This window comes from Novosphingobium sediminis, assembly GCF_007991615.1.
GTDB classification, from domain to species: Bacteria; Pseudomonadota; Alphaproteobacteria; order Sphingomonadales; family Sphingomonadaceae; genus Novosphingobium; species Novosphingobium sediminis.
Genome location: NZ_BJYR01000026.1, coordinates 1 through 55934 on the forward strand (window position 1 = coordinate 1; position 55934 = coordinate 55934).

Annotated in this window: 54 protein-coding genes and 1 tRNA gene (1 of these 55 running past the window's edge); 14 read left to right on the forward strand and 41 right to left on the reverse strand. The window is 65.1% G+C overall.

Annotated features, from left to right (window positions below; genetic code table 11):
- The 5 genes from NSE01_RS17920 to NSE01_RS17940 all read left to right on the forward strand — a co-directional run.
- The coding region (locus tag NSE01_RS17920; protein WP_147161034.1) for a type I restriction-modification system subunit M at positions 1–1599 on the forward strand (1599 nt) is incomplete at its 5' end.
- 10 nt (positions 1600–1609) lie between these two features.
- Positions 1610–2821: a phospholipase D family protein gene (locus tag NSE01_RS17925; protein WP_147161036.1), complete on the forward strand. Its 1212-nt coding sequence runs from the start codon at positions 1610–1612 to the stop codon at positions 2819–2821.
- Positions 2822–2942: 121 nt separating this feature from the next.
- Entirely contained in the window at positions 2943–3731 is a 789-nt protein-coding gene (locus NSE01_RS17930) for a type IV toxin-antitoxin system AbiEi family antitoxin (RefSeq protein ID WP_147161038.1), read from the forward strand.
- 4 nt (positions 3732–3735) lie between these two features.
- On the forward strand, positions 3736–4653 hold the full coding sequence (locus NSE01_RS17935) for a nucleotidyl transferase AbiEii/AbiGii toxin family protein (protein ID WP_147161040.1): 918 nt from the start codon (positions 3736–3738) through the stop codon (positions 4651–4653).
- Positions 4654–4744: 91 nt separating this feature from the next.
- A complete protein-coding gene (locus tag NSE01_RS17940; protein WP_147161042.1) occupies positions 4745–5806 on the forward strand; it encodes a hypothetical protein in 1062 nt (353 codons plus the stop codon).
- Positions 5807–5840: 34 nt separating this feature from the next.
- On the opposite strand, the gene NSE01_RS17945 is transcribed toward NSE01_RS17940, so the two are convergent.
- Positions 5841–6074 (reverse strand): conjugal transfer protein TraD, encoded by a 234-nt coding sequence (locus NSE01_RS17945; RefSeq protein WP_147161043.1) that lies wholly within the window; start codon positions 6072–6074, stop codon positions 5841–5843.
- Between the two features lie 22 nt (positions 6075–6096).
- Complete coding sequence (locus NSE01_RS17950; RefSeq protein WP_147161044.1) at positions 6097–6402, reverse strand: conjugal transfer protein TraD; 306 nt, start codon at positions 6400–6402, stop codon at positions 6097–6099.
- Positions 6403–6574: 172 nt separating this feature from the next.
- Here NSE01_RS17950 and traA point away from each other — a divergent pair, with 172 nt between their 5' ends.
- Both traA and NSE01_RS17960 read left to right on the forward strand, forming a co-directional pair.
- The gene (traA, locus tag NSE01_RS17955) at positions 6575–9460 is read left to right on the forward strand and encodes a Ti-type conjugative transfer relaxase TraA (protein WP_147161045.1); all 2886 of its coding nucleotides are present in this window, start codon (positions 6575–6577) and stop codon (positions 9458–9460) included.
- A 10-nt stretch (positions 9461–9470) separates the two neighbouring features.
- Entirely contained in the window at positions 9471–10250 is a 780-nt protein-coding gene (locus tag NSE01_RS17960; RefSeq protein ID WP_147161046.1) for a DUF6118 family protein, read from the forward strand.
- 143 nt (positions 10251–10393) lie between these two features.
- Here the strand turns inward: NSE01_RS17960 and NSE01_RS17965 are convergent.
- Positions 10394–10480, reverse strand: a tRNA-Leu gene (locus NSE01_RS17965).
- A gap of 172 nt (positions 10481–10652) precedes the next feature.
- Here NSE01_RS17965 and NSE01_RS17970 point away from each other — a divergent pair.
- Both NSE01_RS17970 and NSE01_RS17975 read left to right on the forward strand, forming a co-directional pair.
- Positions 10653–11618: a complex I NDUFA9 subunit family protein gene (locus NSE01_RS17970; protein ID WP_147161047.1), complete on the forward strand. Its 966-nt coding sequence runs from the start codon at positions 10653–10655 to the stop codon at positions 11616–11618.
- Positions 11619–12066: 448 nt separating this feature from the next.
- Positions 12067–15282 (forward strand): M10 family metallopeptidase C-terminal domain-containing protein, encoded by a 3216-nt coding sequence (locus NSE01_RS17975; RefSeq protein WP_147161048.1) that lies wholly within the window; start codon positions 12067–12069, stop codon positions 15280–15282.
- A 4-nt stretch (positions 15283–15286) separates the two neighbouring features.
- Here the strand turns inward: NSE01_RS17975 and NSE01_RS17980 are convergent, their stop codons facing one another.
- The gene (locus NSE01_RS17980) at positions 15287–15958 is read right to left on the reverse strand and encodes a glutathione S-transferase family protein (protein WP_147161049.1); all 672 of its coding nucleotides are present in this window, start codon (positions 15956–15958) and stop codon (positions 15287–15289) included.
- A 122-nt stretch (positions 15959–16080) separates the two neighbouring features.
- Between NSE01_RS17980 and NSE01_RS17985 the strand changes: the two genes are divergently transcribed.
- Positions 16081–17955 (forward strand): ABC-F family ATP-binding cassette domain-containing protein, encoded by a 1875-nt coding sequence (locus tag NSE01_RS17985; RefSeq protein WP_147161050.1) that lies wholly within the window; start codon positions 16081–16083, stop codon positions 17953–17955.
- A 41-nt stretch (positions 17956–17996) separates the two neighbouring features.
- Here NSE01_RS17985 and NSE01_RS17990 read toward each other — a convergent pair whose 3' ends face one another.
- The 9 genes from NSE01_RS17990 to NSE01_RS18030 all read right to left on the reverse strand — a co-directional run bounded on the left by NSE01_RS17990 (position 17997) and on the right by NSE01_RS18030 (position 24843).
- Entirely contained in the window at positions 17997–18698 is a 702-nt protein-coding gene (locus tag NSE01_RS17990; RefSeq protein WP_147161051.1) for a ParA family protein, read from the reverse strand.
- Between the two features lie 98 nt (positions 18699–18796).
- Entirely contained in the window at positions 18797–19075 is a 279-nt protein-coding gene (locus NSE01_RS17995; protein ID WP_246135280.1) for a hypothetical protein, read from the reverse strand.
- A 37-nt stretch (positions 19076–19112) separates the two neighbouring features.
- A complete protein-coding gene (locus NSE01_RS18000; protein ID WP_147161052.1) occupies positions 19113–19556 on the reverse strand; it encodes a chemotaxis protein CheW in 444 nt (147 codons plus the stop codon).
- 27 nt (positions 19557–19583) lie between these two features.
- Positions 19584–19955 carry a response regulator gene (locus NSE01_RS18005; protein WP_147161053.1) on the reverse strand — a complete coding sequence of 124 codons (372 nt, stop codon included), beginning with the start codon at positions 19953–19955 and terminating at the stop codon, positions 19584–19586.
- Between the two features lie 21 nt (positions 19956–19976).
- On the reverse strand, positions 19977–20540 hold the full coding sequence (locus NSE01_RS18010; RefSeq protein WP_147161054.1) for a chemotaxis protein CheD: 564 nt from the start codon (positions 20538–20540) through the stop codon (positions 19977–19979).
- Between the two features lie 4 nt (positions 20541–20544).
- Complete coding sequence (cheB, locus tag NSE01_RS18015; RefSeq protein ID WP_147161055.1) at positions 20545–21606, reverse strand: chemotaxis-specific protein-glutamate methyltransferase CheB; 1062 nt, start codon at positions 21604–21606, stop codon at positions 20545–20547.
- Positions 21603–22472, reverse strand: coding sequence for a CheR family methyltransferase (locus tag NSE01_RS18020; protein ID WP_147161056.1), 870 nt, complete (start codon positions 22470–22472; stop codon positions 21603–21605). Before NSE01_RS18020 ends, cheB begins: the two co-directional genes overlap by 4 nt.
- A complete protein-coding gene (locus tag NSE01_RS18025; protein ID WP_147161057.1) occupies positions 22469–24586 on the reverse strand; it encodes a chemotaxis protein CheA in 2118 nt (705 codons plus the stop codon). Before NSE01_RS18025 ends, NSE01_RS18020 begins: the two co-directional genes overlap by 4 nt.
- Positions 24583–24843: a chemotaxis protein CheX gene (locus tag NSE01_RS18030; protein ID WP_147161058.1), complete on the reverse strand. Its 261-nt coding sequence runs from the start codon at positions 24841–24843 to the stop codon at positions 24583–24585. The genes NSE01_RS18025 and NSE01_RS18030 overlap by 4 nt, the downstream gene beginning before the upstream one ends.
- Before the next feature lie 168 nt (positions 24844–25011).
- On the opposite strand from NSE01_RS18030, the gene NSE01_RS18035 reads away from it, so the two are divergent.
- Positions 25012–26073, forward strand: coding sequence for a chemotaxis protein CheB (locus NSE01_RS18035; protein WP_371863228.1), 1062 nt, complete (start codon positions 25012–25014; stop codon positions 26071–26073).
- A gap of 107 nt (positions 26074–26180) precedes the next feature.
- Here NSE01_RS18035 and NSE01_RS18040 read toward each other — a convergent pair whose 3' ends face one another.
- Positions 26181–26879, reverse strand: coding sequence for a spermidine synthase (locus tag NSE01_RS18040; protein WP_147161104.1), 699 nt, complete (start codon positions 26877–26879; stop codon positions 26181–26183).
- A 30-nt stretch (positions 26880–26909) separates the two neighbouring features.
- Positions 26910–27218: a DUF6481 family protein gene (locus tag NSE01_RS18045; RefSeq protein ID WP_147161059.1), complete on the reverse strand. Its 309-nt coding sequence runs from the start codon at positions 27216–27218 to the stop codon at positions 26910–26912.
- 415 nt (positions 27219–27633) lie between these two features.
- On the opposite strand from NSE01_RS18045, the gene NSE01_RS18050 reads away from it, so the two are divergent.
- Positions 27634–30120 carry a TonB-dependent receptor gene (locus tag NSE01_RS18050; RefSeq protein WP_147161060.1) on the forward strand — a complete coding sequence of 829 codons (2487 nt, stop codon included), beginning with the start codon at positions 27634–27636 and terminating at the stop codon, positions 30118–30120.
- Between the two features lie 90 nt (positions 30121–30210).
- Here the strand turns inward: NSE01_RS18050 and NSE01_RS18055 are convergent, their stop codons facing one another.
- Together NSE01_RS18055 and NSE01_RS18060 are read right to left on the reverse strand one after the other, a co-directional pair.
- On the reverse strand, positions 30211–31779 hold the full coding sequence (locus NSE01_RS18055; RefSeq protein ID WP_246135282.1) for an MFS transporter: 1569 nt from the start codon (positions 31777–31779) through the stop codon (positions 30211–30213).
- A 41-nt stretch (positions 31780–31820) separates the two neighbouring features.
- On the reverse strand, positions 31821–32858 hold the full coding sequence (locus tag NSE01_RS18060; RefSeq protein ID WP_147161062.1) for an MBL fold metallo-hydrolase: 1038 nt from the start codon (positions 32856–32858) through the stop codon (positions 31821–31823).
- A 241-nt stretch (positions 32859–33099) separates the two neighbouring features.
- On the opposite strand from NSE01_RS18060, the gene NSE01_RS18065 reads away from it, so the two are divergent.
- Positions 33100–33993 carry a cobalamin B12-binding domain-containing protein gene (locus NSE01_RS18065; protein ID WP_147161063.1) on the forward strand — a complete coding sequence of 298 codons (894 nt, stop codon included), beginning with the start codon at positions 33100–33102 and terminating at the stop codon, positions 33991–33993.
- Positions 33994–34008: 15 nt separating this feature from the next.
- On the opposite strand, the gene NSE01_RS18070 is transcribed toward NSE01_RS18065, so the two are convergent.
- The 18 genes from NSE01_RS18070 to NSE01_RS18150 are packed head-to-tail and all read right to left on the reverse strand — an operon-like array spanning position 34009 to position 49107.
- The gene (locus NSE01_RS18070; protein WP_147161064.1) at positions 34009–34386 is read right to left on the reverse strand and encodes a flagellar export chaperone FliS; all 378 of its coding nucleotides are present in this window, start codon (positions 34384–34386) and stop codon (positions 34009–34011) included.
- Entirely contained in the window at positions 34386–35834 is a 1449-nt protein-coding gene (fliD, locus tag NSE01_RS18075; protein WP_147161065.1) for a flagellar filament capping protein FliD, read from the reverse strand. The genes NSE01_RS18070 and fliD overlap by 1 nt, the downstream gene beginning before the upstream one ends.
- Positions 35835–35864: 30 nt before the next feature.
- Positions 35865–36998 carry an EscU/YscU/HrcU family type III secretion system export apparatus switch protein gene (locus tag NSE01_RS18080; protein ID WP_147161066.1) on the reverse strand — a complete coding sequence of 378 codons (1134 nt, stop codon included), beginning with the start codon at positions 36996–36998 and terminating at the stop codon, positions 35865–35867.
- Between the two features lie 11 nt (positions 36999–37009).
- Positions 37010–37801, reverse strand: coding sequence for a flagellar biosynthetic protein FliR (gene fliR / locus NSE01_RS18085; RefSeq protein WP_147161067.1), 792 nt, complete (start codon positions 37799–37801; stop codon positions 37010–37012).
- A gap of 10 nt (positions 37802–37811) precedes the next feature.
- On the reverse strand, positions 37812–38084 hold the full coding sequence (locus tag NSE01_RS18090) for a flagellar biosynthetic protein FliQ (protein WP_147161068.1): 273 nt from the start codon (positions 38082–38084) through the stop codon (positions 37812–37814).
- 6 nt (positions 38085–38090) lie between these two features.
- Positions 38091–38882 carry a flagellar type III secretion system pore protein FliP gene (fliP, locus tag NSE01_RS18095; protein ID WP_371863229.1) on the reverse strand — a complete coding sequence of 264 codons (792 nt, stop codon included), beginning with the start codon at positions 38880–38882 and terminating at the stop codon, positions 38091–38093.
- A 4-nt stretch (positions 38883–38886) separates the two neighbouring features.
- Entirely contained in the window at positions 38887–39156 is a 270-nt protein-coding gene (locus NSE01_RS21795) for a flagellar biosynthetic protein FliO (protein ID WP_246135283.1), read from the reverse strand.
- Entirely contained in the window at positions 39156–39428 is a 273-nt protein-coding gene (gene fliN / locus NSE01_RS18100) for a flagellar motor switch protein FliN (RefSeq protein ID WP_147161070.1), read from the reverse strand. Before fliN ends, NSE01_RS21795 begins: the two co-directional genes overlap by 1 nt.
- 27 nt (positions 39429–39455) lie before the next feature.
- Positions 39456–40340: a FliM/FliN family flagellar motor switch protein gene (locus tag NSE01_RS18105; protein WP_147161071.1), complete on the reverse strand. Its 885-nt coding sequence runs from the start codon at positions 40338–40340 to the stop codon at positions 39456–39458.
- Positions 40341–40361: 21 nt separating this feature from the next.
- A complete protein-coding gene (locus NSE01_RS18110) occupies positions 40362–40967 on the reverse strand; it encodes a flagellar basal body-associated FliL family protein (RefSeq protein ID WP_147161072.1) in 606 nt (201 codons plus the stop codon).
- Between the two features lie 31 nt (positions 40968–40998).
- Positions 40999–42312: a hypothetical protein gene (locus NSE01_RS18115; RefSeq protein ID WP_147161073.1), complete on the reverse strand. Its 1314-nt coding sequence runs from the start codon at positions 42310–42312 to the stop codon at positions 40999–41001.
- 43 nt (positions 42313–42355) lie between these two features.
- On the reverse strand, positions 42356–42787 hold the full coding sequence (locus NSE01_RS18120; protein WP_147161074.1) for a hypothetical protein: 432 nt from the start codon (positions 42785–42787) through the stop codon (positions 42356–42358).
- Positions 42784–44106 (reverse strand): FliI/YscN family ATPase, encoded by a 1323-nt coding sequence (locus NSE01_RS18125; protein ID WP_147161075.1) that lies wholly within the window; start codon positions 44104–44106, stop codon positions 42784–42786. Before NSE01_RS18125 ends, NSE01_RS18120 begins: the two co-directional genes overlap by 4 nt.
- A gap of 7 nt (positions 44107–44113) precedes the next feature.
- The gene (locus tag NSE01_RS18130; RefSeq protein ID WP_147161076.1) at positions 44114–44725 is read right to left on the reverse strand and encodes a FliH/SctL family protein; all 612 of its coding nucleotides are present in this window, start codon (positions 44723–44725) and stop codon (positions 44114–44116) included.
- Positions 44718–45731 carry a flagellar motor switch protein FliG gene (gene fliG / locus NSE01_RS18135; RefSeq protein WP_147161077.1) on the reverse strand — a complete coding sequence of 338 codons (1014 nt, stop codon included), beginning with the start codon at positions 45729–45731 and terminating at the stop codon, positions 44718–44720. The genes NSE01_RS18130 and fliG overlap by 8 nt, the downstream gene beginning before the upstream one ends.
- Complete coding sequence (fliF, locus tag NSE01_RS18140) at positions 45728–47440, reverse strand: flagellar basal-body MS-ring/collar protein FliF (RefSeq protein ID WP_147161078.1); 1713 nt, start codon at positions 47438–47440, stop codon at positions 45728–45730. Before fliF ends, fliG begins: the two co-directional genes overlap by 4 nt.
- Before the next feature lie 3 nt (positions 47441–47443).
- Positions 47444–47818, reverse strand: a complete 375-nt coding sequence (fliE, locus tag NSE01_RS18145) for a flagellar hook-basal body complex protein FliE (RefSeq protein ID WP_147161079.1) — start codon at positions 47816–47818, stop codon at positions 47444–47446.
- The gene (locus tag NSE01_RS18150) at positions 47815–49107 is read right to left on the reverse strand and encodes a sigma-54 interaction domain-containing protein (protein WP_246135284.1); all 1293 of its coding nucleotides are present in this window, start codon (positions 49105–49107) and stop codon (positions 47815–47817) included. The genes fliE and NSE01_RS18150 overlap by 4 nt, the downstream gene beginning before the upstream one ends.
- 244 nt (positions 49108–49351) lie before the next feature.
- Between NSE01_RS18150 and NSE01_RS18155 the strand changes: the two genes are divergently transcribed.
- Positions 49352–50233, forward strand: a complete 882-nt coding sequence (locus NSE01_RS18155) for a flagellin N-terminal helical domain-containing protein (RefSeq protein ID WP_147161080.1) — start codon at positions 49352–49354, stop codon at positions 50231–50233.
- Between the two features lie 85 nt (positions 50234–50318).
- On the opposite strand, the gene alr is transcribed toward NSE01_RS18155, so the two are convergent.
- The 6 genes from alr to NSE01_RS18185 all read right to left on the reverse strand — a co-directional run.
- Entirely contained in the window at positions 50319–51593 is a 1275-nt protein-coding gene (gene alr / locus NSE01_RS18160; RefSeq protein ID WP_147161081.1) for an alanine racemase, read from the reverse strand.
- Between the two features lie 65 nt (positions 51594–51658).
- The gene (locus NSE01_RS18165; RefSeq protein WP_147161082.1) at positions 51659–52498 is read right to left on the reverse strand and encodes a flagellar motor protein MotB; all 840 of its coding nucleotides are present in this window, start codon (positions 52496–52498) and stop codon (positions 51659–51661) included.
- A gap of 3 nt (positions 52499–52501) precedes the next feature.
- Positions 52502–53365 carry a flagellar motor stator protein MotA gene (gene motA, locus NSE01_RS18170; protein WP_147161083.1) on the reverse strand — a complete coding sequence of 288 codons (864 nt, stop codon included), beginning with the start codon at positions 53363–53365 and terminating at the stop codon, positions 52502–52504.
- 29 nt (positions 53366–53394) lie between these two features.
- On the reverse strand, positions 53395–54321 hold the full coding sequence (locus NSE01_RS18175; RefSeq protein WP_147161084.1) for a flagellin N-terminal helical domain-containing protein: 927 nt from the start codon (positions 54319–54321) through the stop codon (positions 53395–53397).
- An 18-nt stretch (positions 54322–54339) separates the two neighbouring features.
- Positions 54340–55680: a flagellar hook-associated protein FlgK gene (flgK, locus tag NSE01_RS18180; protein ID WP_147161085.1), complete on the reverse strand. Its 1341-nt coding sequence runs from the start codon at positions 55678–55680 to the stop codon at positions 54340–54342.
- Between the two features lie 6 nt (positions 55681–55686).
- On the reverse strand, positions 55687–55934 hold the 3' portion of the coding sequence (locus NSE01_RS18185) for a rod-binding protein (RefSeq protein ID WP_147161086.1). Its footprint extends 58 nt past the window's final position; 248 of the gene's 306 nt are visible here — the last part of the coding sequence; the start codon falls outside the window, past its right edge; its stop codon occupies positions 55687–55689.

Sequence of the window (55934 nt, forward strand, 5' to 3'; positions counted from 1 at the left end):
GGTAAGACCCTGTGGGCCATCGCCGACACGTTGCGCGGGGCAATGAACGCGGACGATTTCCGCGATTACATGCTGGCATTCCTGTTCCTGCGTTACCTTTCGGACAACTACGAGATCGCCGCCGCCAAGGAACTCGGATCGGACTACCCTAAGCTGAAGCTTGAAGACAAGCGCGCGCCGTTGTCGCTTTGGTACGCAGAAAATCCCGAGGACACCGAGGCCTTTGAAAAGCAGATGCGCCGCAAGGTGCATTACGTCATCCGCCCCGAATATCTGTGGACCAGCATCGCGGAACTTGCGCGCAAGCAGGACGTGGAACTGCTCGACACGCTCCAGAAAGGGCTGGAGTATATCGAGACAGAATCCTTCGCCAGCACGTTCCGGGGCCTGTTCTCGGAGATCAATCTGGCATCGGACAAGCTGGGCAAGGTCTATGCTGAGCGTAATGCTGCCTTGTGCAAGATCATCACCGAGATCGCCAAGGGGCTGAAGGAGTTTTCAACCGACAGCGATACGCTGGGCGATGCTTATGAATATCTGATTGGCCAGTTTGCCGCCGGGTCCGGAAAGAAGGCCGGAGAGTTTTACACCCCGCAGTTCGTGTCAGATATCCTTTCGCAGATCGTGTCACTTGACGGGCAGGAGCCGAAGAGCGGCCAGCGCGCCCACATGGACAGCCTGATGGATTTCGCCTGCGGGTCCGGCTCGCTCTTGCTCAATGTGCGCCACCGCATGGGCGCGCACGGGATCGGCAAGATTTTCGGACAGGAAAAGAACATCACCACCTACAACCTGGCGCGCATGAACATGCTGCTGCACGGGGTAAAGGATACCGAGTTCGAGATTTTCCATGGCGACACGCTGACCAACGACTGGGACATCCTGCGCGAAACGAATCCGGCCAAGATGCCTCGTTTCGATGCCGTGGTTGCCAACCCCCCTTTCAGCTATCGCTGGGACCCCAGTGAAGCGCTGGGCGAGGACGTGCGGTTCAAGAACTACGGTCTTGCGCCAAAGTCCGCCGCCGACTTCGCGTTTCTGCTGCATGGCTTCCATTACCTCAAGGACGATGGGGTGATGGCCATCATCCTTCCGCACGGCGTACTTTTCCGTGGCGGCAAGGAAGCGGAAATCCGCAAGAAGCTGCTCAAGGACGGGCATATCGATACCGTGATCGGTTTGCCCGCGAACCTGTTCTACTCCACCGGCATCCCGGTGTGCATCCTGGTGCTGAAGAAGTGCAAGAAGCCCGATGACGTGCTGTTCATCAATGCGGCGGAGCATTTCGAGAAGGGCAAGCGGCAGAACTACCTTGGCGACGGGAAGGACGGCAAGCCGGACCACATCGGCAAGATTGTCTCGACCTATCAGCACCGGACTGAAGAGCCGCGGTATTCTCGCTGCGTCTCGATGGAAGAGATCGAGAGCAACGACTTCAATCTCAACATCTCCCGCTACATCAGCACGGCGACGGCGGACGAGGAGATCGACTTAGGCGCGGTTCACGAGAAGCTGACGGCGCTTGAGGGCGAAATTGCTGTAGCGAGGGAGCAGCACAACGCCTTCCTGAAGGAATTGGGCCTGCCGCCATTGCCATAAGGAGGGGTTCGTGAAGGTCTCAGTTCTTGACGCGAAGGCGCTCCGGAAGGCGTTGCCGCGGCTCATTGCGAAACACGACCAGATTTACATGGCAGTGGCCTGGGCTCATGCGGGCCCGGTCGCGGACAAATTGATCGAAAACAAGCATAAATTCAGGTCGGTGACGGTCGGCTTGGATTTTTGCGCTACCGATCCAGATTTCGTGGACTCGCTTCGCAAAGTACCGAACGCCTTTGTGTTCAAAAAGAGCGGTGCCTGTTTCCACCCGAAAATCTACCTGTTTGTGTCCGGGCAGAGTGCAGAAGCCATCGTCGGTAGTGCCAATTTCACTTCCGGCGGGCTGGGCAACAACGTCGAGGCATGCTTGCATCTGAGCTGCGACACCAGTGAGCCAGCAGTCGCTGAGTTGCTCGCCACGATGGAATCCTACGCGCCACATCGTCAGCCGGTCACGAAACAACTGGCTGACGCTTACCGGCGGCAGGCCGAGATCGCAGCTAGTCGTCCCCGCGCCCCATCTCCAATCCTGCCGAGCGACAAGGCTGACTTCCAACGGATCGACTCCGACCTTCTGAAAATGGACTGGGCCGCCTTTATCCACGAGGCGCGGAAGGACCCCAACCATCATTTCGAAACACGCATGAGGTTCTTGCGTTATCTGCAAACACTCTTTGCCAGGGCGCAGTCGTTCGACGATCTGACCGTGCCGGAATGGAAGGCGGTCGCAGGTATCGTCCATCCGGATGCCGTCGCGGACTCCGGGCTGGAGAAGTATCAAATCGGCTGGTTTGGCTCGATGCAGGGCTCCGGCTCTTTCACGAAACTCATTGCAAACAAGGATGGTCGGGTTGCCAAGGCAATTGACTGCATCCCGAGCCGAGGCCCTGTCAGAGAGCGCGATTTCAACCGGTTTTGCGCGTTGTTTGAATCTGCCTTCGCAGATTCAGCTAGGACGGGGCGCACGCCGACAGCCACAAGATTGCTCGCAATGAAGCGGCCCGATGTGTTCGTTTGCGTGAACAACGGGAACAGGGCCAGCTTGGCCGAAGCGCTCCATTTTGCTCCGTCAACCTTGAGCCTGGAGAACTACTGGGAGCGGGTGATCGAGCCGATAAAGTTGGCTAAGTGGTATAATGCTCCTCGGCCAGAAGGCCCGGATGCTGAGGCTTGGGACTGCCGGGCAGCGCTTGTCGATGCCATTCACTACGATGCGTCCGATTGACGTTTTCCCTGCGAGAGCGGGTCGCGCGGTTTATCATATCGACATTTCACTAAGTCAGGCTTTGCATAATGCCGATTCTATAAACTCGACATTGGTTTGAAAGTGTGGCAAAACGCTAAGCATGGCTACGCGATCTGACAGTAAATTAAACCGTCTCCAACAGGAACTCCCGGAGGGCCTCTTGGCCGATGCCGGATGGCTAGAGGCTCACGGCTATTCATCGGCACTGCGCAGCCAGTATGTCCGTGCCGGGTGGCTCGATAGCCCGGCGCGGCGCGTCTATCGCCGTTCGCGTACGCCACTGACATGGCAGCAGGTCGTCATATCCCTCCAGGCATTGCTGGATTTACCGTTGGCCGTTGGCGGACGCACGGCGCTTGAGCAACTGGGCTATGCGCACTACCTTTCGGCGAAGGTGCAGGAAATCCACCTCTACGGGCCGAAGCGGACCCCGACATGGATAACTGATCTTCCACTTGACGTGAAATTCCACTGGCACAACAGCCTGCGCCTGTTCCCGGGCGATGCCGACGCACCGCCAGAGCCCAGTCCCGTAATGTTCAGCGCAGCAGGGATGCACTTGCCGATACGATATTCGAGCAAGGAACGCGCGGTGTTGGAATTACTGGATGAACTGCCCGAGCGTGAAAGCTTCCACCAGGTTGATGCCCTGATGGAAGGGTTGAGCGACCTGAGCCCACGCCGCCTGCAAACCTTATTGGAAGCCTGCGCCAGCGTGAAGGTGAAGCGGCTTTTCCTGTTCTTTGCCGATCGGCACCGCCATGCTTGGCGATCCCGGCTCGACGTGTCCCGCGTTGATCTCGGATCGGGCAAGCGCGTCCTCGCCAAAGGCGGCAGGCTCGACCCCACTTACCATATAACCGTGCCGTCCGATCTGGGAGGCCAGTGACGTCATGGCCTTTCTCGACACCTACCGGCAACAGGTCGCACTTCTCATTCGCACCATTCCTTTTGTGGCGAAGGAGGAAGCATTTGCACTCAAGGGCGGCACGGCCATAAACCTGTTTGTGCGCGATATGCCGCGCCTGTCGGTGGACATTGACCTGACCTATCTGCCCGTCGAGGATCGCACCACATCGCTTGCCGCAATCGACGCAGCCATGCTGCGGATCGCGGAGCAGATCGAGTCTGGAATCCCCGGCGCGAAGGTCAATCCTTCCCGTTCGGCGGATGAGAAAATCGTCACGAAGCTGATCGTCCGTGCCGGGGACGTGCAGATCAAGATCGAGATAACGCCAGTGCTGCGCGGCACGGTGTACGATCCCGTGGTGACATCTGTGGTGCCGACCGTAGAGGACGAGTTCGGCTTTGCTGAAATGCAGGTTGTGTCGTTCGCCGACCTGTATGCAGGCAAGATCGTGGCAGCGCTCGACCGCCAGCATCCGCGCGATCTCTTCGATGTACGTGACCTGTTGGCACGCGAAGGCATCAGCGACGAACTGCGGCGCGCATTCCTTGTCTATCTCATCAGCCACAATCGCCCGATGGCCGAAGTCCTGGCACCGACCCGAAAGCCACTGGCAGAGGAATTCGCGCGTGGCTTCGTCGGCATGACGCATGAACCGGTTGCTCTTGCCGATCTCGAAGCCGCGCGTGAGGCAATCATCGCCACGATGGTCACCGAAATGCCCGAAGCGCATCGGCATTTCCTTGTCGGCTTCAAGCGCGGCGAGCCGGACTGGGAACTTCTCGGGATACCGGATGCTCGGCACCTGCCAGCTGTCCTTTGGAAGCAGCGCAATCTGGACAGGCTACCTTCCGGAAAGCGGCGTGAACTGGCCGATGCGCTTGAAAGGGCGCTGCTACCGTGAACAAGAGTCGTGCAGCCAACGTTTTTAGGTTCAATTGTCTGACAAGCATCATCTCGATGCGATTCGTTCCTTGGCGGAGTGATTTATTGTTATGACCAAGGAGCGCATTGCCCTGGCAACGGTCAGCATTGCCGAAAGTGCGATGGACTTCCTGAAGCGCGCGGTTGATGAAATCGAAAAGCACCCGAAATATTCGGTCATCCATTTCGCGACGGCAGTCGAGTTGATCCTGAAAGCACGGCTGATGCATGAGCATTGGGCACTGGTGGTCGAAAAGACATCGGATGCAGATGTGGAACGATTTCTATCGGGCGATTGCAGGACGGTCAGCCCGGCGGAGGCGATCCGCCGTCTGTCGAAAATCGCGGGTCAGTCCATTCCGGCCGATGCGGTTACACAATTCAATCGCCTGGCCACGCATCGCAACCGCATGGTTCATTTCTTTCATGAGGCGGGCGCGAATGAGGCTTCCGCCGAACTCTTGGAAGGAATTGCACGGGAGCAGTGCCTGTGCTGGTTTCATTTGGAACGCCTGCTCAGGCTATGGTCTGACCAGTTTGCCGAAATGGATGATGATATCACCCGCATTGCCTGGGCAATGAAGCGCAACAGGCAGTTTCTAGCGGTGAAATTTGAACAATTGAAGCCGAAGATCGACACTGACGCAGCAAATGGCGTTGCTTTCCACGACTGTGCCGGATGTGGATTTGCGGCTGCGGAGGTGGATGATGTTTCAGACTTGCTGCACAGTCTTTCATGCCGCGTGTGCGGCCTTACGGGCGGCTATCTCCAGATGCCCTGTCCGTCTGGATGCGGCCACGACATTACCATTGATGCTGACCATGGCAGCCACCGACAATGCGAAGACTGCGGCCATGTGGTTTCGCAAGAGGAACTGACGGATGCGCTGAGTACCGAGTACGTCGCCCACGAGGATTTTGTGCAGATGAACTGCGCATTTTGCTGCTCGCTGGGTTCTGTCGTCCAACACGGCGAGAGCTACGTCTGCACAGAGTGCCTTAGCTTCGAGGAAGAAATCGCATTGTGTGGGTGGTGCAACGAAATGCAGATCGGCGGTGGCGATCTTGAATTCAGTTATCACAGTGGATGCGAATTCTGCGACGGGCAGGCGGGATGGCACAGAGACGACTGAAGATAGCCTTCCAGGCGCCATTCCGACCCACGCGCTATAGATTGGGATCGCTTACCATCTCAAACGCCCGCTTGCCTTTGCGCTTCCACAGCACCAGCGCTTGCTCCCGTTCTTCGCCCTTCAACTTGGCCGCGACGGTGAGGAACGCGCCGTAAAGTGTAGCACGGTCATCGTCGGCCAGTTCGACCAGACCGGCCTTCACGACCAGGCCGCCCAGTTCGATCAGTTGCCGCGTGCGATCGCGGCGTTTGACCTGCCATTCGCGCATGTCGGTTCGTGCCTTCGCTGCCTCAAGCCGATGCCGCGCCGCCGTCAAGCGGGAGAGCGCCATCCGGCTGGCCCTCAGTTCCGTCTCCACGCTTGCGCGCCTTGTTCTGAAAGAAGGCAGCGCCGCGCTTGCGCCACGCCTCCTTCCTCTGGGCTTCGCTGGTTTCCGCGATGACGAGCAGCGCACCGGCCAGGGTTTCCGCATCGGTCGTATCTGCCCCGGTGGCGATCACCAGTTCGCCGAGCTGCTGCACGCGGCGTTCCTTCAGTTGCTTCGCCTTGTCGGCAAGCGCCTTGAGTTCCGAATCAAAGTCTCGTGGTTTGCGCATCGAAGTTCTCCATTGAGAGGTGATGCGCTGATGATAATATCGATGCTCTCCCAATGCTGTAGAGTCGTCGAGACGGCCTGATACTGAATAGTCCCGAGCAGGATTTTATCATGGGAGGGCGCGCTTATACGTCGTGCCGACGTCGCTTTATGCGAGTAGATGGATTGCCGTCATGGCGATCTTCCACCTCTCCGTCAAAGTCATCAGCCGGTCGAGCGGGCGCAGCGCCGTGGCGGCAGCGGCCTATCGCGGAGCCGAGCGGCTGCACGACGAACGCCTCGACCGCGACCATGACTTCACCAACAAGGACGGCGTCATCCATTCCGAAGTGCTGCTGCCGGAAGGCGCGCCGGAGGAATTTGCCGACCGCGAAAAGCTCTGGAATGCGGTCGAGGCTGCCGAGAAGCGCAAGGACGCGCAGCTTGCCCGCGAGGTCGAATTCGCCATTCCGCGCGAGCTAACCAAGGAACAGGGCATCGAGCTGGCGCGCGAATTTGCCGAGGCCGAGTTCGTCGATAAGGGCATGATCGCCGACCTCAATGTCCATTGGGATATTGGTGCGGACGGTCAGCCCAAGCCCCACGCCCACGTCATGCTGACCATGCGCGAAGTCGGGGAGGACGGGTTCGGCGCGAAGGTTCGCGAGTGGAACAAGGCCGAACTGGTCGAGCAATGGCGCGAGCGCTGGGCCGATCACGTCAACCAGCGCCTTGCCGAACTCGATATCGATGCGCGGATCGATCACCGCAGCCTGGAGGCGCAGGGCATTGCGCTGGAGCCGCAGGACAAGATCGGCCCCGCCGCATCGCGCATGGGCGTGCGCGGGCTGGAGGCAGAGCGGATCGAGGAACACCGCGCTGTCGCACAGCGCAACGGGATGCGGATCATCGCCAATCCCGCTGTCGCGCTTGATGCGATCACGCACAGCCAGGCCACCTTCACCAACCGCGACCTTGCCATGTTCGTGCACCGGCACAGCGACGGGAAAGAGCAGTTCGATTTGGTGATGAACGCGGTTCGCGGATCGTCCGACCTGATCGCACTGGGCAAGGACGGACACGGCGAAGGTCGGTTCACATCGCGCCAGATGATCGAGACCGAACAGAGGCTTGGCCGCGCATCGGAATTGCTGGCCGAACGCGAGCAGCATCAGGTCGAAGATCGTGGCCGGGAAGGAGCGCTGGCGCGCGCGGCGGAGCGCGGGCTGGTGCTATCCGGCGAGCAGCGCGCGGCGTTCGAGTATGTGACAGATGAGCGCGGCCTCAATGTTGTCGTCGGCTATGCCGGGACCGGCAAGAGCGCGATGCTGGGCGTTGCGCGCGAGGCATGGGAGAGCGCGGGCTACACCGTTCGCGGTGCCGCCCTGTCCGGCATTGCCGCCGAGGGCTTGGAGCACGGTTCGGGCATCGCCTCACGCACCATCGCCAGCCTTGAACATCAGTGGGGCCAGGGCCGCGAAATGCTCACCTCGCGCGATGTTCTGGTCATCGACGAGGCAGGCATGGTCGGTACGCGCCAGATGGAGCGCGTCCTCTCCCATGCCGCCGATGCAGGCGCGAAAGTTGTCCTGGTCGGCGACCCGCAGCAGCTCCAGGCCATCGAAGCCGGAGCCGCCTTCCGCGCGATCCACGAACGCCACGGCGGCGTCGAAATCTGCGAGGTTCGCCGACAGCACGAAGGCTGGCAGCAGGACGCCACCCGGCACCTTGCCACCGGGCGCACTGGCCTTGCCATTCAGGCCTATGGCGAACGGGGCATGGTTCATGCTGCCGACACGCGGGAAGCGGCACGCGGCGAGCTGATCGAGCGCTGGGATCGTGACCGGCAGGCCAGCTCTGGCGATACGCGGATCATCCTCACCCACACCAACGACGAAGTGCGCGAACTCAATGACGCGGCGCGCGGAAAGCTGCGCGCCAGTGGCAATCTGGGCAACGATGTGAGCATCCGCGCCGAACGGGGCGAGCGTCAGTTCGCCAGCGGCGACCGCATCATGTTCCTGCGCAACGAGCGGGGCATGGGCGTCAAAAACGGCACACTCGGTACTGTAGAACAGGTGACGCCGCAGCGCATGGCGGTCCGCACCGACGATGGTCGCAGTGTCGCCTTCGACACCAAGGATTATGCGCACATCGATCACGGCTATGCAGCGACGATCCACAAGGCGCAGGGCATGACCGTGGACCGGGCGCACGTGCTGGCGACGCCGGGCATGGACAGCCACGGTGCATATGTCGCGATGTCTCGCCACCGTGACGGCCTTGCCCTGTACTATGGGCGCGACGACTTCGCCGATCAGTCGAAACTGGTCCGCACCCTCAGCCGCGAGCGCGGCAAGGACATGGCGAGCGATTACAAGCCCGAGCAGCAGTTTGCCGAACGGCGCGGCATCACCTTCCGCGAACGCATTGTCGAGATTGCACGGCAGTTGCCGGAACGAGCGAAGTCGATCTTCGCTGGCTTCCGTCCGCAGGCCCAGAAGCTCGAAGCACTGCCGACCGATCAGGCTGATCTGTCCGATCAGCGCCGGGCGGTCGAACGCTACGCTCGCGCCGCCGCCGACATCGGGCAGATGCGCGAGCAGGGACTGCCCGTCTTGCCACACCAGCGCGACGCACTGGAGAAGGCCGGAAAGGCGCTCGACGCGATCCGGCCCCATAGCACAGCGGATCTAGCCAGCGCCTTGCAGCGCCAGCCCTCGCTGGCCCGTGAGGCCGCCGATGGTCGCAGCCAGGGCGCAATCCGCGCCATGCAGCTCGAGGCTGAAATGCGCGTCGATCCCGCGCAGCGCGCCGACCGCTTTGTCAGCGACTGGCAGCGGCTGGGGCAAGCACGGCAAGCGATGCAGCGCGATGGCGACAGCAAGGGCGCGCAGAGGCTCACGGGCCGCATGACGGAAATGGCGAAAGGGCTGGAGCGCGATGCGCAGGTCGAATCCCTGCTGCGCAGCCGCACCCGCGAGCTGGGCATCAAGACAGAACTCGGTCGCGATCTGGCCCGCGACCTTGCCGCCTCCATCTCGATGGAGCGGAGCCGGTCAATCGGCATGGGCCTGTAGGAGAAGCGCGATGGATACCAATGCTGATGAAGTGGAACTGACCTTAGACCTTGAGCCCGAGCCGGAACCCGATCCCGACGCGCCCGTCCCGGATGCGGCAGGCGATCCCGCCGCCGAGGCGTTTGCCCGCCTTGAAGGTGAGCTGGCCTTGATGCGCCGAGCGGTTCAGCACCTTGCCGCCGAGCGCGCTGACATTGTCATTCCCGACTACGGCGGGACCCTGACCGACATGGCCAAGCGGATGGGGGCGATGGGCGAGAGCCTGAAGGGCATGGCGAGCCATCCCGCGATGCAGATGACACCTGACAGCATTGGCCAGCGGATCGCCGCCGCAGCAGAATCAGCACGGCGCAGCGACCATGACAGGATCAGCCAAGCCCGGAGCGACTTGAACCACGCCGCCCAGGAAATGCGGAGCGTCACGGCCCAAGCGCGCACCGCCGCAGAGCAGCGGCTGCAACTCTACCAGGTGGCAGGCGGAGCGTTGCTCGCCGGAATACTGCTATGGTCTTTCCTTCCCGGCACCTTAGCCCGAACGATGCCGGAAGGCTGGCACTGGCCAGAGCGCTTGGCGGCGCGGATGGTTGGAGAATCCACACGATGGGATGCAGGTGCGCGGCTGATGCAGAGCGACAGCCCCGAGGCCTGGAATGCACTGGTGCAGGCCGCTGACATCCGGCGCGACAACCGCGAGGCCATTGACGCTTGCCAGAAGACCGCTGCATTCTCGCAGCAGCCTGTGCGATGCACTGTCAAGATTCGTCCTGTGTCGCAGCCCAAAAGCAGATGATGGTATTGGCGAGGGCGAGTTGGCGTCCCGGCAAGGACCAACGAGGATCACCACGACCCACACAAAATGTGGGAATGAATGTGGGATCACTTTCTCAGGAACTCCACTTTATCGTGTAAAAACAACACGATAAAGTGGTTGACTGGTGCCCAGAAGAGGACTCGAACCTCCACGCCCTTGCGAGCGCCAGCACCTGAAGCTGGTGCGTCTACCAATTCCGCCATCTGGGCACGGTAGCGAGCAGCAAGTGCGCTGTTCGCCGGGTAGGAGCGGGCCGATAGGCTACGGTCTGCCACCTTGTCAACCGCGGTTTGCATTTGCACCGTTGAGGCGGCGTAACCCATTGAACCGGAGGGCGCGGGTGTGGCAAAGGGCGCGCGAACTGGAAATGGGATGGAACGCATGAGCAAGGACGGTGTTCGCGATCTGGAAGGGCAGTTGATCGCAGTCGTTGGCGGTAGCGGCTTCATCGGCACGCATGTGGCGCAGGCGCTGCTGGCGCGCGGTGCGCGGCTGCGTGTGTGCAGCCGCCATCCGGAGCGGGGCTATCGGCTGAAGACGCTTGGCGGACTGGGTCATGTGCAGCTGGTGGCAGTCGACGTGACCAAGCCGCATACGCTCGAAGTCGCGCTGACGGGATGCGACGCGGTGGTGAACCTTGTGGGCGCGTTCAAGGGCAAGCTCGATGCGGTGCAGGGTTCGGGCGCGGGCCAGCTTGCCGCGATTGCGCGGGCCAAGGGTGCCAAGGCTTTCGTCCATGTTTCGGCGATCGGCGCCGATGCCGGTTCCGCCGTCGCCTATGCCAGCACGAAAGCGGCTGGCGAGGCTTCCGTCTTCGCCGCGTTTCCCGAGTCGGTCGTCCTGCGACCCTCGGTCGTGTTCGGAGAGGATGACGCCTTCATCAATCTCTTCGCGGGCCTCATCGCCAGCGCGCCGGTCATGCCGGTGTTCGCGGCCGATTCGCGCTTCCAGCCCGTATTTGTCGACGATGTGGCCGATGCAGTGGCCAATGTGCTGGCCGCGCCGGAGGCCTTTGCCGGCAAGACCTTTGAACTCGGCGGGCCGGAGGTGATTGCCATCGGCGATCTCAATCGCCGGATTGCCAAGGCTGCGGGCCGTGCGCCCCGTTTCCTCGAGCTGCCCGATGGTATCTCGGCGGCTTTCGCGGCGCTGACCGGCTGGCTCCCGGGAGCACCGATGAGCCGCGACCAGTGGACGATGCTGCGCCAGGGCAACGTGGTGAGCGGTGCTCTCCCCGGCCTTGCCGATCTCGGCGTGCAGGCGCGCCCGCTGGGCCTGTTCCTCGACCGCTGGATGCTGCGCTTCCGCAAGGCGGGGCGATTCGGCGTGCGCGGCAAGGCAGCCTGAGACCCGGCCAGTGCGGGCGCCGCACCTGTCGGCATTCCTGACAAGTTGACACAGTTGACACAGTCCTGAGGAATAAAAGCATTCGATCAGTGAGGTGCTTTTGATCGAATGAAGCGATCAAGGGGCTGCTTTGGTGTGTCCACAGTTCCAGGCATGGTGGCTCGGTCTCTGCAGGAATGACAACGTGGGCGAGGGGTAACCGGGCACGCAGGGTCGCAGATCATCGCCTTGTAGGAAAGTGTGCCGCGCGCGGGATGCGGCGGTGCTGGCGCTCGAGGTGCCGGCCCAGCTGCCTGTTCCGGTTTGGTGCAACAAAGAATGTTCCCTGCGGGTCAAGTATGGATCGACCGAACTCCAGCTTAGTGATAATCCCTAGTCTAGGTCGCCGAAGAAAAGCAGCGGGCATCGCTCGTGCCATTGCTCAATTCATCTTCATGGGGACCGTCTGATGCCTTCTTTGCGTGATCACGTTCTTGCCCGCAGCGCTGCGCGTGCTGGGAATCCCGCCGTTTCCAGCGATGTCATCGCGCCCGTGACCGACGGCGCGCCGCCCGCGTTCCCGCCCCTGCATCCGGCGCAGCCCGATGTCTTGCAGAGCCCCACGACGAATTCCCCGGCGGCCGCGAGCTTTCCGCAGGAAAACGGCAGCGCCAGCACCATTGCCTCGGTTTCGGCAACCGGAAACGCCATGATCGACGGCATGCTGGCCGGGACCAAGTGGAATGGCGCCATCACCTATTCCGATACCGATTCACCGACCGACTATCAGGCCGGCTACTACAGTGACGGCGACGGAAATGGCATCAGCGCCCAGAACGAGGGCTTCTCGCAGTTCAACTCCCAGCAGATGAAGGCACTGCATTCGGCACTGAGCGGGACGCTCTACAACCAGCAGTCGGCGGCGTCAGTTGCACTCTCGGTGGCTTCGTTCACCAACCTCGACATTTCCTATGCTGGAGCGGGCAATGGAACTGCGACCATTCGCGTCGCCAACTCGAACGATCCCGGGACGGCCTATGCCTACTATCCGTCCAATTCGAATTATGGCGGGGATTCGTTCTTCGGAAACTTCTATGATCCCTACCCGACCGCTTCACTCAAGACGCCAGTGGCCGGCAATTATGCCTGGTACACCTATCTGCATGAGATGGGCCACTCGCTTGGCCTGAAGCATAGCCAGGAAACGGGCGGTCCGGGGAACGTGGCTGTGCCTTTCGAATACGACAATTCGGAATTCACGGTGATGTCGTACCGCAGCTATGCCGGTGCGCCGATCGACTATATCCATTTCGGCGTTTGGGGCGCTCCACAGACTTACATGATGCTGGATATCGCGGCGTTGCAGACGCTCTATGGCGCAGACTATACCGTCAACAGCGGCAACACGACCTACATCTGGACCCCTTCCAACGGTAACACGGTGATCAATGGCGAGGTCGCGATCGCACCTGGTGCCAATGTCATTTTCGCGACGATCTGGGACGGCGGCGGCATCGATACCTACGACTTGTCGGCCTATTCCACCAATATGCGGATCGATCTGACCCCGGGCGGCTCATCGCTGTTCGACGCGGCGCAGGCTGCTGATCTCGGTGACGGGAATTCCGCGCGCGGCAATATCTACAATGCGATGACCTTCGGCGGCAGCAATGCGTCGCTTATCGAGAACGTGATCGGCGGATCGGGCAATGACACCATTACCGGCAACGATGCCGACAACGTGATCAACGGCGGCGCAGGCGATGATACGCTGAACGGCGGAAGCGGATCGGACACCGCCAGCTATGAAGGGGCGGCAAGTGGCGTGACTGTCAGCCTCGCCATTTCCGGTGCGCAGGCAACCGGTGGAGCCGGTTCCGATACCCTCAATTCGATTGAAAATCTGATCGGTTCAGCTTCGGCGGACACGCTCACCGGCGATGGGGGCAACAATGCCATCAACGGCGGCGTTGGGGGTGATTTGATCGACGGCGGCGCAGGCGATGATACGATGACCGGCGGTCTTGGCGACGATACCTTCGTCGTCGACAGCGCGGGCGACAAGGCCATCGAACTGAGCGGCCAGGGCACGGACACGGTCAAGAGCTCGGTGACTTACGCGCTCAGTGGTGCGCTTTATCCTTCGGGTACGTTCATCGAGAACCTGGTGCTGACCGGGGCCGCGGCCATCAACGGCACCGGCAACGGGCTTGCGAATACCCTGACGGGTAACAATGCCGCCAATACGCTCGATGGCCTTGGCGGCGCGGACACGATGTCCGGCGGACTTGGCGACGACATCTACATCGTCGACAACATTGGCGACAAGGCGATCGAACTGGGCGGACAGGGAACCGACACGGTCCGCAGTTCGGTTACGTACGCGTTGAGCGGCGCATTGTACCCAACCGGCACGTTCATCGAAAACTTGGTGCTGACAGGGGCCGCGGCCATCAATGGCACCGGCAACGGGCTTGCCAATACCCTGACCGGAAACAATGCCGCCAACACGCTCGATGGCCTCGGCGGTGCGGACACGATGAACGGCGGGTTTGGCGATGACACCTACATCGTCGACAACGTCAATGACGTGGCAAACGAATTGAACGGCCAGGGTTCGGACACGGTCAGGAGTTCGGTGACCTATTCCCTCAGCGGCGCACTCTATCCTTCCGGCACCTACATCGAAAACCTGGTGCTGACCGGCGGTGCCGCGATCAACGGTACTGGTAACGGGCTCGCCAATACCCTGACTGGCAACGTCGCCGCCAACACGCTCAATGGCGCGGGCGGTGCCGATACGATGATCGGCGGACAGGGGAACGATACCTACATCGTCGACAATGTCGGCGACAAGGTGATCGAGCTCAACGGCGAAGGCTACGACACCATTTTCAGTTCGGTGACGTATGCTATTAGCGGGGCGATGTATCCGACGGGGACGAGTGTCGAGGCGCTGACGCTGACCGGCAATGCCGCGATCAACGGCACCGGTAACGGGTCCGACAACACACTGACCGGCAACAGTGCTGCCAACACGCTCAATGGCGCGGGCGGTGTCGATACGATGATCGGCGGTGCGGGCAACGATACCTACATCGTCGATAATGTCGGCGACAAGGTGAACGAACTCAATGGCGAAGGCTTCGATAGCGTTTTCAGCTCGGTCACCTATGCCCTGAGCGGCGCGCTCTATCCCACCGGCACTTTCGTCGAGGCGCTGACGCTTACTGGCAGCACTGCGATCAATGGCACCGGGAACGGCCTCAACAACGTACTCACCGGCAATTCCGGGGTTAACACGCTGTCCGGCCTCGGCGGCAATGACAGAATTGATGGCGGGCTGGGATCCGATACCCTCACTGGCGGCACCGGGGCAGACACGTTCATTTTCTCGACCGCGCTGGCACCTGCCAACATCGATTCGATCACCGATTTCAGCGTGGTCGATGATACGATCCAGCTGGCGAGTTCGGTGTTCACAGGGCTCGTCGCGGGTGTGCTCGATGCGAGCGCGTTCTACATTGGCGCCGCGGCGCATGCGTCCACCGATCGCATCATCTACAACAGCGCTACCGGCGCCCTGTTCTTCGACAGCGACGGCGACGGGGCGACCAGTGCGGTGCAGTTCGCCACTCTGGCCTCGGGGCTTGCGCTCACCTACGCGGACTTTCTCGTGGCCTAGGCCCTCAGGCGTTCACGTCGGCGTAGTGTGACGGGGGCTGGATGACGTCCATCCGCTCGGTGAGGAGCGGGCGGAAGCTGGGGCGGCTCTTGAACACAGAGTACCAGCTCGCCGCCTGTTCGTGGAGCGACCAGTCGATCCCGCCGAGGTAGTCCGCGACCGAGATCTGCGCGGCGGCGGCAAGGTCCGCGAGGCTCATCGTGCTGCCCGCCAGCCACGGGCGGTTATCGATCAGGTAGTCGATGTAATAGAGGTGATCGTTGGCAAGGCGCATCGCATCGCGCAGCACGCGGCTATCGGGCGATTGGCGGTAGACGAGGCGCTTCTTCATGCGCTCTTCCAGCAGGGGCTGGGTGACAGCGGCGAAGAAGTTTTCATCGAACATCGCAACGAGGCGGCGGATCTCTGCGCGGCCGGTGGCGGTGCCGTTGATCATCGGCGCCTTGTCGACCGTTTCCTCGAAGTATTCGCAGATCGCGCGGCTATCGGCGAGGGTGATCTGCTTTTCAGGATTGTGCAGCACAGGCGTGCGCCCGGCATGGTTGAGCATCTGGAACGCTTCGCGATGCTCCCACGGGTTCTCGCGGATGAGTTCGTAGGGCACGCCCTTTTCAGCGAGGAGCAGGCGCACCTTGCGGCTGAACGGGCACAGCGGGAATTGGTAGATCTGCCACATGGTTCGTTTCCATGTACGCGGGGGCCTTGCGAAGTCCAGTGCGGGCATGTGCGAGGCGGCGGATTTTTCGGAGGATTGTTCGTGCCTTTCGCCACCGGCGGCACCCTGCTAGGGGCGCGCGAATGTTGACAATTCAGGGCCTCACCGTGCGGCTGGGCGGGCGCACCATCCTCGACCGCGCTTCCGCGACGATCCAGCCGGGCTCCAAGGTGGGCCTGATCGGCCGCAATGGTGCGGGCAAGTCCACGCTGATGAAGGCGATCATCGGTGAGATCGAGCCCGATGATGGCTCGATCGACATGCCTAAGCGGATGCGGCTGGGCTACATTGCGCAGTCCGCGCCGAGCGGTGCGGCGACCCCGTTTGAAACCGTGCTTGCCGCCGATGTCGAGCGTGCGGCGCTGATGGCCGAGGCCGAGACTTGCGAGGATCCGGACCGGATGGCGGCGGTCTATGACCGGCTGATCGCCATCGATGCCTATACGGCGGACGCGCGGGCAGCGCGCATCCTGATCGGCCTCGGTTTCGACGAGGCGATGCAGGCGATGCCGCTCGACAGCTTTTCAGGCGGTTGGAAGATGCGCGTGGCGCTGGCCTCGCTGCTGTTTTCGGCGCCCGACCTGCTGCTGCTCGACGAGCCTTCGAACCACCTCGATCTCGAAGCGACGTTGTGGCTGGAAAGCTTCCTCCAGAGCTATCCCGGCACGATGGTCATCATCAGCCACGAGCGTGATCTGCTCAACAACGTGGTCGATACGATCCTGCACCTGCAGGGCGGCAAGATTGCGCTCTATGCGGGCGGCTACGACGCGTTCGAGCGGCAGCGGGCCGAGCGCGCGGCGCAGATGGCCGCCGCGAAGGCCGCGCAGGATGCCCAGCGCAAGAAGCTGGCGGACTATGTGGCGCGAAATTCGGCGCGTGCCTCCACTGCCAAGCAGGCGCAATCACGCGCGAAGATGCTGGCGAAGATGCAGCCCGTGACGGCGATGATGGAAGACCCGACGCTGAGCTTCGGTTTCCCCGATCCGGACGAACTGCGCCCGCCGCTCATTACGCTCGATCTGGCGGCGACCGGATACAGTGCGGACAAGCCGATCCTGCGGCGGCTGAACCTGCGGATCGATCCCGATGACCGCATCGCGATGCTGGGCCGCAACGGCAACGGCAAGACCACGCTGGCGCGGCTGCTGGCGGGGCAACTGGCGGCGACCGAGGGCGGGATGACCGCTACGGGCAAGCTCAAGATCGGATACTTCACGCAGTATCAGGTGGAGGAACTCCCATCGGATTCGACGCCGCTGGAACTGATGACGCGGGCCATGCCGGGCAAGACCCCGGCGGCGGTGCGCGCGCAATTGGGGCGCTTCGGATTTTCCGGGCCGCGTGCCGAATCGAAGACGGCAACGCTTTCGGGTGGTGAGCGGGCGCGGCTGGCGCTGGCGCTCGTGACGCGCGATGCGCCCCACATGCTCATCCTCGACGAGCCGACCAACCACCTCGATGTCGATGCGCGCGAGGCGCTGGTGCAGGCACTGAATGATTATGCGGGCGCCGTGATCCTGATCAGCCACGATCGCCACATGGTCGAACTGACAGCGGACCGGCTGGTGCTGGTCGATGGCGGGACGGCGAAGGACTATCCGGGGAGCATCGAGGACTACATCGACTTCGTGCTCGGACGGAACCAGCCGAAAGCAGATGCGGGCAAGAACGGCTCGGGCGGTGCAAAGCCGAAGGGCGGGGCAAAGAGCCGCGAGGAAATGAAGGCGCTGCAAAAGGCTGTGAGCGAGGCCGAAGCGGCGGTCGGCAAGGCCGAGGCGCGGCTGGCGGCGATCGATTCGGCGCTGGCGGGCTCGGGCAAGCCGGCGGCAGACCTCGCCGGCCTGGGTGTGGCCGAACTAGGGCGCAAGCGCCGCGAAGTGGCCGATCAGCTCGAAGCGGCGGAAGCCAAGTGGATCGAAGCAGGCGAGGCGCTCGAAGCCTTCATGAACGCCTAGAGCGCCTGCTGCTGCATCGCGAGCTTCGCCTCGATACCTTCCTACAGGCGTTGAAGGCGCCCGTTCACGTCGCCGGATGCCGCGAAAGTACCGATGGGTGCGCGGCGGGCAGCGGTCTGCTCGATGGCGCTCGCCATCGGGATTACCGGCCAGCCTGCGGCAAAGCCGGCGTGCACGTCGCGGTGCAGTTTGCGGCGGGCATCGTACATCGAGAGCACCGGCAGGATCGGCGGATGGCGCGGATGGTTGGCGAGGATCTCGGCCTGGATCATCGGTAGCGCACGGGCGGACAGCGGCGAGGGCGGCAGCGGCACGATCAGGAGATCGGCGGCGGCGAAGACCTGCTCGCTGATCTCGTTGATCGCGGGCGGGCAGTCGATGATGATGCGCTCATAGGCGCCTGACAGTGCGGCAGCCGTGCGGGCGAGCCGCTTGCGCTTGCCGATCCGTGCGAGCGTGGCGGGCAGGCTGCGCATGCTTTCATCGGCTTGCAGCACGGCAAGGCCGGAGTAGCGCGTGGGGGTGATCAGATCGCCGGGCTTGCTGTCCTTGCGGAACACCGAAGCCGCGCTGCTTTCGTTGCGATCGGGCAGGCCGAGTAGCCAGCCCGCACCGCCTTGCGGATCGAGATCCCACAGCAGGGTCGGATGGCCGGACAGCGTCGCCGATCGCCACGCCATGTCTACTGCGAGGGTGGTTTTCCCGACGCCCCCTTTGACGCTGTAAACTGCGATGACCGCCATTGTTCCCGCCGTTCGTTGAATGGCGGGCATAGTGAACAATCGTGGCCGAATGGCAACTGAGGGCCTGAGCGGGATCCCGGCATGGGACGCTGGACCTCCTATCGCAGCAACCGCATCCGCTCGCGCAGGATATCGAGGCCGATGCGTTCGACTTCGGTTTCCAGACAATCGGCATCGAGCAGCTTGGCCAGGCTGCGCTGCTTCTGGGCGATAAGGTCGATCGCCTGCAAGCTGTCCATGTGCCGCATGGCCACGTCCATATCACCGCAGAGCGAGGCGCCGAGAGCCTCGACTTCCTGTGACAGTTCCTCGAGCACCAGTGCGATCTGGCGATGCGAGGCGGTGTTGGCGGCGGCCACTGAAGCCATCGGGGCCATCGGCACGGTATCCTTGAACAGTACGGCGGGCAGGTGATCAGGCGGCAGCAGCGAACTGCGCCCCGTCGCTGAGCGCGAAGAGGTTGAGCACCATGACCATCTTGTCCTCGATCGCGGCGAGCCCTTCGAGGAAGGGGACCACGCTGTCGTTTCCGACACCCGGGGGCGGAGCCTGCAGCGTCTGATCGGGCACGGTGACGATGTCGCTCACCGAATCGACGATCCAGCCGCCGACCTGCGCCCCAAGCTGGGTGACGATGATCGCATGGCGCGGGGTCGGTTCGGTCGCGCGCCAGCCAAGGCGGGCGGCGAGATCGACAACCGGCAGCACGGTGCCGCGCAAGTTGACGACGCCCGCGACATAGTGCGGCACGCGCGGAAGGCGTGTGGTCGGCGTCCAGGCACGGATCTCGCGGATCGACATGATGTCGAGCCCGAAGACCTGGCCTTCGACTTCGAAGGTTATGAGTTCGCGGATCATCGTGGGCGTTCCTTGGTCAGGAGTAGATCAGTGGGCGACGCGGCGCACGGCGGCGACGAGTTTGGCAGCATCGAACGGCTTGACGATCCAGCCGGTTGCTCCGGCCTCGCGGGCGCGCGCCTTCTTCTCGTCGGAGCTTTCGGTGGTGAGCACGAGGATCGGCCGGTCGCGGTGGCGGGTGCCCTCGCGCAGGCGCTCGATCAGGCCGAAGCCATCGAGGCGCGGCATGTTGATATCGGTGATCACGACATCGACTTCGTTGAGCGCTAGCCAATCTAGCGCCGCAAGACCGTCCTCAGCCTGCGCCACTTCGAAGCCTTGCGTCGAAAGCGCGTGGTTGAGCAGGGCCCGCATGCTGGGGCTGTCGTCTACAGTCAGGATTCGGGTGGTCTGGTTCATGGTCAGGCTCGCTTGTTGCAATCAGAAGAGTTCGACATCGCCGGACGCGCGTTCCGGGCGGGCGGTGGGATTGACCGGCGGGGCGAGGCGATCCTCGACCGTGCGGCAACGGATCTGGCCGGAGGCCGGACGGAAATCGACACGGCGGGCACTGGTGCCGCCCAGATCCTCCCGCATGACCATGATGCCTTCGCGCCTGAGAAAGGCCTGCGCGAACTCGGCATTGGCCGTGCCGATGCGCATCATGTTGCGGTTGACGTTGGCCCCGCCGTAGAGATGCGCCTTGAGCCGCGACTTGCGCGCGCCGAAGCCGAGTATCTCGTTGACCAGCAATTCCATGAGATAGACGCCGTAATGCTCGTCAACGGCGGTCGTGGCGGCGAGCGCGGCAGGCGGCTCGGACAGCAGGAAATGGTTCATGCCGCCCACCCGCGCTTCGGGATCATAGAGGCACGAGGCGACGCAGCTGCCGAGCACGGTCGAGAACTCGATATGCGCTTCGCTGCTGACGAGCGCCTGACCCTGCATGACGGTCACGCGCTCGATCTTGCGTTCGATGGTTCCGGGAATGCGGCGTTCGAACATCGGATCAAGCCGCCTTGCTGAAGGCGTGGCGGGCGATGGTTTCGATCGGCGCGACAACCCCGGCGGCGCCGAGCGCGATGGCCGCGCGCGGCATGCCGAACACCGTGCTGGTCGCTTCGTCCTGTGCGATCGTGCGGGCGCCGGACTGGGCGAGCGCCAGCATGCCCTCGGCGCCATCGGTGCCCATGCCGGTCAGCAGGATGCCGACCGCTCCCGCGCCAACCACTTCGGCGACGGAGTGGAACAGCATGTCGACGCTGGGAAGGTGGCCGCATACCGGCTCGCCCCGGCGCAAACGCTGATACAGGTGCCCGCTCCGGCCGCCGACGGTAAAGTGCCGGTCGTCACCGGGCGCAATGTAGATATGGCCGTCAAGCAGCGGCAGATCGGGCTCTGCTATCACGATCCGGGGCGGGCAGGACTGATCGAGCGTGCGCGCGACGGCGGGGGCAAAGCGCGCCGAAATGTGCTGGACCACGACCGTGGGCGGGCAATCGACCGGGAAACCGCCAAGCAGGACCTGCAATGCCTCGACCCCGCCTGTTGAGGAGCCGATTGCGATCAGGCGTGGCCGTTCGATCAGTGCCGGGCTGCGCGGTGCAGTCGACGTGCGGGGCGGGGCCGCGGGCGGCGGCGGTGCAGGGCGCGTGACGAAGCGGACCTTGGAGGCGTCGCGGATCAGGTCGGCAAGTTTGCCTTGATCGTCAAACGAGTAACTGCCCGCTCCTTCACTCTTGGCATAGCAGCCGACCGCGCCGATCGCGAGCGCACGGGCAGTGGTCTCGGCGCCATCGTGGGTCGAGCCCGAAACGACAATGACGGGCGTGGGGCGCAGCGCCATGATCTTCTCGAGGAAGTCGAGCCCGTTCATGCCGGGCATCTCGACATCGAGCGTGACCACGTCGGGATCGAGCTCCCGGATCATCTGCCGGCCTTCCAGCGCATTGGCAGCTGCACCGACGACGATGATATCGTCCTCGCGCTCGAACCGGGCCTGGAGGATCGCCCGCATCGTTGGCGAATCCTCTACGATCACGACCCGGATGGGCTTGCTCACTCGGCTCATGTCTCGCTCCGACGATAGATGGTGGGGCCCGCAGTCGCGAGCATCTGGAGTGCCGGGCCGGTCACGCGTTCGCTGTGGCCGACATAAAGCCAGCCGCCGGGCGCAAGCGCCTCGGCAAAGCGTGCGACGAGGCGCTCCTTGGTGGGATTGTCGAAATAGATCATCACGTTGCGGCAGAAAATCACATCGAACTTGCCCTGCATCGGCCAGGGGCCATGCAAGTTGAGCGTGCGAAATCGCGCCATCGAGCGGATCGGTGGCGCGATCTCCACTTCATCGCCATCGGGCACGGTCCAAATGCGCGACAGCGCATCGGGCACGGCCTTCACGTCCTCTGCGCGATAGCGCGCGGCTTCGGCCTTGCGCAGCGCGTGAGCGGCGATGTCGCTGGCAAGCAGCCGCACATCGCTCCGCGCGATGCGCTCGCCGGCCCCGCGGTCCGGCCCGAGCAGGGTCATCAGCAACGACCAGGTTTCCTCGCCGCTGGAGCTTCCGGCGGACCACAGGCGGACCTTGCCGCCGCGTGCGAGGCTCTCGATGAGGCCGGGACGAACCTGGCTGGCGAAGTGCTCGAAGTGGTGCGCCTCGCGGTAGAAGAAGGTGTGGTTGGTGGTGAGCGCCATGATGGCGCGATTGCGCTCCGCAGCATCCTCGCTGATGCGCAGGATGTAGGAACCAAAGGTGGCACAGCCCGAATCGCGCACCAGTGGTGCAAGGCGCGAATAGACCAGCATGGCCTTGCCCTCAGCCAGCACGATCCCTGCCTCGCGGTGCGCGATCTCGCTCACCGCCGCGAAATCCGCCGCGCTGTAGACGCCGGGGCTGATGCTCGGCAGCGTCTCGGGAGGGGCGAGCGCCGCGCTCATGCGGCCTCGGCGAGCAAGGAGTTGAGGCTCTGGCCGGACAGGCTGCGCGCGACGAGACTGTCCACATCGACGATCAGTGCGACCATGCCGTCGCCAAGGATCGTGGCACCGGAGACGCCTTCGACCGAACGATAGTGCGTGTCGAGGCTCTTGATCACGACCTGCCGCTGATCGCAGATCGCATCGACGAGGAGCGCCGCGCGGCCCGCGCCTTCGGTTTCAACCACGATCAGCACGCCTTCATGCGCATGTTCTATCGCTCCCTGTGCGCCGACTGCGGCATGGAGCGGGAGAACCGGGATGAACTTGCCGCGCACGTTGATCATCGCGCGGTAGGCGCCAAGGCCCTGAACTTCGTCCCGTGTCGGGCGCAGGCTCTCGACCACGTTGGCGAGCGGCACGACGAGGGTCTGATCGCCGACGTTGACGACCATGCCGTCCGAAATGGCGAGGGTGAGCGGCAGGGTGAGCGTGAACGTGGTGCCGCTGCCGGGCTCGCTGTCGATGGTGATGCGCCCGCCGAGTTCCTTTACGTTCTGGCGCACCACGTCCATGCCGACACCCCGGCCGGAGACATTGGTGATCGCTGCGGCGGTGGAAAAGCCGGGCGCGAAGATCAGGTGGTCGATCTCTTCCTTCGAAAGCTGGGCATCCGGCGCGATGAGGCCCTTCTCGACCGCTTTGGCAAAGACGCGCTCGCGATTGATGCCGGCGCCATCGTCGGCAATGCGGATGAGGATGCGGCCCGAACGGTGCTCGGCCGAAAGGGTGAGGGTGCCTTCCGCTGGCTTGCCGGCGGCGATACGCGCTTCGGCGCTTTCGATGCCGTGATCGACCGCGTTGCGGATGAGGTGGGTGAGCGGCTCGCCGAGTCGTTCGATCACGGTCTTGTCGAGCTCGGTGCTTTCGCCCGAGACTTCGAGGCGGACGTGCTTGCCGGTGGAGACGGTGAGCTCGCGAAGGATGCGCGGAACGCGGCTGAACACGGAACCGATCGGCTGCGCGCGGATCGACATCGCCGATTCCTGGATATCGCGGGTGAGCCCTTCGAGGATGGTCAGCTCTTCCTTCACCGCAAGGCCGTCGCCCGCAAGGCGCTGCGCCATCATCGCCTGCGCGATGACAAGCTCGCCTACCGCGTCGATCAGCTTGTCGAGCTTGCCGAGTTCGATGCGGATCGACTGTCCGAGCGCGGGCGGAGCCGGCGGTGCAGCGGTGGGAGCCTGCGCGGCGGTGGCGGCGACGGCGGCAGGCGCAGCTGTGGTTGGCGCTGCAACGGGCGCAGGTGCAGGTGCCGGGCGGACAGGCGGCATCGGCGCATCGCTGCCGATGGCGAGGCCGCAGTCATCGCCGACGAATTCGAAGACTTCGCGTGCATTCGCCTCGCTGATGTCGGCATCGAGCGCGAAGGCCCAACCGAGATAGCCGGTGCCGGGATCGAGCGTATCGAGCGGGGGGACGCTGCCGCAATCGCATTCGATGCAGCGCGCGCCAAGGGCGGCGAGTTCGCGCAGCAGGAGCAGCGGTTCGCCGCCGTTGCGCATGGCGCCGGTGTGGGGGCGGACCTTCAGCAGCCATGATGGTGCGGGGGCGGGCGCGGGGGCATCCATCGCACCGGTGATGTCATCGAGCATGGCGTCGAGGTCGAAGGGATCGCCGCCGTCGTCATCGTAAGTCGAGGTGCTGGCGACAGGCTCTGCGGCGGGCGCTGGAGCAGGCGCTGGTGCCGCGCCTGCATTCGCGGCCTGCGCAGCGGTGAGTTCGGCCAGCAGGCCCGCATCGTCGGGCACGTCACCAAGCCCGCGCGCGGCGCCGACGTGGTCGCTCAGGCTATCGAGTGCGCGCAGGAGGAGATCGACGAGCGGCTCGGTGAGAGGCACGGTGCCTTCGCGCACATCGGATAGCAGAGTCTCGAAAATGTGCGTGAAGGCTTGCAACGCGACATAGCCGAACGCGCCCGCGCCGCCCTTGATCGAATGGACTGCGCGGAACACGGCGTTGACCGTATCGCTGTCTTGCGTGCCCGCCTTGCAGGCGGCGAGGCCGGATTCCGCTGCCGTCAGCGATTCCTCGCACTCGGCGAAGAAGATGGCCTGGATTTCCTCCGCGTTCATGCCGCTACTCCATCGAAGAGTTCAGCTTCGAGGCCGAGCTGGCGGGCAGTCTCAAGCAAGTGATCGGAAGGATCGATCACCGCGCCATCGCCCGTCCGGCGCGCGCTGACGAGAAGCTGGAGCATGGCCTGCCCGATCTGGGTGCAATCACGCGCATTGATATGGAGCGCGCCCGAACCGAGCCCCGCCACCATTTCCGGCAGCAGGGCCTCGGCTGCGGCGCGGTCGCACCGGGGGGGCAGGGTGATCGTCGGCATAGAGGCGGGTTCCCTCGCTGGCCCCAGACAGGGGCACGCTTTCACCCTTGGCTTACGAGGGAAGCGGCAAATGTCGCCTTGCCCGGGGCTTACGGTGAGATACTTAACGGCGGGAAGAGAAATTGCAGGGAGGGGAGGGCCTATCACGCGCTGAAGCAGCGCCCACACGTGGCGCACAACAGGAAGGTCAGCCTCCCCATGCACGAAGCCCGGGTCCTCGTGGTCGACGACTCAGCCGCGATGCGCGCGCTCTTTTCCGACATCCTCGACGAGGCGAAAAACGTCCGCGTGGTGGGCGTGGCAGCCAATGCCGGAGCCGCGCGCGAACAGATCGCCGAACTGAAGCCCAACGTCATCACGCTCGACGTGGAAATGCCGGGCATGAGCGGGATCGAATTCCTCGCCGAGATCATGGAAACCAATCCGCTGCCGGTGGTGATGCTATCCAGCCTCACGCAGGCGGGCACCGAAACCTCCTTGAAGGCCTATGAACTGGGCGCGGTGGAATGCTTTCCCAAGCCGCTCAAGGCGACGCCGGAGCAGTTCAGCAAGACGGTCGGCAAACTCGGCAAGATCGTGCTCGCCGCCGCCAACAGCAACGTGCACGATCGCAAGGGCCGCGCCGAGCAGAAGGCCGCCGCTGACGTGCCCTTCGCGTGGAACGGCCATATTGCGGCGTTCAGTGCCTCGATGGGCGGGATCGACGCGCTGACGACGATCCTCGGCGGCTTCCCCGCCAACTGCCCGCCGACCTTGGTGTGCCTGCAAGCCGAACCGATGGTGGTGGAAACTTTCATCAAGCGGCTCGACACCGATCTCAAGTGCAACGTGCGCGCGGCCAAGGACGGCGCCAACCTGACGCAGGGCACGATCCACATTGCCGCTGATCCCGACCGCCACGTGGTGGTCGAACCCGGCCAGCCGGCGCGCATCCGGCTGATGGAGCGCGATCCGGTTGACGGCGCGCGCCCATCCGCCAACCTCCTGTTCGGCTCGATCGCGCGCGGCGCGGTGCCGGCGGTGGGTGCTGTGCTGACCGGCATGGGCACCGACGGCGCCCGCGGCCTCCGGCTGATGCGCGATGCCGGGCAGGACACGCTGGTGCAGGACCGCGCTACCGCGATGGTCGCCGAAGCGCCGAGCGCCGCTATCGAAGCGGGTGCTGCCGCGCGGGAGGTAGGCCTTGGCGATTTGGGCCCCGCGATGCTGAAAGCCTGCGGGATCGGCTGAGTTTCCTCATACCTCCACCGGGCGCCAGTCCCTCCGGAGCGAACCTTGGCCCGCCTTTCGCCTTCGTGCGGGGCGGGCCAATTTTTTATGCCGTCCGGCGCGCTTCGTTACCTGCGCTTGATTGCCATTATGATCACATGCTGTTCGGATTGCGCGGCCGGGGACGAGGTCGGGCCCCGGTCGGTCTCTATCACCGTAACCGCAAAGCCACTCCGGGCGAGTGCTCCGGCAAATCTGTCATCGTGCGACGCAGACCAGACGCCGAGTATTCCGCCCTCTTTCAAGGCGGACCACGCGGCTGCTACCCCTTCTCTCGAATAGAGCCAATCGTTCGCCCCGCGCGTGAGGCCTTCTGGCCCATTGTCGACGTCGAGCAGGATGCAATCGTAACCTTGCTCCGCCGATGCAATCAGCACCGCAACATCTTGCTGCACCAGTTGCACGCGCGGGTCATCGAGGCACCCATCGGTGATGCGCGCCATGGGCCCTTTCGCCCACTCGACAACCTTCGGCACGATTTCCGCGACCGTCACTTCAGCATCGCTTCCGAGCACCCGGAGAGCGGATCGCAGCGTGTAGCCCATGCCGTAGCCGCCGATGAGCATGTGAACCGGGTGGCGACCGCCAAGCTCTGCGCACACCGCGCTGGCGAGCACACCTTCCGAGGCCGAAAGGTCTGTGCTCATCAATTCGTTGTTATCGAGAAGGATCGCGAAATCAGTGCCATTCCGGATCAGGCGAAGCCTGCTCCCATCCGGAACGAAAGCGGTGTCGACGAGGTGCTCGCCGACGTTCAAAGCGGACATGCCCTTGGCACTGGCAGGATGCTTCAAGCGCTACTTCTTGCGCGCCTTGCGGGCCGCATACTTTGCGTCCCGAGCCGCCTTGCGTTCCGCTTCGGTAAGGGCAGGCGCCACCTTGGCGGCACGTTCGGCCTTCTCGGCAAGTTCCTGGGCCTTTTTCGCCTTGAGCAACTCGCGCTTTTCGGCCTGCATTTTCTCACGTGCCTCAGCCGCCGCGATTCGCTCGGCCTGCGTTGCGGGATCGAGCGGGGCTCGTGCCTTGAGTTTTGCGAGTGCTTGTTCTCGCGCAGACGCTGCGGCTGCGCGCCGGGCCTCAAGCCCGGGTTCCTTGTAACCTGCCATAAACGGGGTCGTCTCCGATGGGGGCGCTTGCTGTTCCGTGCAATGGGATCGCAATCCGCCAGGATGCATCTGGCGGCGAGCGACGCCCACGCCTTATAGCTCAACCGGCGTGGCGGCGTGGCTGCGCCGACATCGGGGGGCCCTACGCCGTGTCGCGGCCTATGTCACGGGTTGATCTGCATCGGGATGCAAGCGGTGCGCGCGAAGGGCGAGGGAGCCTTGGCAGCCTGCCTTTGCCACCCCCTTCAAACTCCCGGGCTGCGCGGCACGGCACGCAAATATTTCCTAAAGTTGCCGCTCTGCAACGAAGCGTGTCGTCATACTGTAACTAACCAAAGTCAGTTGCGCTCCCGTCGAACGTTGAGGGCAGCCGTCAGGGTGCCGCCCTGTAACCGTTCCAGGGAGGAATACGCAAATGACTGATTCCAAGCTTTGGACGCTGATGCTGGCTGTCTCCGGTCTGGCGCTGGCTAGCTCTGCCCATGCCGCCGAGGTGGCTGATGCTCCGGCTCCGGCTCCGGCACCGGCGGCGGATGCCGCGGCTGCTGGTGAAGGCAGCACGGGGCTCACCGAAATCGTCGTCACCGCCACCAAGCGCGAGACCAATCTGCAGAAGACGCCGATCTCGATCTCGGTGATCGGGGCGGACATCGTCGAAAAGCGGCATGTGCAGAGCCTGATCGATCTGGCCGACGGCGGGGTGCCCTCGCTGCGGGTCGCGACGTTCGAGGCACGGCAATCGGCGCTGACGGTGGGCATTCGCGGCATCGTGCCGTTCGATCAGAACCAGGTCGCGCGTGAGCCGGGCGTGGGTGTCTATATCGACGGCGTCTATCTCGGCCGCTCGCAGGGGCTGAACGCGGCGCTGTTTGACGTGGAGCGGATCGAAGTGCTGCGCGGGCCGCAGGGCACGCTGTTTGGCCGCAATACCGAAGGCGGCGCGCTGAGCATCGTGACCAAGGCGCCTACCGGCGAGTTTGGCGGCCGGGTCGAGGCGGGTGTCGGCAACTATGGCTCCTACAACGGCGAGTTCCACATCAACCTGCCGGCGGTGGCCAACTTCGCGCTCAAGCTGGATGGGCTGATCGACCATCAGGACGCGACGACTAAGAACCCGGCCAGCGGGCAATATGGCTGGAACTATCACAACCGCGTCGGCGGGCGGGTGACTGGCGAGTGGAAGCCGGTCGATGGCCTCACCGTGGACCTGACCTATGACCGGGCCAAGGACGAGAACACCCCGTTCTACAGCCAGCTCATCAACTTCAATCCCAATGGCTATGACGTGGGCAGCTTTGTCGGCGGCAAGCTGGTCTGCCCGGGCGCCGGTCCGTGCATCGCGCCCAAGGCGCCGATCGTGCAGGTGAGCGGCAACAACCGCATGGACGTGGCCGATCTCGGCGTCATCCAGCAGCCCAGCGTGGACGAGACGCATGGCTTCAGCGCGAACATCAAGTACAAGCTGACGCCCGACCTCGAAGTGCGCTCGATCACCGCGTGGCGCGGAGTGGAAACGCACCAGTGGGATGGCTCGGCCGGCGCGCATCGCAGCACGTTCTCGCCGAATGGCCAGTTCGGGCGGTACAGCCTTTCCGAGCTGTACCAGCACCAGTTCAGCCAGGAACTGCAGCTTGTCGGCAGCTTGCCGCACCTCGATTTCGTGCTCGGCGGCTACTACTTCAACGAGCACGTCAACGAGCGCGCGGCGACGCCGAACCCGATGCAGTGGAACGCGGACGGCACGGGCTATACCTTCGTCAATCAGGTGCCTGCCGATCCGACCGCGCCGATCACCTCGGGCAACCAGGGCTGGGACCGCAGCTACTGGTTCATCCAGCGTGACAGCGAGGCCGTGGGCAAGAGCTACGGCCTGTTCGGTCAGGCGACGTGGACCCCAGCCGGCTTCGACATGGTGCATCTGACGGTGGGCGGGCGCTATACCCACGAGACCCGCAAGGGTGCGCTGACGGTGATCAACAATGCCCCTTTCGCGGGTGGCACGCTCGATTACCGGAACAACCGCTTCGACCCGATGGTGACGCTGGCGTGGGATGCGGCGGACGGGATCAACCTCTACGCCAAGTACTCGACCGGTTTCCGCGCCGGCGGTGCCAACTCGCGCTCGGGCTCGTTCCGCCAGTTCGCGCCGGAAGCGGTGAAGTCCTACGAAATCGGCGCCAAGACCGACTTCCTCGATCACCACGTGCGGCTGAACCTGGCGGGCTACATCATGGACCGCTCGGGCACGCAGATCGACTTCGACTTCGTCGATACCAACCGCTTCCTCAGCGATGGCGTGACGCCCAACCCGTTCTTCAACAAGCACACCGAGGAAACGGCGAACGCGCCCGGCAACTCGCCGATCCGCGGTGTGGAGGCCGAACTGACGGTGCGTCCGATGACCGGCCTCACGCTGGGCGCGAGCTATGCCTATACCGACGTGAAGGTGCCCGCGACGCCGAACCCGCTGGCGGGGCCGCTGTTTGGCGTGCCGTATCAGGTGTTCTCGGTCTACACGCCCAAGCACGCCGCGTCTGGCTCGTTCGACTATGAACGGTCGATCGGGGCGCAGGGCATGTCGATCGCGCTGCACATGGACGCGAACTATTCGGATCCCACCTACAGCTTCCAGAACGAGGATGTGCAGACGGAATCGGCCTTCATCGTCAACGCTCGTCTGGCGCTGACTGATATCCCGATGACGGCAAACGGCACCAAGGCGACGATCAGCGTCTGGACCCGCAACCTCTTCAACGAGGCACACATCTACCGCCGCTCGAACGCCAACAGCGTGCCGACGGTGAACAACAACGGCAGCCTCAACTATTCAGGCGTGCTGGGCGATTACGCCAACTTCAACCCGCCGCGTACCTTCGGCTTGCAGGCGACGATCAACTTCTGATTTCCAGAAGCGCGAGCGATCCCTCCTGCCGCGCAATCCGCTGGTGGAGGAGCCCCAACGGCTCCTCCACCTTTTTTATTGCGTGCCGGATCAGCCGCCTGCAGGGACTGCATCCCCATCAAGATGGCGCAAGTCCCCGCCGCGGGTTTCCTTGCCGAAGAGCGCGGTGAGGAAGAAGGCGACCGCCATGGGGGCGATGATCGCGCCGGCGACCACGCCGATCGTGGGCACCAGCTTCGCGATGAACAGCGCCTGCGCGATCACGCCGCCGGCCTTGGTGCAGGCGGCGACCCAGCCGATGGCGCGGGCACGGATGCGCAGGGGGAAGCTTTCGGCGGTGTAGGGCAGCAGGATCGCGATGATCCCGTTGATGCCGACGATCAGCATGGCGACGGGGAGGACCGGGCTGCCGGTGCCGAGGAGTTCCATGCGCAGCACGCCGCCGAGGCCGACAAGGGTGATCGCGATGGCGGTTTCGAGCGCCCATTTGGTGCTCCACAGGCTGTAGAGCAGCGCGCCGACGAATATCGTGGGGAAGGCGATAAGGGCGCTTTCGGCAAGGAGGCGGCTGGCGACTTCCATCGACAGGCCGCGAGCGACGAAGTGGGCGGGGAGCCACAGCAGCAGGCCGAAGTTGATGAGGCCCCAGGTCAGGCCCGTCAGCGAGAGCGCGGCGAGCTTGCCGTAAAGCTGGACACCGGTCAGCGCGCCGCTGCCGGGTGGCGGGGGTGTGCTTGGGGCCGGTGCCGTGCGCACGGTTGCGCCGAAGCGGGCCATGACGGCCTGCGCCTCCGCGGTGCGCCCGCGGGCGAGAAGGAATTTCGCGGATTCGGAAATCAGTGCGCCGAGGAACACGAGGGCTAGGCCGGTCGGCAGGTTTATCAGCCAGAGGATGCGCCAGCTGTATTCGGGAACGAGGAGCGTCGAGGCGCCGCTCGCCGCGAAGTAGCCGCCGCCCGCGCCAAGGCCGCCGACGAGGACGAGGCTCCAGCCGCGGTGGCGGCTCGGCATCATCTCGGCGAGCAGCGCATAAGTGACGGGGAGCATGCCGCCCGCCGCCGCGCCCATCATGAAGCACATGCCGATATTCCACGCGAGGCTGGGCATCGCGCCGCAGATCGAAGTGCCGACGAACATGACGGCAGAGAGCAGGATCGTCGCCTTGCGGCCGTAGATATCGGCCAGCACACCCCAGACGACCGAGCCGGTGACCGTGCCGATCAGCGCGAAGAAGGGGACCAGGCTGACGGTTTCCTTGGAGACGCCATATTCGCCGACCATGCCGGGAACGGTGAAGCCAAGCGAAGCGGGCTTCATCGTATCGATAACGAGCGCGAGGACGAGTACGGCCATCAGCAGCCAGTGGCGCGGGCTGAGCGGCGCGTCTTCCGGCGCGGCGATCTCGATGGCAGCGGCGGCGCTGCGCTGCCGGGCAATGTCACGCGGGAGGAGGCCCCACGCGGCGACGGCGCAGCCTGCGATGATGAGGCCCATGCCGAGGACCATGTCGAGCCCCATCGGCATGCCGGCGAGCATGAAATGCATCCCCCGGCCCATGAGGAACATGGGGATGTGCATCAGTACGCCCGCAGTGACCGCCGCGCAGCCGAGGGCAAACGCCCAGATGCCTTGGCGGTCTTGCCAGGTAGTTGTGTTCAAGCGAAATTCCTTGGTACGGGGCGGTATCAGAAACGGACCTATCAGGCCGCGCCCTCTACCACACCACCACTTTCGCGCCATGCCGCCATACCGCCATCGAGCGCAGTCACGCGCTGGAAGCCGAGGTCGCGCAAGGTGGCGGCGGCAAGGGTGGAAATCTTGCCGAATTCGCAAATGGTGAGGATCTCGACGCTCGGATCGGGCAGCACGGTGTTGATCCGCAGTTCGAGTTGCCCGCGCGAGAGATGGACGGCGCCGGGTATATGGCCGCTGTCAAAGGCATCGCGTTCACGCACGTCGAGCACGATGAAGCTGTTGGAGCGGTTTGCGATGCGGCGGGCTAGCTCGTCCATCGCCATGAACGGCACGCGCGCGGAGGCTTCGGCGAGGAGCTGCCGGACGGTCTTGCCGCCAGACATGTTGGTGCGCAGCGCTTCGGTGAGGTGGGTGGGGGCGGAAAGGTTGAGGCTGTTCATGAGCGCGACGAATTCGGCGCGCTCGGCCTTGGCGAGGCGGGGGTTGGAAGCACGCTGTTCGCCGATCGTGGTGCTTTCGCGGCCCTTGTAGTCGTGCGCGGGGAAGACAAGCGTCTCGTCTGGCAGGGCAAGGAGCTTGCTGAAGAGGCTGTCGTAAAGCTGGTCGGGATCGCCGCTGGGCAGGTCGCTGCGGCCGGTGCCGCCGATCAGCAAGGTATCGCCCGTGAACACGCGGTCCGCGACGTGGAGCGACATCGAATCGCGGGTGTGGCCGGGGGTGTGCAGTACGCGCATGCGCATGGTGCCCAAGGGGAGCGAGTGCCCGTCCTCCACGTGCATATCGACATAAGGCGCGGGCGAGAACCGGTGCATCACGATGGGCGCGCCGAATTCCTGCCGCAGCGCCTGCGCTCCTGAGAAATGATCGGCATGCGTGTGCGTATCGATGATGTAGCGCAGGCGCAGACCCTGCTTGCCGATCTCGCCGATATAGTGATCGACCAGATCGAGTGCGGGATCGATGATCGCGGCGGCGTGGGTCTCGTCACAGCCGATGAGATAGGATTTGCAACCTTCACCATCGCGGAAAACGGCGAAAAACATGAGTTCCGTCCTGTGGGTGCGCAACTGGATGGGCGGTCAGCGTGGCACGGAGCGCGGCTGTCTGCAACAGCGGAGCGGACGGAGTATGGACGCGCCATGCCGTAGCCGCTGGCGGTACCGCTTGCGATGGCCCGTTAGGGTCAAGCGACAGGCTGAACGAATCCTCGACAGGGTGCCGTCATTGTAGTTTTATGGAGCTAACAAGATATAACCACTTGAGAGGGTTGGGGCATTTATCGCCATGGGACGGTCGGGCAGAGTTGCGATTCCGGCGGTTGACCGCCGGGGTATCGCCAATCTTGAAACGCACTTCGTTTCGCCGGAAGTCTACCGCCGGGAAGACGTTGCGGAGAGGCAGGCGCGGCTGGCCGAGCTGGTGGCCGAGCGCATCATCCCCCAGCTGGTGAAGCTGCACAGCGAGGTTCTGCCAGAAGCGCTTCCGATCGAGCAGGTGGTCGAGGCACTGGCGCCGAGCCGATCGGATATCTCGGGCCTCGCGCATGTCGTGCTGGGCAGCGATCTGGAGGCGGCGGCGGCCTATGTGCTGGTGCTGCGCGATCGCGGCCTTGCGATGGAAACCCTGTTCCTTGAACTGCTGGAGCCGGCGGCGCGCCATCTGGGGCAGATGTGGGACAACGACGAGTGCGACTTCATCGACGTGACGCTGGGCGTGGCGCGGCTGCAGAAGCTGCTGGCGACGTTCAACGGATCGCATGTCCTGCCTGATCTCGATACGCGCAGGCAGGTCCTGCTGGCCGTGACGCCGGGCGACCAGCATTACTTCGGCGCCACGATGGTCGAGCGGTTCCTGCATGCTTCGGGCTGGACCGTGGAGACTGCGTTCGACAGGTCTGCCGCCGAGATCGCCCATGCTGCGCGGGCGGAGTGGTTTGCGGTTGCCGGGCTGACGGTGGGTTCGGAGCGGTCGTTGCCGGCGCTGCAGGACACGATCCGCCAGATCCGCCGCGAATCCCGCAACCAGATGATTGGGATCATGGTGGGCGGCCCGCTGTTTACCGCCAATCCGGGCCTTGCGCAGGAAATCGGCGCGGACGGCACGGCGGCCAATGCACCGACTGCGGTGCTGATGGCGCAGAAGCTGTTCGACGAGATGGTGCTGCAGATGACGAACTGAATGTCCGATTGGCGTTCAGTTGGCGGTGCCGAGCATGGCCTCGCGGATATCAAGCAGATCAGTGCGGATGGTTTCCAGCTGGCGCGCGTCGAAGCGGAGTGCGTTGTCGAGGATCGTGCGGCGCGCGGCCTGGTAGAGCTGGAGCAAGGGCGCGCCGACCGGGTTTGACGTGTCCACGCCAAGTTCGAGCGCGGTGATCGCGGCGACGGCGCGGGTGAGGGCGGCGCTCTTGGCGGAATTGTCGCCGTGCTCCTGCGCATAGACAGCGCGGCCGAGCGAGCCGGCTGCCTGTTCGAGGCACAGCGCGACGAGCTGGAGCGAGCTGGCACCCTTGACGCGGGCGTCGAAATCGACGCGGCGGTAGGTTTCTCCGGGGTCGCGGCGCAGCTGCATCAGTTGTTCTGCCCGTTCCATGCCGAGACTTGCGCTTGCAGGAATGACAAAGTGGATCTGGAACCGGTGAGGTTCGTGTTCAGCTTGGCGAAGCGCGAGACAAGGCGCTGGCGCAAGTCTTCCTGCTTCGTGGCGATATCGCCCCTCTGTGCGGACAGTGTGGTCTGCACCTTGGTGAGGCGCGCGATCGAGCCGCCGAGTGAGCCGGGATCGCTGCTGGAGCCAACGGTGCGCGAGAGTTTGTCGAACGTGGCGTAGACCCCGTAAAGCCCGTTGGTGAACATCGCACCAGTGCCGATGGGATCGCGCTTGAGCGTGGCAGCGAGCCGATCGGTGTCGAGGCTGAAGCTGCCGTCGCGATTGGTCTTGAGGCCGACATCGGCAAGCGTGGTGGGAGCGCCCGTGGTGTTTTCGGGCATGACCTGCGCGCTCGCCAGTGTCGTGAGCTGGCGGCGCAGGGCGCGGGCGCCTGGATCATTGCTGAGCACGCCGCCGTTGGGATCGGTATCCCTGTTGAGTTCGGACACCATCTCGTTGAGCGCGGACGTGAAGTCCTGCATCGCGCTGGTGATGGCGGTGCCCGGATCGTTGTAGCTGATCGTCGTGGGGACGCCGGGATTGGTGCCGGTAAGCTTGAGCGAGAGGCCGGGGGCGGCATCGGCAATCGTGTTGCTGACCGAAGTCCGGGTGACACCGTCGAGCTTGTAGACTGCGTTGGCGGCGGCGGCGGTAAGCCGGGTCAGGTCGCCGGACGGGTTCCATGCGATGGCTGCAAGCCCGGGTTCGGTCGGACTTTCGGCGGCCTCCAGCGTGAAGGCATTGGCGGCGCCATCCGCGCCCTTGAGCACCAGCTGCGCGCCATTGGTGCCTGTGGCGACATAGGCGGTGACGCCCGTGCCCTTGGCGTTTATCGCGCCCGCTATATCGCCGAGCGTGGCGCCGCTGGCCACGGTGATATCGATGCTGGCGCGCGCGCTGTCCGCCGTGAAGCCGGTGCCGGAAATTGTGCCGAAGCGCAGCGTGAGCGTCCCTGCGCCAACCGCGGTCGTTTCGGAAGCAACGCTGGGAGAAACCAGCGTCTGCCCGCGCGCAAGGGCGGTGACTTCCAGCGTGGTGGTGCCGCGTCCGGTGGCGGCGCCCTTGCTGACTTGCGCGATGGTGCTGTTGGCGATTTGCGGCGTGGCGGCGAGATCGCCGTTGCGCACGCGGTCGCCAAGCGAAGTCGCGAGGCTGGAAATCATGCCCTTGAGCGTCGAGGCCGAGGAGATCTGGGTGCCGAGCTTGTCGCTCTTGGCCGAAATCTGGTCGAGCCGCGCGGCGAACTGCGCAGCCGAGAGCTGCTCGGCAAGGCCGGTCAAGTCTATGCCGCTGCCGCCGCCGAGCGAGGAGATCAGGCTGGCGGTGGCCGAACCGGACGAAGTTGCGGAGGTGGCGGAGCTAGTGGGCATGCTTTCCAGAACGGTTGATCTGCGGTGGGCTTAAGCGGCTTCGGGCCGGCCTTCGGCGTCGAAGCGCAGTTCGAGCGGAACATCGACTTGCGGCTGCGGCGGTGCATCGCCGCGCTTCAGCGCCAGGACGAAGGCGAGCACGGCGGCGATGGAAGCGTAGAGTTCCTCGCGGATCATCTGGTTCTCGCGCGTGGTGAAGTAGACCGAGCGGGTCAGCGCGGGGGATGACAGCATGGGGACGGCCATTTCGGCGGCCATCTCGCGCATCGCCAGCGCCTTCTCGCCGCGGCCCTTGGCGAGGACCACGGGGGCAGGGGCCTTCTCCGGATCATAGGCCAGCGCGACGCTGAAGTGGGTCGGGTTGGTGATGACGAACTGGGCCTCCTTCATCGCCGAGGCGAGGCCGCCCATCGCGATCTGGCGCTGGCGCTGGCGGATCGCCGCCTTGCGTTCGGGTGAGCCTTCGCTTTCCTTGCTCTCGTCCTTGAGGTCTTGCAGCGACATTCTGAGGCGCATCATGCGGCGCAAGTACTGCACCGGGTAATCGACCAGCGCGATCACCACGAGGCCGCCGCCAAGCGCGTAGAGGAGAGCGAGCAGCGCGTCCCAGCTGTAGGCCAATTGGCCGCGCAGTTCGCCGCTGCCGAGGCCGGTGATGGCGGGGAGGCGTCCCTTGATCCACATGTAGGCGATCGTGCCGAGGAGGATCAGCTTGGCGAGGCCCTTGCCAAGTTCGATCCAGCCTTGCGGGCCAAACATGCGCTTGAGGCCGGACAAGGGATTGAGGCGCGAGGCTTTGGGCGCGAGATTGCCGCCGACCCAGCGGCTTTCGCCAAGGCCAAGCTGCGAGACGAGCGCGGCGGCCATGAGCACGGCGCCGAGGGTGAGTACCGGCGGTAACGCGGTGAGGAGAGCCGCGTAGATCAGCGGCGCGGCATCGAAGTGATCGAGGCTGGCGCGGTCCCACCTGAGGCCGGAGCGCGCGGTGCGGCTCAGACTGTCGAGCAGCCATGGGCCGGCGAATTGCAGCCATGCGGCGCTGGCGAGGACGCCGACCGCAATGCCGAGTTCGCGCGGACGGAGGACGTCGCCGTTCTTGGCGGCGTCAGCACGGCGCTTATCGGTTGGCGCGAATGTTTTTTCGCCCGGGGTTTCTTCAGCCATGGTGCGTTTCTTCAGCCATGCTTGGGGCCGATCAGTTGTGCAGCCTGCGTGACGGCGGTGAACGAGAGGTCGCTGAGCTTGTCGGTGAGCAGCGGCGCGGTGAGGATCAGCGCAGCGATGCCCGCAAGGACGCCTGCGGGGAGGCCCAGCGCGAGGAGATTGAGGCTGGGGGCGGAGCGGCTGATTACCCCGGTCATCACCTGCACGAGCAGCAGCAGGAGCGTGACGGGCAGCGCAATGGTGAGCGCAGCGGTGAGCATCTGCCCGCCGAAGCTGGCGACCAGCATCACGCGCTCGGGCGTGAACCACGCCGAGCCGGGCGGGAACGTCTCGTAGCTCTGCACGATCAGCGCGAACCACGTGAGATGCGCGCCAAGGCCGAGGAACAGCACCGTCAGCAGCACCGAAAAGTACTGGCCCATCACCGGCGAATGCGCGCCGCTGACGGGATCGGCGGTTGCCGCAATGCTCATGCCCATCGAACCGCCGATAACCTCGGCGGCCATCAGCGGCGCCGCGAAGCTCCATTGCAGCACGAAGCCGAGTGACAGGCCGATGAGGATCTCCTGCGCGGTGATGAGCAGGCCGGATAGCGTGAAGAGGGCAGGCGGCGCGGCAACCGGGGTCCATGCGCAGATCATCACCGCGACGGCGCCGGCGAGGCTGACGCGAAGCTGCATGGGGACGGAGTTGGCGCCGAACAGAGGTGCCGCGAAGAGCGCGGCGCCGATGCGCGTCATCACGAAGACCATGCGCCAGAATTCCGCTTCCAGCGCGCCGAAGCCGAAGTGGAGGGCGATCATTTTCCGGCCCTCATTTGCCGGTCTGCGCGATCTGGGCGAAGATATCGACGAGGAAATCGCCGATCAGCCCCATCATCGCGCTGCCCAGCAGCACCAGCACGAGCGCGATGGTAGCGAGCTTGGGAACGAACGTGAGGGTCTGCTCGTTGATCGAGGTGGCGGCCTGCACCACGCCGACGACGAGGCCGACGGCGAGGCTGGCAAGCAGCACCGGGGCGGCGACGAGCGCGGTGACCCACAGCATGCGGTCGGCGAGGGCGAGGAGAGCGGCGGTGTCGTTCATGGCGCGCTACCCGAAGCTGGCTGCGAGGCTGCCCATGAGGAGGGCCCAGCCATCGACGAGGACGAATAGGAGGAGCTTGAACGGCAGCGAGACCACCGTGGGGGACATCATCATCATGCCCAGCGACATGAGGACCGAGGACACGACAAGGTCGATCACCAGGAAGGGCAGGAACAGCATGAAGCCGATCTGGAACGCGGTCTTGAGCTCGCTGGTCACGAAGGAGGGGAGGAGGATCGAGAAGGGCACGTCCGTGGTGCGGGCGAACTTTGGCGCCTTGGCCATCGCGGCGAACATCTGCAGGTCGTGCTCGCGCGTCTGGCGGATCATGAAGGCGTGGAACTCGGTGCCGGCCGCGCCAATCGCTTGCTCTGCGTTGATGGTGCCCGCGGAATAGGGCTGGATCGCGTTCGCGTTCACTTTGTCGAGCGTGGGGGCCATGATGAACAGCGAGAGGAACAGCGAAAGCCCGATGAGCACCTGATTAGGCGGTGACTGCTGGAGGCCGAGCGCCTGCCGCAAGATCGCCAGCACCACGAGGATGCGGGTGAAGCTTGTCATCATCAGCACGAGGCTGGGCAGGATCGTGAGCAGCCCCATGATGAGGAGCAACTGCAGCGACAGCGATAGCGAGCCATTCGATTGCGCCCCGGCGATTTGGCCGAAGGCGCGGTCCAGCGCGCCGGGAATGGCGTTCCCGGTTGGCGAGGCTGCGGGCGCAAGGTCGGCGGCGTGGGCCGGAAGTACCACGGCCAGTGCAATGAACGCCGCGGCGGCAAGGAGGGGCTTGAGCTTCACCGGGTCAGTCCTCGCTGCCAGCGCGCGCGGGCACTTCGGCAAGGCGGACGAGGCCCTGCTTGGTGGCCGAGACGAGGATTTCGCGCCCCCGGAATTCGAGCACGGCGATGCGCTGGCCGGGGGCGAGCCACTGCGTCTCGATGATCCTGACCGATTTCGCGCTGCCATTGGGGCTGAAGCGCTTTTCCATGCGGCGCGCGAACTTGAGGCTGGCCCAGGCAAGCCCTGCGATCAGCGGCAGGACGACCGCGAGCTTGAGCAGATACCAGAGCATCAACGCGTGCCCGCCATTGCGCTTTCCTGGCCGATCAGCTCGACGATACGCAGGCCGAAGCGCTCGCCCTGCGCCACGACTTCGCCGCGCGCGATGAGCTTGCCGTTGACCATGACATCGAGCAGCTCGTCGGTCAGCCGATCAAGCAGGACCACGCTTTCCTCGGTCAGTGAGAGCACATCCTTGAGCTTCATCTCGGTGCGGCCGAGTTCGACGGTGAGGCGCACGTCGACATCCTTGAGGAAATCGAGGCCGCGGGTCTGGAACGTCATGGTTGCATCCTGAATGGGGCCGCCGGATCAGGCGAGCTGGGTGAGTTGGAGGGCGACGCGCTCGTCCACCGCGCCGACGGTGCCGTGGCCGACCAGCGCCTCGCCGATGCGCAGCGGCACGCTGCGGGCGACCGGGACGGCAAGGACCTGCCCGATTTCGAGCGCGGACAATGTGGCGAGCGGGAGCGGCACATCGACGAGGACGGCGCGCACGGTGAGCGGCATTCCTGCAAAGGGCTGATCGAGCGGGCTGGCCGGTGTGGCGGCGCGGACAGGCCTCGAAGCAGGGCGCGCGGTGCCGGTGAGATCGGCGAGCGCAGCCATCGGGAAGCCAAGCCGCAGCGTCCATGCCGGGCGCGCGCCTTCGCGGATCGAGAAGGTCAGGACGGCGAGCGGCGTTGCGTCTGTCATGGCGGCCAGTTCGGCCATCGTGGCGGCGCGGCGCAGGGTGCGGATCGGACCTGCGAGGCCGAGCGCGGCGGCAAGCGGGGGGCCGACCAGCATCTCGATGCGCTGGACCATGAGTTCGGCAGAGAGCGGCAGTTCGCGGGGGAGCGGAGACGGCGCCTCACCAGGGCCACCGAATGCACGGTCGAGCAGGCGCAGCACGGCCTCACCCTCCACCATGGCCAGCAGCGGCTGGCCGTCAGCGACGGCGGCGAGGAGGCTGATCGACACGAGATCGGGAGGGGCGAAGCTGCCTGCCGTCATCTCCGCCGGCGCACTGCATTCGACCATTGCTGCCTCGCCGCCATGGATCGGCGCAAGCGCAAGGCGCAGCTTGCGGGCCAGAGCGTCCCCCGCGCGCGCCAGCACCGGCAGCAGTTCGGTTGCGGTAGGCGCCGGACGGAGCAGCGCTTCGCTGTGGCGAGCGAGTGGCCGCTGGGCGACAAGGGGGCGTTCGGGCTTCATGCCGAGGTTTCTGGGCAGCGCTTACTGGACGATGAAAGTCTTGAAGTAGACGGCGTCGATCCCGCCGAAGCCCTCGGTATCGGTGAGCACCTTGTTGATCGTGGCGACGAGGCGCTTCTGGAGCCGGGTCTTGCCTTCGGCGGATTGGACATCCTCGCCCGGGGTATCGGCGATGGCGGTGAGCAGGGCCGAACGGATCGCCAACTCGTGCTTCTGAAGCCAGAGGATCACGCGATAATCCCGGTGCGTGGAGCAGGCGAGGCTGACCTGCACCAGCATGTCCGAATCCTTGAGATTCGACGTGAAATCATCGCTGAAGCTGAAATAGGCGGTGCGGTATTCGCTGCCGCCTTCACCTTCGACATCGTGGCCGCCGCCGCCTTCGCCGCCATGCTCGCCTTCCTTGGCGGCAGGCGCATAGGGATCTTCCTCGCCCTTCTTGATGAGCTTGGGGTTCTTGTCCTCGTGCTCTTTGCCGTGGCCGCCGCCGCCAATGACCCCGGCCGCGACAAGGCCATAGGCTCCGCCGCCGCCGACGCCGAGCAGCGCGGCCGCCGCGCCGACCTTGAGCATCATGCCGGCGCCCTTCTTCTTGGCCTTGGCTTCCTTGTCCTTCTTCTCGCTCATCGGTGGTCCTCAGGAAGTCTTGTGAATGGGGTCAGGCGAAGATGCCGCCGCGGCGTTCGCCGCCGAGGGCAGTCGATCGTGCCGGGTTGGTGGCGGGGCGCTGTCCTGCAGACGGCTGGCGCTGCTGACCGGAGCCGGATTGGCTGGCCGATTGGCCTTGACCCTGCTGCGGGCCCGGCCCGCTGCTACCGGCGCGGGTATCGGCAGTGGATGGTCGCATCGGCTCACCGATTGCGGCGGCATGTGCGGCGGCTACGGCAGGCGCGAAGGCGGGGTCAGAGCTCGCCATCGCCACCGAGAGACCGGCCGCGTCGCTTTCAATCCGCAGCGAGATGCGTCCGAATTCGCCATGGCGCAGCGCGACCGCAACCGGTCCGCCCTGATCCACGCCATCGCGGGCGCGGGCGATGGAATCGACAAGCTGGTCGAAGCTGAGCGGCTGAGGGCCGGATGCTGCCGGGGTATCCGGGCTCCCCGCGATGGCAGGGGCGCTGTACGTCTGCGCCAGCGCCAGCGCCGCTGCGGTATCCGGTGCCGCAGCCTGCTTCGCTGAAGGAAGCGGGGCTTCGGTCTCTGCCAGCAGTTTCCGAGTGCCGGTTCGCTTGGCTGCGCCGGTCAGCGCTTCCAGAGTGGATGGGTGGGCTTGGGCAGCCACCTGCGTTGCGGCGGGCGACGCTTGCGGAGCCGGGCTGGCATCGGACGGCGGGGCTGCATTGGCGGCGTTCGGCGTATCGGTTTCAAGAACAAGATTGGCCACGGCAAAGGCGGCGGGATGCGCCGCATTCTGGGTGCCCTGCGAAGCAACTGCAGGTGCGGCTTCTGCCGACTGGGGGGTGATCGGCGACGCGCCAGCTGCGGTCTGCGTCGCATCGGCGGACTTCATTTCCTGTGCATTGGCGGCAGGGAGGGGGCCAAGGGCAACGGCTGGCGTGATGGGCAGGAGCACAGCCGCGTCTGCGGGTTCGGCCGCTTTGTCGGCATCCGTCTGGTCGCCAGAACCTTCAGCCGCCTTCGTCCTGCCGGGCTGGACCTCGGCACCGATCAGCAGGCGAAGGGCGGCAGCCGGGGCGGCAAGGCTGTGCCGGATGGCCGGCAAGACCTTGCCGGGTTCTTCCGGCACCGGGGCGGCATCGGCGGGTGCTTCCGGCGCGGCAGACCGGTCGGCGGGCTCCGTCACCGCAAGCTGCGCTGGCTCATCCGCGGGTGGTGTTTCTTGCGCGAGATAGCCAGCAAATCCCGGCGCTTTGTCCTGCTTGACGCCGTTGTTGGCGGCTGCCGGCGCGGCGTCCCGGCTGGACGGACGCACGTCTGCGCGGGGAAACAGGATGGGGGCGGGCGCAGTCATCGCGGGCGGGAAGTCCTTGGCGAGCGGGTGTGGTTAACGGCTGCTATTCAAGAGGCGTGCCAAGCGGCTTGACCGGCTTGGCGGGATGCGCATTTTCCGATGCCTTGCGGGCGATGCGCTGGCGCGCGGCCTCGATCCGGTCGTCGACGGCGGCGCGGCGGCGCTCGGCCTCGGCTGCCTCGGCAGCGCGGGTGTCGGCGGTTTGGCGGGCGCGGACGAGATCTGCGGCTGCACCATCTGCAATGCGGTTGAGGCCGGCAACGAACTGCTTCGATTGCCGCAGGTCCGCACCGGTGGCGGCATCGCGCCGCAGACGGTAGGCGTCGATCAGCGCGGCGGTGCGCGCTTCGAGGTTGGCGACTTGCGCCAATGCGGCTTCGGCGCGGGCCGCTTCGGTGAGCGCGGTCTGGCGCGCGATGCTGCGCAGGCGTTCGAGGCGGCGCAGGCGCTTGAGCTTGGCCTTGTCGGCGCTCATGCGGCCATCAGCGCGGCGAGTTCAGCCACGCTGCGGTCCATCGGCACGACTTCGCGCTGGGGCTGGCTGAGGAACTGGGTGAGCGCGCCGTGCATGGCGATGGCGCGGTCGAGCTGCGGATCGGCTCCGGCGCGGTAGGCGCCCATCAGGACGAGATCGCGATTGGCCTCATAGCCCGCGATGAGCGCGCGGAAGGCGCGGGCGTCGGCTTGGTGGAGCGGATCGACGATATCGTTCATCACGCGGCTGAGCGATGCAGCGATGTCGATGGCGGGATACTGGCCGCGCTGGGCGAGGTCGCGGCTGAGCACGACGTGACCATCAAGGATCGCGCGGGCGGTATCGACGACAGGGTCGTCCTGATTGTCGCCATCCGCGAGCACGGTGTAGAGCCCAGTGATCGAACCGCCGCTGGCCGCCGAATTGCCCGCGCGTTCGACGAGCTTGGTGATCGTGGCGAGCGCGGAAGGCGGGTAGCCGCGCGCGGCGCCAGGTTCGCCAAGGAGCAGCGCGATCTCGCGGCCCGCGTGGGCGACGCGGGTGAGGCTGTCCATGATGAGCAGGACCTGATGCCCGGCGGCGCGGAAGTATTCGGCCATCGAGGTGGCGAGCATCGCGCCGCGAATGCGCAAGTTGGGCGCATGATCGGCGGGGACGGCGACGACAATGCTGCGCGCGCGGCGGGGGCCCTGCATGTGCTTTTCGACGAAATCGGAGACTTCACGGGCGCGCTCGCCGATCAGGCCGACGATCACGATCTCGGCCTCGGTGCCATGCGCGATCATGTCGAGCAGCACGGACTTGCCGACGCCCGATCCGGCCATGACGCCGATGCGCTGGCCGACGCCGAAAGTGGTGAGCGCGTTGAGGGCGCGGACGCCGACATCGAAGGGTTCTCGCACCGGGGCACGGTCCAGCGCGCTGCCGCGAATGCCTCCTGAGGGCCATTCGGCGCGGGCGGCAATGGGCGGGCCGCCATCGATGGGGAGCCCTTCGCCATCGACGGCGCGGCCGAGGAACGCCTCGCCCACGGGGAGCATGCCGGGCTTGCCTTCAGGCCGCACGCGCGCGCCGGGCCGGAGTAGGACGCTATCGCCGAGGAGCATCATCAACATGCGCCCGGCGCGAAAGCCGATCGTTTCGGCGAGGAGCGAGCCGGAACCGTGCGCGATCCGGCACTGCGCGCCAATGGGGAGCGAGAGGCCGCTTACCTCGAGCAGGCCGCCATCGCAGGCGGTGACGAGGCCGTAGCGGCGCGGGCCGAAATCGGGCTGGGCTTCCTCGCAGCGACCGAGGAGGGGGATCGCGGTGTTCAGCATGAGGCGCCTAACATGCTGCCATTGCATCGCTGAGCGCGCGGGACCAGGTGCCGGGGCCGTCCTCGACCCCGCCCGCCGCGCCTTCGATGCGCAGCGCGCCGCGTTCCAGTGCGGGATCGGGTTCGAAGTGCCAGTCTTCGGGCAGTCGCGCGGCGAGGAGCGCGAGGTCTTCCGGGTGGAGGCGGATCACGCGTTCATCTGCCGCGCGGGCAAGCATGCCGGCGGCAGCCGTGACGCGGGCGGCGAGGGCTTCCTCGTTCGCGGCGAATTCGCCCAGAAGGGGCGCGCAGAGGGCGAGGACGGTATCGCGCAGACGCGCTTCGAGTTCGCGGGTGAGGTCGGCGTCCAGCCGTCCGAACGCTAGTTCGATCTTCGCGCGGGCGGCATCCTGCGCGGCAATGGCCTCCGCGAATGCGGCTTCGGCATCGGCGGCGCCTTGCGCGTAGCCAGCAGCAAAGGCGCGCGTTTCGGGGTCTTCCTGAGGCACTTCGGCAAGCGCGGATGCAGCGGGTGCCGCCATGCGCACGAAGCGGTGATCCTCGCGGAAGCCGCCGGGGACGACGGCGAGTTCTGCCAGTGAGAGGACCCGCACCGTAGAGGCCTTGGCCGGCTCAGACATAGTCGTCGTCGCCCGCACCGAAGACGATCGTGCCTTCGGCGGCAAGGCGGCGGGCGGCGGTGACCACCGCCTTCTGCGCCTCGACCACTTCGGCCATCTTCATGCGGCCACGCGCCTCGATCTCGTCGCGGACGCCTTCCGCCGCTCGGCTCGACATGGCGCGGAAGAAGCATTCGCGCATATCGGGCGCGATGCCCTTGAGCGCGGCGATAAGTGTATCGGAATCGACTTCGCGGAGCAGCGAGCCCATCGATTTCTCGTCGAGCACGAAGAGGTGTTCGAACTTGAACATCTCGTTCTCGATGGCCTTGGCGAGCTGTTTGTCCTGCTTGGCGATCTCGGGCATGACGCGCTTCTCGACCGCGCGGACCGAAGCGTTGATGATGTCCGCCGCTTCGCGCGGGCCGCCCATGGTGAGCGCGGCGCTGCCGTGGCATTCAGTGATGCGCTGGGCGAGCAGGTCTTCCAGCATGGCGATGGCTTCGGGCGCGACCGGGCCGAGCGTGGCGATGCGGTGGACGACTTGCGGCTGGAGCGCGTCGGGCAGGGCATGCAGCACGCCCGCCGCGACATCCGGATCAAGCTGGACGAGCAGCACGGCGAGCGCCTGCGGGTGTTCGCCCTGCACCAGCGGCACCAGCGCATGCGGGGTGAGCCAGCGCGCAAGTTCGAGGCTGGAGCCGGGGCGCGGCGCATCAGGGGCAATGCGTTGCATCAGATTGTCGGCCTTCACGTCGCCGACTGCGCTCGTCATCAGCTGGCGCACCTGATCCACGCGGTCATTGGCGCCGATGGTCACTTGCGCCGCATTGTCGACGAAACCCTGCAACGCCTGCGTGATGGCCTCGGCGTCGATTTCGCCGATCTCGCACATCTTCGCGCCGAGCAGGCGCAGTTCGGCGGGCTCCAGCTGCGCGAGGAGCGTTGCAGCGTGGCTGTCGTCGAGCAGCATCATCATGACCGCAGCGCGCGTGGGGCCGCTGATCTCGGGCGCTTCTGTGGTCATTCGGTTCCCTCGGGAGCGGGCTCGTTGAGCAGCTGGCGCAGTGCATTGATTGCATTGTCGGGCTGTTCGACGACGATGCGCTGCGCGAGGCCAACCTGGCGGCTGAGCGCATCGGGATCGATTTCGCCAGTGTCAGGATCGACGATCGCCTCGATGCGCTGGATCTTCTTGCGGCGGCGGCGCGCCGGGGTTTCGGCAGGTTCGCCGTCCTCGCCGAGTTCGCCTTCGCCATCCCCGTCCTCATTGCGCTCGCCCGTCCTTGCGGCGGGGAGCGGGACCGGATCGCGCTTCAGTGCCTTGATCAGCGGGCGCACGCCGAGCAGCAGGGTGAGCAGCACCGCGAGCAGCGCGACGACATTGCGCACGATCATCGCGAACCACGGCGTTTCCCAGAACGCGGGCGGGGTGACGGCGACGGGGCTGAAACTGCGCACGACAACCGCGACCTGATCGCCGCGCGCCGGGTCTGCGCCAACGGCTGCGGTGACGAGTTGCTTGATCTGATCGATCTCGGCGGGCTTGGCCTTGGCCATGATCGCGCCTGACAGGGCGACGGCGACCGAGAGGCGCTTGATCTTGCCCGGCGTCTGGTTGGTGACGGCAACTTCGCGGCCAAGTTCATAGGTGCGCGCGGAGGAGCTTTCACCGGAGGCGGCGGGTGTCGCGGCCGGACCGGGCGTTGCGCCGGGCGTGGGCGCTGCACCCGGCGCACCGGGCTGGGCGGTGGTCGGCGGCGGCGGAGTGTTTGAGAGGACGCCGGGGACACCCGCCGCCGTGCCGGGACCGGTACCCTGCGAGGCGGACTGGGTTTCCGAGCGCACCACGCCCTGCTTGTCATAGCTTTCGCGCGCGGAGGTCTGCTGGTCCATGTCGAGATCGACCTGGATTTCGCTGGAGAAGTTGCCCTCGCCGAGCATCGGGGTGAGCAGCTGGGAAACCTGCGTGCGCAGCTTTTCTTCCATGCGCGATTGCAGATCGAGGCGGTCGCTGTCGCCATCCTTGGCGGAGGAGAGCAGGCGGCCATGCTGGTCGATCACCTTGACCGCATCGACGGAAAGGGACGGCACCGAACCCGCAACGAGATTGACGATGGCGCTGACCTGGCTGTCTGCCAGCTGGCGCCCGCGCGCAAGCTTGACCATGACCGAGGCGGTGGGGGCGGCATTGTCGCGCACGAAGACGGACTTCTCCGGCTCGGCGAGGTGGACGCGCACGGCTTCCACGCCGTCGATCTGCATGATCGTGAGTTCAAGTTCGCGTTCGCGCGCGGCGAGGAGGCGTTCGCCTTCCAAGGTGCGGCTGGCGCCCATCGGCAACTTGTCGAGCATCTGCGCGCCGGTCTCGGGCGTGGCGAGCGCGCCATCCGAGGCGGCGACCATGCGCGCCTTGTAGAGATCGTTCTCGCCGACCGAGACCGCGCCGGTGGCGTTGTCGATGGAGTAGGTGATCGAGGCCTTGTCGAGCGCGGCGACGACCTGCGCGCGCTCGCTATCGCTGAGATCGCTGTAGAGGATGCGCTGGGGCGCGGGGGCCATGGTCATCCAGAGCAGCGCGGTGAGGCCCGCAGCGGATACCCCGGCGAACCACGGCAGCGCGCGGCGCACCGGCGGCTGGCCAAGGAACGCGCCGGTGCGCGCCATCAGGCCGCCGCCTGCCGGATCGGTGAGCGGGGCGAAGACCGAGAGACTGGGTGTTGCCGGATCGGCCATTTATCAGACCCCCATCCTCATGATGTCCTGGTAGGCGGTGAGCAGCTTGTTGCGCACCTGCAGCGTGGCTTCGAAGGCGACGCCGGCTTCCTGCCGCGCGAGCATGACCTTGGCGATGTCGGTGACTTCGCCCTTGTCGTAGCCATCGCTAAGCGCCTCGGCCTTGCCCTGAACCGTATTCACGTTGTCGAGCGCGGATTTGAGCGCTGAGGTGAAGCCGTTTGCCGGGGCTTCGGGCGCAGCTTCGGTTGCGCCGGACGCTGGCGTGCGGACCTGCTGGAGCAGCTGCGAGCGATCGATGATCTGCTGGCGCAGCGCCATGATCTGCTGGAGGCCGCCCGCACCTCCACCCGCACCAATCCCCCCGATGCTGCTCATCGCCGGCTACCGGCCACGGCGATGCCGTTCTCGCGGAATTCGGCGAGGCGGTAGCGCAGGGTGCGCTCGGAAATGCCGAGCTTGCGGGCGGCCGCGACGCGGCTGCCGCCGCAGCTGTCGAGCGCGGCGAGGATTGCGCGGGTCTCGGAGAGCTGGACGATGTTGGAAAGCTTGCCGCCGGGGATCGTGCCGGCATTGAGCGCTACCACTTCGCCTTGGCTGGATTCTCCCGCCGTGCGGACCGGGCGATCGAATACCACGTGCTGCACGCCGATTTCGGCCGCGTCGCCCGCCAGCAGCAATGCGCGGCGCATGACATTTTCTAGCTCGCGCACATTGCCCGGCCAGGCATGGGCTTCGAGCAAGGCAAGCGCTGCTTCGCCGATCCACGGCACCGGGCGGCCCATTGGCACGTGGCGCAGCGCCATGGCGAAAGCGAGCGGGGCAATATCCGCCGGGCGATCACGCAGCGCGGCAAGTTCGAGCGGGAAGACATTGAGGCGGTAGAACAGGTCGGCGCGGAAGCGGCCTTCTTCGACTTCGCTGGGCAGATCGCGGTTTGCGCAGGCGATCACGCGGACATCGACCTTGACCGGCTTCGTCGCACCGATGGGGACGACTTCGCCTTCCTGCAGCACGCGCAGCAGCTTGGCTTGCAGCGCAAGCGGCATCTCGGCGATCTCGTCGAGCAGCAGCGTGCCGCCGTGCGCGGCGCGGAAAAAGCCTTCGCTTGCCGCATTGGCGCCGGTGAACGCGCCCTTCTGGTGGCCGAACAGCATGGCTTCCAGCATTGTCTCGGGCATCGCGGCGCAGTTGATCGCGATGAACGGCGCGGCGGCGCGCGGCGAGCGCAAGTGGATGAAGCGGCTCAGCACTTCCTTGCCGGTGCCGGTGGGGCCGTTGATGAGGACGGGGATCTCCGCCCCGGCAAGACGTTCGGCCAGCGCAAGTACGGAAAGCGTTTCGGGATCAGCGGCAACCGGGCTGCCGGCGGGCGCAGCGCAGGCAATGAGCGCGGCAAGCGCCGCAGGATCGGCGCCATCGGTATAGGCCAGATCATGCCGGCCGCCGTGGCCGCGCGTGATGGCATTGGCGCCGCTGCGCGAAAGCAGCACGGTGCGATCGAACAGACCGGGGGCGGCGGGTTCTTCCGCGCCGCGCAAGGTGAAGGTTCCGGCCGGGGTAAAGCTCCCCAGAACCGACCGCGCCCGTGCCAGCAAGCCGGCATGCGGCGAAGATGTGGTGGCGGCGCTTCCTCCCATCGTGCGCACTGCCTGATCCGTTTTCATAATCCTGTGCCCTATTCCTGCTGGCGTCTTAACCATCGAGATGGGCTGTTTTTCGCGCGAAAACGTCAAGCGCACCGAAACTTTAAGCTCCGCGTGCACCCTAAGGGCAAGTGCCTAGGTCCGGCAGATCGCTGCCGATGCCCCCCTTAAACCCGGCAGCCTTTTGCCGGTCTTTGCCGTGGCTGCCGCGTCGATCCCCGACCGGCGTCAACCGGGGAACGACCCCTCTTAACGGAGACAGACCATGGCGGTTATCAATACCAACATCAGCGCGATCAAGGCGGCCAACTCGTCGAACTCGGCTTCCAAGATGGCCGGCATGGCGATGGAACGCCTTTCGACCGGCAAGCGCATCAACGGCGCCAAGGACGATGCGGCGGGCCTTGCCATTGCCACCACGATGACCTCGCAGATCAAGGGCATGAGCCAGGGCGTGCGCAACGCCAACGACGGCATCAGCCTGGCGCAGACCGCGGAAGGCGGCCTCAACGAAGTGACCAACATGCTGCAGCGTGTCCGCGAACTGGCCGTCCAGTCGAAGTCCGCCACGTATCAGCAGTCTGACCGCGATGCGATGCAGTCGGAAGTCGGCAACCTCAACGCCCAGATCTCGGACGTGCTCAACAACACCAAGTTCAACGGCAATGCGGTGTTCTCGGTGGTCGGTGCGGCGCCGGCGGCCGATGGTTCGGACGACAAGAAATTCTCGATCCAGACTGGCGCGAATACCACCGACACGGTCGACATCGTCAGCAAGGCGTTCGACGGCACCAAGCTGTTCGGCGGCACGGACACCGCCTACGACGCGGCTTCGACGACGCAGGCGCTCGACGTTTCTTCGGACACGGCAGCCTCGACCACGATCGACAACGTCGATGCCGCGCTCGCCAACGTCAACTCGACCCGTGCGACGCTCGGTGCCGGCCAGAACCGTCTGGAATCGGCGGTCAACAACCTGAACGACAACATCACCAACCTGTCGGACGCTCGCAGCCGCATTCAGGACACCGACTATTCGGCTGAAACGACCGCGATGGCCAAAGCCCAGATCCTGAGCCAGGCTTCGACCGCAATGATCGCGCAGGCCAACCAGAGCCAGCAGAACGTGCTCTCGCTGCTCCGCTAAGTTCGATCTCCCCCGCAAGCCCGTTCTCCACCGGGCTGGCACCCTCGCCCGGCGATCCCTCCACGGATTGCCGGGCTTTTGGTTTTCAGCCCGGCTTCAGGACTCTTGGCAATGCGGCGCCGAGCACGGCGAGCATTTCGGGGGCGTAGGCGCTGGAGTTGGCTTCAAACTCGGCCTGGGTGATGCGATCGGTCCCCTGCGCCCCGAACAGCACGACCTCGTCATCGAGCTTTACATCGAGGTGTTCTGTCACATCCACCATCAGCGTGTTCATGGTGACCCGGCCGACGACGGGCGCACGGCGGCCGCGGATGAGGACTTCGGTGTGGTTCTTGCTCTCCGCGGGGAACTCGGGCCGGTTGGCGTGGCTGAAGCCGCGGCGTACGCCGTCCGAATAGCCGATCGGGATATTGGCGAGCCAGCTTTCGCGCTCAAGCCGGAAGGTGCGATCATAGGCAACGGTCTGCCCGGCGGGATAGTGGTTCACGGCGGCAACGCGCGACTTGATCGTGGGGACCGGGATGAAGGCGGAGGTCTTGACCGAACCGGGATCGCCATAGAGCGCGCCGCCGACACGGACCATGTCGAGCCGGGTATCAGGCTGGGTCAGGGTGGCGAAGGTGTTGGCAGTGTGGCGCGTGAAGCCTTCTGTCTTGAGGCCTTCGCCTTGCAGCCATGCCAGGTCCTCCTTGTAGCGGGCGAGCTGGCCGAGGATGTCCGGCGCTTCCTCGCTGGGGTAATGCGTCATCGCCCCGGCAATGCGCAGGCCCTTCAGCGCCAGCATCGCGCGGGCATCGGCCTTGCCGTAGTCGGTGGAAAGCTCGATCCCATTGCGCGACATGCCGCCGGCATTGAGTGCGAGGTGGACGGGGAGGGGGAAACGCGCGCGGTGCTGCCGCCAGATCGCCTCCAGCCGCGCCGCGGCTTCGGGATTGCCGATCAGCTCGACGATGCCGAGGCCAAGCGCATCCTCCATTTCCTCCAGCGCGGCGAGGCGGATGCGGTAGAGCTTGCCCTTGTAGCCAAGCTGGCGCGCGACGCGGGCCTCGTCGTTGGAGGTGATCGCGACATCGCTGATCCCGGCCTTGATGACCGAGGGGATGAGGAGGGCAATGCCATTCCCGTAGGCGTCCGCCTTCATCACCGCACAGATCCGCGATGGGCCGACCATGCCGCGCAAGGTTGCGATGTTCGCCTCGAAGGCGGCGGCATCGACTTCGATCCAGCCGTTCCGGCGCTGGGCCTGCGCCAGCGTGAGGCCAAAGTTGGTGGCGGAGAGGATCGGGGCAGCGATCGCGCGGGTTGCAGCCAGCCCGGCACCAGCTGCCGCAGCGCCCAGAAATGCGCGCCTGTGGATCATGTCTGTGCTCCCGCCCCGTGTCGCGGAAACATAGGCATGTCGCCGGGCTGCGGTCCAGCCCCGGGTCAGTTCATCAGCAATATGCTCATGCGGCGATTGCGCGGATCGGTGGGGTTGTCCGCGATCAGGGGTTCCTGATCGGCGACGCCTTCGATGCGGCGGAAGCGGTTTTCGGTGACGCCGCTTTTCATCAGTGCGAGGCGGGTCGCTTCGGCGCGGCCGGCGCTGAGGGACCAGTTGTTGGCCGGATCTCCGGGTTTCCACTGCAGCGCATCGGTATGGCCGCGCACGGTGAGGCCGGCGGCGTCGGGTCCGATGGCCTGGCCGATGGCGCGGACGAGTTCGGCCGCTTCCGGGGTGAGCAGCGTGGTGCCGAGGCGGAACATCGAGAACTTCGCATCGTCCATCAGATCGAGCCGGATGCCCTCGGGCGTCTGGGTGACGCGCACCTGCCGGGCGAGCTTGCGCAAAGTAGCACTGGCCGCCAGCTTTTGCTGGAGCCGCTGCTGCAAGCTGGCGGTGCGCTTGGCCTTGGTGCCGCCATCCTTGGGACCGCCGGTCGCGTCGCGCGGGATTGTCAGCGTCTTGGTTCCGGTCTGGCCGGCGCGGTACTGGTAGCTGTCGGTATCAGTGAGCGAGGAGCCGCCGAGCAGGCCGTAGGAGCCGGCGCTGCCTTCCTTCATCTTGACGAGCGTGGGCGTGAAATAGTCGGCAATGCCCTTGCGCTGTTTCTCGGTCGTCGCGCCGAGCAGCCACATGAGCAGGAAAAACGCCATCATCGCGGTGACGAAGTCTGCATAGGCGACCTTCCACGCGCCGCCGTGGTGCCCCCCCGCGACGACGGTGACCTTCTTGACGATGATCGGGCGGACCGGTTCGTTTTTGCCCTTGGGCGCTTTTGCCATCGGTTATCGCCCACGCAGTGCGTCGAGCAGTTCGGAAAGGCCCGGGCGGAACGAGTGGCCGAGCCCTGAACGCGCGCTTTCGACGACGAGGGGCTGGGGCCAGCCGTGGAGGCTGGCGATGATGACCTGCTTGACCGCCTGGAAGATCATCTCGTCCTGATCGAGCACCTGCTTGAGGCGCCCCGCGAGCGGGGCGACGATACCATAGGCGAGCAGCACGCCCATGAACGTGCCGACGAGCGCCGAGCCGATCATCGCGCCGAGGATCGAGGGCGGCTTGTCGATCGAGCCCATGGTCTTCACCACGCCGAGCACCGCCGCCACGATGCCGAGCGCCGGAAGCGCATCCGCAAGGTTCTGCAGCGCGTGCTGCGGCTCGCTCATTTCATGGAAATGCGTCTTCATCGAATGGTCCATCACGTCCTCGACGGCGTGGACCTCGAGCGTGCCCGAGGACACGACGATGAGGGTCAGCGTATCGCAGATCAGCGCGACCAGCGCCTTGTTGGCGAGGATCTTGGGAAACTCGGCGAAGATCGGTGAATTGGCGGGATCGGTAACGTGGCTTTCCAGCGCAACCGGACCGTCGCTGCGCAGGATCTTCATCAGGCGGGTGCACAGCACGATGGCATCGACGTGATCCTGCTTGGAGTGCTTGGGCCCCTTGAAGACCTTGCCCAGCCCGCCGCCAATGGCCTTGAGCTCATGGAGCGAATTTCCGGCCACCACGGCACCGAGCGCGGCGCCGCCGATGATGAGCATTTCGTGCGGGATGGCCTCCATGACCGGGCCAAGCGCGCCGCCGGTGATGGCGAAGCCCCCGAACACCATGACGAGGAGGATAACGATACCGATGGCAGCATACATGGCGGTTTACGGTCCCGGATGGCTGGAGATCAGCGCAGGAAATCGAACAGTGTGAGATTGGCGAGCTTGGAGAAGCTGGCCTGACTGGCTTCGAGCACGGTGGAAAGTTGCTGCAGGCGAGCGAGCGCGGAACCGAGATCTGGCGCGCCGATATCCTGCTGCTGCGAGGTGCGGGCTTCGCTCATGGCCTGCTGGCGCTCGGTGGAAAGGTCGATCCAGCTCAGGCGCGAGCCGACGACGGTCTGCGCGGTGGTGATCGCATCAAGGCCGTTGGCAAGCGAGCCGAGCGCGGCCTGCGCGGTACCTGCCGTGCTGGCAGCGCCGGTGGCAAGCGCGTCCGAAAGGTTCTTGATGACCGTCAGCAGATCAGTCTGATTACCCGCCGGATCCTTGAACGAGAGGAATTCCGGGCCGGTCAGGCTGCGGCTGACGGTCTGGCCGTCGCCCAGCGAAAGCTGCCCGGCGTTGCCGCTGCCGATGTATTGCGCCTGCCCGTTGGCGGCATTGATCTGGTAGGCATCTCCCGGGCTATCCCCGCCAAACAGCGCGTTGCCCGCACTATCACGCGTATTCGCAAGGCCGACGAGACCCTTGTGGATCTGCGCAAGTTCAGAGGCGATGCTGGCGCGCTGCGCTGGAGGAAGCAGCGTGGAAGCGGCCTGCGTCGTCAGTTCCTGCGCGCGGCTGACGTAGCTGGTGAACTGGCTGAGCGCGGTGTCGGTGAGGTTGAGGTCTATCGTGGCGCGGCTGGTCGCTGCGGTGTCGATCGCGCCGAGCGCTTCGGTGCGGGCGAGCGAGCGCAATTGCGACGCCGCCAGCGGATCGTCGGACGAGCGGGTGATCTTGCTGTTCGAACTGATCTGGTTCTGCAGTTCCTCTGCCTGCCCGCGCAGCGCCGAGATGTTCTGCGTAGAGCGATCGAAGAAAGCGGAAGTGCTGGTGGCGAAGATGCTCATGCCAAGTCCTTTGAGGCCCTACTGGATTTGGAGCAGCGAATCGAAGATGGACGCCGCGACCTGCATCACGCGGCCCGAGGCTTGGAATGCCTGCTGGTAGCGAACGAGATTGACGCCCTCGGTATCGAGATCGACGCCGGTCTGCGCGGAGAGCGCGGTCTTGGCGGCATCCGATATCGTGGCGAGCGCATCGCGCGTGACGGTGCGCCCTGAAACGGAGGCGGAGATATCGAAGAGGATCGCATCCATCCTGCCTGCCGGATCAGCCGCGGCGAGCGCGCTGCGCAGCGCATCGAGACCTGACGCATCGCGGCTGTTCTTCGGCGCGCCGGCAGGGGCGGTGGCGATCTTCGCGGGGTTGCTGGTGGCGAGTGCAATGGTTGCGGCAGTGCTGCCCGAAAGGAGCGCGGCACCGGGATTGCCATCGCGGTCGGTATTGCCGCCCTGTGCGGTGTTCACCGTGGTTACGATGGTATTCGCGAGGCCATCAAGATCGGTGTGCAACTGCGCCAGCTTGCCAAGCGCGAGCTGTTGCCCGGCGAGCGATCCGCCTGAAAGCGTGAGCGCATTGCCGCCCAGCGTGTAGTCCACCGTGCCGTCGGAAGCGGTCGTCATCGCGAGCGCGGCGGTATTGCCCCCGCTGACCAGCGTCGTGGCTGGCGACGCGCTGCCGAGCGTGACGGTAACACTGCCATCGGGCGCCAGCGTGGTGCCGATATCCCCAAACTGGCTGAGATCGGCGAGCAGCTTGTCGCGCTGGTCGAGAAGAGCGGTCTGGTCCGAACTGGCGTCTGCTGCGCGGGCAAGGCGCAAGTTGGTGCGCCCGAGTTCGCCGGCAATACGGTTCACCTGCTTGACGCCGTCAGAAGTTTCGAACTGAAGGCCTTTGCCGACCGCATCCATTTCCGTTGTGGCGATCTGGAAGGTGGCGGTCATCGTGCGCGCCGCCTCGATCACGGAGGCACGCAGCGAGGTATCGGTGGCATCTTCCTTGAGCTTCTGAAGTGCGGTCTCGAAGCCGGTGATAGCGGGGTAGACGCCCGACTGTTCGAGCGCGGATTCAATGCTCCCCAGGCCCTTCACCTCGGCGTCGGCGCGCGCCACGTCGGCTCCGGTGCGGCGCACTTCGCTCTGGCGGAAGGCATCGGCGTTGCGCACGATCTTTTCCACCCGCACGCCCGAAAGCGAGATGTCGCGCACGTTCTGGTTGTAGCCGGTGGAGGCTACTTCGGTGAGACCGATGGTGCGGCGGACATAGCCGTCGGTTGCCGCGTTCGAGATGTTCTGCGCGGTCACATCAAGCCCGATACGCGCCGCCTTGGCGCCAGATAGGCCGATGGAAAGGAGATCGGAGGCCATGGCTTGTTACTCCTTCGCCGCTGGCGCCGCTTTGGGCAGCAGCTTGGCAAATTGGGCTTCGAGCTGCCTCGCGAGGCCGAAGGTGCCTGCCTCAGCCGCGATATCGGCAAAGCGCTCGTCGCGCATCTGGGTGAAGGTTTCCTGCGCCTGACCCCCGAAGATCGGATCATCACCGGCAAGGCTGGTTGCGCGTGCGGCGGCGAGCATCTGGCGCACGAAGATCGCCTCGAAGCCTTGCGCTGCCTTCTTGAGGG

Coding starts and splice junctions, on each gene's coding strand:
- NSE01_RS17930 (WP_147161038.1), top strand. CDS start 2,943: ATGGCTACGCGATCTGACAGTAAATTAAACCGTCTCCAACAGGAACTC.
- NSE01_RS17935 (WP_147161040.1), top strand. CDS start 3,736: ATGGCCTTTCTCGACACCTACCGGCAACAGGTCGCACTTCTCATTCGC.
- NSE01_RS17940 (WP_147161042.1), top strand. CDS start 4,745: ATGACCAAGGAGCGCATTGCCCTGGCAACGGTCAGCATTGCCGAAAGT.
- NSE01_RS17945 (WP_147161043.1), bottom strand. CDS start 6,074: ATGCGCGAATGGCAGGTCAAACGCCGCGATCGCACGCGGCAACTGATC.
- NSE01_RS17950 (WP_147161044.1), bottom strand. CDS start 6,402: ATGCGCAAACCACGAGACTTTGATTCGGAACTCAAGGCGCTTGCCGAC.
- traA (WP_147161045.1), top strand. CDS start 6,575: ATGGCGATCTTCCACCTCTCCGTCAAAGTCATCAGCCGGTCGAGCGGG.
- NSE01_RS17960 (WP_147161046.1), top strand. CDS start 9,471: ATGGATACCAATGCTGATGAAGTGGAACTGACCTTAGACCTTGAGCCC.
- NSE01_RS17970 (WP_147161047.1), top strand. CDS start 10,653: ATGAGCAAGGACGGTGTTCGCGATCTGGAAGGGCAGTTGATCGCAGTC.
- NSE01_RS17975 (WP_147161048.1), top strand. CDS start 12,067: ATGCCTTCTTTGCGTGATCACGTTCTTGCCCGCAGCGCTGCGCGTGCT.
- NSE01_RS17980 (WP_147161049.1), bottom strand. CDS start 15,958: ATGTGGCAGATCTACCAATTCCCGCTGTGCCCGTTCAGCCGCAAGGTG.
- NSE01_RS17985 (WP_147161050.1), top strand. CDS start 16,081: ATGTTGACAATTCAGGGCCTCACCGTGCGGCTGGGCGGGCGCACCATC.
- NSE01_RS17990 (WP_147161051.1), bottom strand. CDS start 18,698: ATGGCGGTCATCGCAGTTTACAGCGTCAAAGGGGGCGTCGGGAAAACC.
- NSE01_RS17995 (WP_246135280.1), bottom strand. CDS start 19,075: ATGGCCCCGATGGCTTCAGTGGCCGCCGCCAACACCGCCTCGCATCGC.
- NSE01_RS18000 (WP_147161052.1), bottom strand. CDS start 19,556: ATGATCCGCGAACTCATAACCTTCGAAGTCGAAGGCCAGGTCTTCGGG.
- NSE01_RS18005 (WP_147161053.1), bottom strand. CDS start 19,955: ATGAACCAGACCACCCGAATCCTGACTGTAGACGACAGCCCCAGCATG.
- NSE01_RS18010 (WP_147161054.1), bottom strand. CDS start 20,540: ATGTTCGAACGCCGCATTCCCGGAACCATCGAACGCAAGATCGAGCGC.
- cheB (WP_147161055.1), bottom strand. CDS start 21,606: ATGAGCCGAGTGAGCAAGCCCATCCGGGTCGTGATCGTAGAGGATTCG.
- NSE01_RS18020 (WP_147161056.1), bottom strand. CDS start 22,472: ATGAGCGCGGCGCTCGCCCCTCCCGAGACGCTGCCGAGCATCAGCCCC.
- NSE01_RS18025 (WP_147161057.1), bottom strand. CDS start 24,586: ATGAACGCGGAGGAAATCCAGGCCATCTTCTTCGCCGAGTGCGAGGAA.
- NSE01_RS18030 (WP_147161058.1), bottom strand. CDS start 24,843: ATGCCGACGATCACCCTGCCCCCCCGGTGCGACCGCGCCGCAGCCGAG.
- NSE01_RS18040 (WP_147161104.1), bottom strand. CDS start 26,879: ATGTCCGCTTTGAACGTCGGCGAGCACCTCGTCGACACCGCTTTCGTT.
- NSE01_RS18045 (WP_147161059.1), bottom strand. CDS start 27,218: ATGGCAGGTTACAAGGAACCCGGGCTTGAGGCCCGGCGCGCAGCCGCA.
- NSE01_RS18050 (WP_147161060.1), top strand. CDS start 27,634: ATGACTGATTCCAAGCTTTGGACGCTGATGCTGGCTGTCTCCGGTCTG.
- NSE01_RS18060 (WP_147161062.1), bottom strand. CDS start 32,858: ATGTTTTTCGCCGTTTTCCGCGATGGTGAAGGTTGCAAATCCTATCTC.
- NSE01_RS18065 (WP_147161063.1), top strand. CDS start 33,100: ATGGGACGGTCGGGCAGAGTTGCGATTCCGGCGGTTGACCGCCGGGGT.
- NSE01_RS18070 (WP_147161064.1), bottom strand. CDS start 34,386: ATGCAGCTGCGCCGCGACCCCGGAGAAACCTACCGCCGCGTCGATTTC.
- fliD (WP_147161065.1), bottom strand. CDS start 35,834: ATGCCCACTAGCTCCGCCACCTCCGCAACTTCGTCCGGTTCGGCCACC.
- NSE01_RS18080 (WP_147161066.1), bottom strand. CDS start 36,998: ATGGCTGAAGAAACCCCGGGCGAAAAAACATTCGCGCCAACCGATAAG.
- fliR (WP_147161067.1), bottom strand. CDS start 37,801: ATGATCGCCCTCCACTTCGGCTTCGGCGCGCTGGAAGCGGAATTCTGG.
- NSE01_RS18090 (WP_147161068.1), bottom strand. CDS start 38,084: ATGAACGACACCGCCGCTCTCCTCGCCCTCGCCGACCGCATGCTGTGG.
- NSE01_RS21795 (WP_246135283.1), bottom strand. CDS start 39,156: ATGCTCTGGTATCTGCTCAAGCTCGCGGTCGTCCTGCCGCTGATCGCA.
- fliN (WP_147161070.1), bottom strand. CDS start 39,428: ATGACGTTCCAGACCCGCGGCCTCGATTTCCTCAAGGATGTCGACGTG.
- NSE01_RS18105 (WP_147161071.1), bottom strand. CDS start 40,340: ATGAAGCCCGAACGCCCCCTTGTCGCCCAGCGGCCACTCGCTCGCCAC.
- NSE01_RS18110 (WP_147161072.1), bottom strand. CDS start 40,967: ATGAGCGAGAAGAAGGACAAGGAAGCCAAGGCCAAGAAGAAGGGCGCC.
- NSE01_RS18115 (WP_147161073.1), bottom strand. CDS start 42,312: ATGACTGCGCCCGCCCCCATCCTGTTTCCCCGCGCAGACGTGCGTCCG.
- NSE01_RS18120 (WP_147161074.1), bottom strand. CDS start 42,787: ATGAGCGCCGACAAGGCCAAGCTCAAGCGCCTGCGCCGCCTCGAACGC.
- NSE01_RS18125 (WP_147161075.1), bottom strand. CDS start 44,106: ATGCTGAACACCGCGATCCCCCTCCTCGGTCGCTGCGAGGAAGCCCAG.
- NSE01_RS18130 (WP_147161076.1), bottom strand. CDS start 44,725: ATGTCTGAGCCGGCCAAGGCCTCTACGGTGCGGGTCCTCTCACTGGCA.
- fliG (WP_147161077.1), bottom strand. CDS start 45,731: ATGACCACAGAAGCGCCCGAGATCAGCGGCCCCACGCGCGCTGCGGTC.
- fliF (WP_147161078.1), bottom strand. CDS start 47,440: ATGGCCGATCCGGCAACACCCAGTCTCTCGGTCTTCGCCCCGCTCACC.
- fliE (WP_147161079.1), bottom strand. CDS start 47,818: ATGAGCAGCATCGGGGGGATTGGTGCGGGTGGAGGTGCGGGCGGCCTC.
- NSE01_RS18150 (WP_246135284.1), bottom strand. CDS start 49,107: ATGAAAACGGATCAGGCAGTGCGCACGATGGGAGGAAGCGCCGCCACC.
- NSE01_RS18155 (WP_147161080.1), top strand. CDS start 49,352: ATGGCGGTTATCAATACCAACATCAGCGCGATCAAGGCGGCCAACTCG.
- alr (WP_147161081.1), bottom strand. CDS start 51,593: ATGATCCACAGGCGCGCATTTCTGGGCGCTGCGGCAGCTGGTGCCGGG.
- NSE01_RS18165 (WP_147161082.1), bottom strand. CDS start 52,498: ATGGCAAAAGCGCCCAAGGGCAAAAACGAACCGGTCCGCCCGATCATC.
- motA (WP_147161083.1), bottom strand. CDS start 53,365: ATGTATGCTGCCATCGGTATCGTTATCCTCCTCGTCATGGTGTTCGGG.
- NSE01_RS18175 (WP_147161084.1), bottom strand. CDS start 54,321: ATGAGCATCTTCGCCACCAGCACTTCCGCTTTCTTCGATCGCTCTACG.
- flgK (WP_147161085.1), bottom strand. CDS start 55,680: ATGGCCTCCGATCTCCTTTCCATCGGCCTATCTGGCGCCAAGGCGGCG.